Origin of the sequence: Lentzea sp. NBRC 105346, assembly GCF_030269605.1 — a bacterium.
Taxonomy (GTDB): Bacteria; Actinomycetota; Actinomycetes; order Mycobacteriales; family Pseudonocardiaceae; genus Lentzea.
Genome location: NZ_BSTQ01000001.1, coordinates 766,850 through 824,520 on the forward strand (window position 1 = coordinate 766,850; position 57,671 = coordinate 824,520).

The 57,671-nt window shown below is 71.5% G+C and carries 24 protein-coding genes and 2 pseudogenes (1 of these 26 cut by a window edge); 7 read left to right on the forward strand and 19 right to left on the reverse strand.

Going from position 1 to position 57,671, the window contains the following annotated elements; genetic code table 11:
- From QSK35_RS02975 to kdd, 5 genes are all read right to left on the reverse strand, one after another.
- A partial coding sequence (locus QSK35_RS02975; RefSeq protein WP_285741952.1) for a hotdog domain-containing protein occupies window positions 1-302 on the reverse strand: 302 nt, incomplete at its 3' end.
- The gene (kamE, locus tag QSK35_RS02980; protein WP_285741954.1) at window positions 299-1,042 is read right to left on the reverse strand and encodes a lysine 5,6-aminomutase subunit beta; all 744 of its coding nucleotides are present in this window, start codon (window positions 1,040-1,042) and stop codon (window positions 299-301) included. The genes QSK35_RS02975 and kamE, both read right to left, overlap by 4 nt.
- Entirely contained in the window at window positions 1,039-2,604 is a 1,566-nt protein-coding gene (gene kamD / locus QSK35_RS02985; protein ID WP_285741956.1) for a lysine 5,6-aminomutase subunit alpha, read from the reverse strand. Before kamD ends, kamE begins: the two co-directional genes overlap by 4 nt.
- 2 nt (window positions 2,605-2,606) lie before the next feature.
- Window positions 2,607-4,088: an amidohydrolase gene (locus tag QSK35_RS02990; protein WP_285742460.1), complete on the reverse strand. Its 1,482-nt coding sequence runs from the start codon at window positions 4,086-4,088 to the stop codon at window positions 2,607-2,609.
- 47 nt (window positions 4,089-4,135) lie between these two features.
- Window positions 4,136-5,152: an L-erythro-3,5-diaminohexanoate dehydrogenase gene (gene kdd / locus QSK35_RS02995; RefSeq protein ID WP_285741958.1), complete on the reverse strand. Its 1,017-nt coding sequence runs from the start codon at window positions 5,150-5,152 to the stop codon at window positions 4,136-4,138.
- Between the two features lie 161 nt (window positions 5,153-5,313).
- Here kdd and QSK35_RS03000 point away from each other — a divergent pair, with 161 nt between their 5' ends.
- Together QSK35_RS03000 and QSK35_RS03005 are read left to right on the forward strand one after the other, a co-directional pair.
- Window positions 5,314-5,913, forward strand: a complete 600-nt coding sequence (locus QSK35_RS03000) for an SDR family NAD(P)-dependent oxidoreductase (protein WP_285741960.1) — start codon at window positions 5,314-5,316, stop codon at window positions 5,911-5,913.
- On the forward strand, window positions 5,910-6,860 hold the full coding sequence (locus QSK35_RS03005) for an S-adenosylmethionine:tRNA ribosyltransferase-isomerase (protein WP_285741962.1): 951 nt from the start codon (window positions 5,910-5,912) through the stop codon (window positions 6,858-6,860). The genes QSK35_RS03000 and QSK35_RS03005 overlap by 4 nt, the downstream gene beginning before the upstream one ends.
- Here the strand turns inward: QSK35_RS03005 and QSK35_RS03010 are convergent.
- Genes QSK35_RS03010 through QSK35_RS03020 form a run of 3 tightly spaced genes read right to left on the reverse strand, consistent with a single transcriptional unit; the run spans window position 6,857 to window position 8,288 of the window.
- The gene (locus QSK35_RS03010) at window positions 6,857-7,336 is read right to left on the reverse strand and encodes a RidA family protein (RefSeq protein WP_285741964.1); all 480 of its coding nucleotides are present in this window, start codon (window positions 7,334-7,336) and stop codon (window positions 6,857-6,859) included. The two genes, QSK35_RS03005 and QSK35_RS03010, sit on opposite strands and share 4 nt — an antisense overlap.
- The gene (locus QSK35_RS03015; RefSeq protein WP_285741965.1) at window positions 7,333-7,731 is read right to left on the reverse strand and encodes a cupin domain-containing protein; all 399 of its coding nucleotides are present in this window, start codon (window positions 7,729-7,731) and stop codon (window positions 7,333-7,335) included. The genes QSK35_RS03010 and QSK35_RS03015 overlap by 4 nt, the downstream gene beginning before the upstream one ends.
- Window positions 7,674-8,288 (reverse strand): GNAT family N-acetyltransferase, encoded by a 615-nt coding sequence (locus tag QSK35_RS03020; RefSeq protein ID WP_285741967.1) that lies wholly within the window; start codon window positions 8,286-8,288, stop codon window positions 7,674-7,676. Before QSK35_RS03020 ends, QSK35_RS03015 begins: the two co-directional genes overlap by 58 nt.
- Window positions 8,289-8,356: 68 nt before the next feature.
- On the opposite strand from QSK35_RS03020, the gene QSK35_RS03025 reads away from it, so the two are divergent.
- Window positions 8,357-8,989: a PadR family transcriptional regulator gene (locus QSK35_RS03025; RefSeq protein WP_285742462.1), complete on the forward strand. Its 633-nt coding sequence runs from the start codon at window positions 8,357-8,359 to the stop codon at window positions 8,987-8,989.
- Here the strand turns inward: QSK35_RS03025 and QSK35_RS03030 are convergent.
- Window positions 8,937-9,506 carry a GNAT family N-acetyltransferase gene (locus tag QSK35_RS03030; protein WP_285741969.1) on the reverse strand — a complete coding sequence of 190 codons (570 nt, stop codon included), beginning with the start codon at window positions 9,504-9,506 and terminating at the stop codon, window positions 8,937-8,939. The genes QSK35_RS03025 and QSK35_RS03030 overlap by 53 nt on opposite strands.
- Window positions 9,503-9,964: an FxsA family protein gene (locus QSK35_RS03035; RefSeq protein ID WP_285741971.1), complete on the reverse strand. Its 462-nt coding sequence runs from the start codon at window positions 9,962-9,964 to the stop codon at window positions 9,503-9,505. Before QSK35_RS03035 ends, QSK35_RS03030 begins: the two co-directional genes overlap by 4 nt.
- 108 nt (window positions 9,965-10,072) lie before the next feature.
- Between QSK35_RS03035 and QSK35_RS03040 the strand changes: the two genes are divergently transcribed.
- Window positions 10,073-11,440, forward strand: coding sequence for a KamA family radical SAM protein (locus QSK35_RS03040; protein ID WP_285741972.1), 1,368 nt, complete (start codon window positions 10,073-10,075; stop codon window positions 11,438-11,440).
- Window positions 11,441-11,541: 101 nt separating this feature from the next.
- Here the strand turns inward: QSK35_RS03040 and QSK35_RS03045 are convergent, their stop codons facing one another.
- The 8 genes and pseudogenes from QSK35_RS03045 to QSK35_RS03080 all read right to left on the reverse strand — a co-directional run bounded on the left by QSK35_RS03045 (window position 11,542) and on the right by QSK35_RS03080 (window position 53,239).
- Window positions 11,542-11,679, reverse strand: a complete 138-nt coding sequence (locus tag QSK35_RS03045) for a hypothetical protein (protein WP_285741974.1) — start codon at window positions 11,677-11,679, stop codon at window positions 11,542-11,544.
- Between the two features lie 25 nt (window positions 11,680-11,704).
- Entirely contained in the window at window positions 11,705-11,917 is a 213-nt protein-coding gene (locus QSK35_RS03050; protein WP_285741976.1) for a hypothetical protein, read from the reverse strand.
- Between the two features lie 16 nt (window positions 11,918-11,933).
- Window positions 11,934-12,188, reverse strand: coding sequence for a hypothetical protein (locus QSK35_RS03055; RefSeq protein ID WP_285741977.1), 255 nt, complete (start codon window positions 12,186-12,188; stop codon window positions 11,934-11,936).
- A gap of 298 nt (window positions 12,189-12,486) precedes the next feature.
- Window positions 12,487-18,330: pseudogene (locus QSK35_RS03060) on the reverse strand (type I polyketide synthase); the annotation flags it as partial.
- A 14-nt stretch (window positions 18,331-18,344) separates the two neighbouring features.
- Window positions 18,345-29,936 carry an SDR family NAD(P)-dependent oxidoreductase gene (locus QSK35_RS03065; protein ID WP_502881617.1) on the reverse strand — a complete coding sequence of 3,864 codons (11,592 nt, stop codon included), beginning with the start codon at window positions 29,934-29,936 and terminating at the stop codon, window positions 18,345-18,347.
- Between the two features lie 245 nt (window positions 29,937-30,181).
- Window positions 30,182-43,982, reverse strand: a pseudogene (locus tag QSK35_RS03070) (SDR family NAD(P)-dependent oxidoreductase); the annotation flags it as partial.
- 33 nt (window positions 43,983-44,015) lie between these two features.
- Window positions 44,016-49,739, reverse strand: a complete 5,724-nt coding sequence (locus QSK35_RS03075) for a type I polyketide synthase (RefSeq protein ID WP_285741982.1) — start codon at window positions 49,737-49,739, stop codon at window positions 44,016-44,018.
- A 5-nt stretch (window positions 49,740-49,744) separates the two neighbouring features.
- Window positions 49,745-53,239: a non-ribosomal peptide synthetase gene (locus tag QSK35_RS03080; RefSeq protein ID WP_285741984.1), complete on the reverse strand. Its 3,495-nt coding sequence runs from the start codon at window positions 53,237-53,239 to the stop codon at window positions 49,745-49,747.
- 142 nt (window positions 53,240-53,381) lie between these two features.
- On the opposite strand from QSK35_RS03080, the gene QSK35_RS03085 reads away from it, so the two are divergent.
- Genes QSK35_RS03085 through QSK35_RS03095 form a run of 3 tightly spaced genes read left to right on the forward strand, consistent with a single transcriptional unit; the run spans window position 53,382 to window position 56,802 of the window.
- Window positions 53,382-55,031, forward strand: coding sequence for a (2,3-dihydroxybenzoyl)adenylate synthase (locus QSK35_RS03085; protein WP_285741986.1), 1,650 nt, complete (start codon window positions 53,382-53,384; stop codon window positions 55,029-55,031).
- Window positions 55,028-56,245 (forward strand): cytochrome P450 family protein, encoded by a 1,218-nt coding sequence (locus QSK35_RS03090; protein WP_352243116.1) that lies wholly within the window; start codon window positions 55,028-55,030, stop codon window positions 56,243-56,245. Before QSK35_RS03085 ends, QSK35_RS03090 begins: the two co-directional genes overlap by 4 nt.
- 2 nt (window positions 56,246-56,247) lie before the next feature.
- Entirely contained in the window at window positions 56,248-56,802 is a 555-nt protein-coding gene (locus tag QSK35_RS03095; RefSeq protein ID WP_285741988.1) for an LOG family protein, read from the forward strand.
- Between the two features lie 471 nt (window positions 56,803-57,273).
- On the opposite strand, the gene QSK35_RS03100 is transcribed toward QSK35_RS03095, so the two are convergent.
- Window positions 57,274-57,671, reverse strand: the 3' portion of a protein-coding gene (locus QSK35_RS03100; RefSeq protein ID WP_285741990.1) for a S1 family peptidase. Its footprint extends 316 nt past the window's final position; the window shows 398 of its 714 coding nt (coding positions 317-714); its start codon lies off the right edge, out of view; it ends in the stop codon at window positions 57,274-57,276.

Here is a 57,671-nt window from a genome sequence, read left to right on the forward strand (position 1 = left end):
CCCGGGGCGCTGCGGCACACGACGCGGGCCTCGAAGTCGATCGTGCGCGACCGGTTGCCGACACGGGCCAGCGTCGCGGTCGCCTCGATCACGTCACCGGCCTGGATCGGTGCCAGGAACTCGACCTTGTCGTAGCCCGCGAACAGGCCTTCGTCGGCGTCGGTCTGGATGAGCAGCTCGGTCGCCACGTCACCGAACATGCCGAGCCCGTACGCGCCGTCGACCAGGTTGCCGCCGTAGTGGGCGTGCGAGTGCGGGACGTACCGGCGGTGCGTCACCGAAAAGCCCTCATACAGGTTCACGCCGCGACACCCTTCTTCTCCTTGACCGCGTGCACGAGATACGAAGCCACCTCACCGGGCGTGGTGCCGCGGCTGAACACCCGGTCCACGCCGAGCTCACCGGCCATCAGCGGGTCGAACCGCGGGCCACCCGCCACCAGCAGGGGCCGCCGGTCGCCCATCGCCTCGCGGAACGCGGCGGACATCTCCTGCGTGTTCAGGATGTGCGCGTCCCGTTGCGTGACGACCTGCGACACGAGCACCGCGTCGGCCTTCTCGTGGCGGGCGCGCCGTACGAGCTCGGGCACCGAGACCTGCGCACCGAGGTTCACGACCTTCAGCTCGCGGTAGTACTCCAGGCCCTTCTCACCGGCGAAGCCCTTGATGTTGAGGATCGCGTCGATACCCACGGTGTGCGCGTCGGTGCCGATGCAACCACCGACCACGACCAGCTTGCGGCGCAACAGCTTCTTGAGCGTCGTGTTCACTTCGGACGGTGAGAGCAGCGGGTACTCCCGCTCGACCACCCGAACGTCGTCCAGGTCGACGATGTGCTTGACGCTGCCGTAGACGACGAAGAACGTGAAGTCCGCGCCGATGGCGTGCGAGTGCACGACCATCGCCGGATCCATGCCCATCTTCTGCGCCAGCTGGAGCGCCGCGCCGTCCGCCTTCGGGCCGAACGGGACCGGCAGCGTGAACGACGTCTGGATCATGCCGTCGCCGGTGGTGTCACCGTACGGCCGCACATAGCGACTCACATGCCCTCCAGCAGCTCGCTAGCCGGGTTGTAGTACTCCGGCGCCTTCTCGACCACGCCGTCCGCGCCCTTGCCCATGTCCGCCGGGCGCTTCATCAGGCCGAACGTGCCGTCCGCGATGGCGTTGAGCAGGCCGTCGTCGACGATGCGCTCCAGGAGGTCGACCGCCTCGCCGAGCACCTGGTGCGCGCGCTTGACGATGAGGCCGTCCGGTGCCGGGCGGAAGTCCTCGGCCAGGTTGCCCGCGGCGTTGAGCACGTACCGGACGTTGGCCAGCGCCAGGTCGCGGTCGGACAGGAACGGCGTCACGACCGCCTCGGTCATCATTCCGACCAGCAGGATCGACTGTCCGGTCAGGACACCGCAGAGGTTGAAGAAACCGTCCAGCAGGTAACCGTTGAAGACGTCGCCGGTCATGTGCTTGGTCGGCGGCATCCACTTCAGCGGCGCGTCCGGGAACAGCTCCCGCGCCAGCAGCGCGTGGGCGAGCTCCAGGCGGAACGAGTCCGGCACCTTCGGGTTGATCTCGAACGCGTGGCCGAGACCGAGCAGCTCGTCGGGCAGGCCCGCCTCGTGCGCGAAGTGCTCGTTGAGCAGCTGCGACACCGTGACGGTGTGCGCGGCGTCGACCGCGTCCGCGGTGGTGAGGTAGTTGTCCTCACCGGTGTTGATGATGATGCCCGCGCGGGCGTGGACCTGGCGCGAGAACCGCTGGTCGACGAACGTGCGGATCGGGTTGATGTCGCGGAAGAGGATGCCGTACATCGAGTCGTTCAACATCATGTCGAGCCGCTGCAACCCGGCCAGCACCGCGATCTCGGGCATGCACAGGCCCGACGCGTAGTTGGTCAGCCGCACGTACCGGCCGACCTCCTTCGACACGTCGTCCAGCGCGGCCCGCATGATGCGGAAGTTCTCCTGCGTGGCATAGGTTCCGGCGAACCCGTGGTGCGTCGCGCCCTCGGGCACGTAGTCGAGCAGCGACTGCCCGGTCGAGCGGATCACCGCGATGATGTCCGCGCCCGCGCGGGCCGCGTTCTGCGCCTGCACGACGTCCTCGTCGATGTCGCCGGTCGCGACGATCAGGTAGATCCACGGCCGCTGCGGCGGATCGCCGAGCTTCGTGACGAGTTTCTCGCGCTGGGCCTTGTTCCGGTCGATCGTCCGGATGCCCTTCGCGACCGCGGTCCGAGCCGCCTTCGCCGCCCGGTCACGGTCCTTTCCTTGCGGGACCGTGAACTTGATCTGACCCGCCGCGGTGGCCTCGGCCAGCTCGGTCAGCGTCGCGATGTTGTTCTCGCGCAACGCGTGGAACGCGGGCAGCGAGACGCCGTGTTCGAGACCGCACTGCTCGCGCACGGTGTCGATCACGCGGTTCACCCACGGCACGTCGCCGGCGCGGTGCGTCGAGTCGGCGCCGGTGATGCCGGCGAGCCGGAGCGTGGCGCGCTCGACCGCGACCGTGGTGTGCGCCTTCGCGATCGACACCACGGGTTCGGCCGCCCGCGCGGCCAGTTTCCGCGCGGTGGCGACCACCTTCGGATCGAGGTCGAGCAACGCCATTGTCACTTCCTCTCGTAGATCGTCCGTCCGTTGAGGACGGTCCGCAAGCAGGTGGGCAGAGGTCCGGTCAGGTCGGGCAGTCCGGGCACCCCGGAACGCGGGTCGGTCGACCAGCGCTGCACGCGCGAGTCGCTCGCCGCGACCACGAGGTCACCGATCTCCCACACGGCGTAGGTGGCCGGCGCGCCCGGTTGCAGCGTGCCGGTCAGGCCGTCGTCGACACCGGCGGCGCGCCAGCCGCCGCGCGTGTGCGCGACGAACGCCGCGCGCGGCGAGATGCCGAACCCGTCGGTCTGGTGGTGCACCGCGGCCTTCACCGTGGCCCACGGGTCGATCGCGCACACCGGCGTGTCCGAGCCGAACGCCAGCACGACGCCCGCGGCCGCCAGGCGAGAAAAGGGATTGAGCCCCACTCCGCGTTCCTTGCCGAGGCGCTGCGCGTACATGCCGTCCGGCCCGCCCCACTCGGCATCGAACAACGGCTGCACGGACGCGATGACGCCCCACCCGGCCAGTTTCGCGGCCTGCTCGGCGGTGATCATCTCGACGTGTTCGAGCCGGTGCCGTGCACTGGCCAGCGCGGGTGTGCCGAGGATCTTCTCGGCCTGTTCGAAGCCTTCGACCACGGCGGCCATGGCGGCGTCGCCGATGACGTGGAACCCGGCCTGGAGGTTGAGTTCCGTGCACTTGACCAGGTGTTCGGCGATCTGGCTGGCGTTCAGGTACAGCGCGCCGGTCGTGTCCTGGTCCGCGTAGGGCTCGGTCAGCGCGGCCGTGCGCGAGCCGATCGCGCCGTCGACGAAGTGGTCACCGGCCAGGCCGCGGATCGGCAGGCCGATCACGTCGTGCCCGCCCCAGTACGCGACCACCTCGGGGCCGTTCTCGAAGGCCAGGAGATCGGCCAGATCGTCCACGCCGGAGATGTCCGGGCCCGCGCACTCGTGGACGCTCGCGATCCCCTTGCTCGCGGCGTACTCGAGGAACGCGGCCTGGGCCTTGCGCCGCTGGTCGGGTGTGATCGCCGCCTTCGCCTTGGCCCGCACGTGGTGGTGCGCGTCCTGGCTGAGCGGGCCCTGGTCGTCCCAGCCCTTCGCTTTACGCGCATCGTCGGTGACCAGGTTGCTGCTGACCAACGCCGAGTGCACGTCGATCCGGCTGAGGTAGACGAGCTTGTCTCCCGCCGCGGCGTCGATCTCGGCGCGCGTCGGTGCGTCGTCGGGCCAGCGTGTCTCGTCCCAGCCGTGGCCCCAGACGAGCGGGCCATCGGCGTTCGCGATCTCGTTGAGCAGTTCGGCCTTCGACTCCGTCTTGGTGAGGTCGAGCCCGGTGAGCAGCAGCCCGGCGCTGGTCGCGTGCACGTGTGCGTCGACGAACGCGGGCGCGACGAACGCCCCGTTCAGCTCGACGATCTCGGCGTCCGGGTGGAGCCTGCGCCCGACCTCGTCCTGGCCGATCCAGACGATCATGCCGTCGGTCACGGCCATGGCCGTCGCATCCGGCGCGTAGATGCGGCCGCCGATCAACAAAGTAGTCACGGTGTTGCAGTCTGCCGGTGCTCGAACAACGCCCGCACACCCGGCTGCGTGCGAAGCAGTTCGAGCGCGAGCTCGGCGTGTCCGGGCACGTACCCGTTGCCGACCAGCATCTCCACGTCGGCGGCCAGACCCTCCGCTCCCAAGGCGGCGGCGCTGAAGCTCGTCGCCATCGAGAAGAAGATCACGGTCCCGCCGTCGGCCGTGGCGAGGATCGCCCCGTGCTCACAACCGGGCACGTCGACGCACACGACCGTGACGTCGGCCTGCCTGCCGACGGCCTCCGCGACCGCGACGGGGTTGCGTGCGTCCGCGATCACGACCTCGTCGGCGAGGCCCGCGTTCTTGACGCTCTGGGCTTCCCTCTCGGTCGGCACGAGCGCGACGAGCTCCTTCGCGCCGGCCTGCCGCGCGGCCGCCAGCGAGAGGCTGCCGGACTTGCCGCCACCACCCAGGACCAGGACGCGCGAGGCGTTCTTCTCCCGCACGACCCGCTCGGTGAGCGCGGGCGCGCCGCACACGTCGAGGACGCTGAGCGCCAGCTCGTCGGGCATGTCGCCGGGCAGCTTGGCGGCGATCGACCGTCCGAACAGGACGGCCGTACCGCGGCAGGGCACCTGCTCGTCGGTGCCGTCCCAGTCCTGCAGCCCGTCGGTGATCTTCAGCGGCGTCAGCGTGAGGCTGACGAGCGTCGCGATGCGGTCACCGGCGTTCAGCCCGAGCTTCGACTCGGGCCCGACCTCCAGCACGGTCCCGAGCAGCATGCCGCCGGATCCGGTGACCGGGTTCTGCATCTTGCCGCGCTCGGCGACGATGTCGAGGACGGCCTGGCGGATCTTGTCGCCGGTGCCGTGCTCCTCCCTGAGCTGCCGGAACGACGCCGCGTCCAGGTTGAGGCGCTCGACGGAGACGATCACCTCGTCGGCGTGCGGCGCGGGGTCCGCGTCGAGCCGCCAGGCCTGCTGAGGCAGCACACCCGCTGGTTCGAGGACACGGTGCAGACCGTACGCGCTCACCTGAAAATCCTTCGGTCGACGTCAAGATGACAACAATATCTTCACGTGAAGCGGCAAGATCCCGCAAGCCTCCCCCTCGATAGCATTCACCGGTGCAACCGGACAGCGTGGAGTCCGGCAGCCCTTGACCTCCAGTTATCTGGAGGTTTGACGATGGGTGCATGAAGTCCGCACTGATCACCGGCGGGACCCGCGGCCTGGGCCGCGCGCTCGCCGACGAACTGCGACGACGGGGGTGGCGGGTCGTCGTCGACGCACGTCACGAGGCCGACGTGCCCGGCCTCGTCGTGGGAGACGTCGCCGATCCCGGCCACCGCGAGGCGCTCGCCGCCGCCGGCCCGTTCGACCTGCTCGTCAACAATGCGTCCGTGCTCGGGCCAGGCCTGTCGTCCCTGGAGAAGTACCCGCTCGACGAGTTCCGCCACGTCTACGAGGTGAACACGGTGGCGCCGCTGGCGTTGATCCAGCTGATCCCGGCCGATGTCGTCGTCAACGTCTCGTCGGACGCGGCGGTCGAGGCCTACGAGGGGTGGGGCGGGTACGGGTCGGCGAAGGCGGCGCTGGATCACCTCACCGCGGTGCTCGCGGTCGAGCACCCTGACCGGAAGCTGTACTCGTTCGATCCCGGCGACATGAACACCGACCTGCACCAGCAGGCGTTCCCCGGTGAGGACATCAGCGACCGGCCGGAACCGGAGTCCGTGGTGCCGCGGCTCATCGAGTTGATCGAGTCGGGCAGGCCGAGCGGCAGGTACACGTGATCACGTTCGCGCTGCCCGCGGGCAGTGAGGCGATCGCTCCCGCCAAGCCACGGGACTCGGTCCGGCTGCTGGTGGCACGCCCGGCAGGCATCTCTCACCACAGGTTCCGAAACCTGCCGCTCGAGCCCGGCGACCTGCTCGTCGTCAACACCAGTGCGACGTTGCCCGCCGCCGTTGGACACGTGCATGTGTCGACGTGGCTGGACGACGGGTCGTGGGTGGTCGAGCCGCGGCTGCCGGACGGGCCGGACCTGTCGCGAACACCCGGCGAGGTCGTCCCGTTGCCCGGCGGGTACTTCCTGACACTCGAGGAGCACTACCTCGGGTCGCCGCGCCTTTGGCGGGCCGTGGTGACGCCGGACGTGCCGGTGAAGACGTACCTCACCGCGTTCGGGCGGCCGATCAGGTACTCGTACGTGACCGGCTCCTACCCGCTGGCGGAGTACCAGACCGTGTACGCGGCCGAGCCGGGCAGCGCCGAGATGCCGAGCGCCGGGCGGCCGTTCACGACGAGGCTCCTCACCAGGTTGATGGCGCGCGGGGTCACGATCGCGCCGCTGACGCTGCACACCGGTGTGTCGTCGCCGGAGCAGAACGAGCCCCCGATGCCCGAGCGGTACGACGTGCCGTTGCCGACGATCCGGCTGGTCGAGCACGCGCGGCTGACCGGCGGCCGGGTGGTGGCGGTGGGCACGACGGTGGTGCGCGCGCTGGAGTCCACTGTGGACGACGGCTTGTCCGGGTGGACGAACCTCGTGCTGGGCCCGGACCGGCCCGCGCAGCTGGTGACCGGGCTGATCACCGGGCTGCACGCGCCGGAGGCGTCACACCTGGCGCTGCTCGAGGCCGTGGCGGGCACCGATCTCGTCAAGGCCGCGTACGAGGAGGCGGTGCGGGAACGCTATCTGTGGCACGAGTTCGGGGACTCGATGCTGTTGCTGCCCTAGCCGGAGATCTCGACCTCGGCCTCGCAGTTGACCGGGGCGTTGAGCGGGATCGCCATGCCGATCGACGACCGGGCGTGCGCGCCGATCTCGGGTCCGTACAGCTCGAGGATCAGGTCGGAGTAGCCGTTGGTGACCCTCGGCGTCTGGTTGAACCCTGGGGAGACGTTGACCATCGCGAAGACTCGCAACCAGGCGGTGACCCGGTCCAGGTCGCCGAGCGCGCGCTTCAGGCTGGCGAGGTGGGCCAGCGCGACGAGCCGGGCGGCCTGGTAGCCCTGCTCCACCGTGACGTCGGTGTCCACCTTGCCCAGCGGCTCGGCGAGCGTGCCGTCGTCGTTCTGTGGCACGTGCCCGGAGATGTAGGCGCGGTTGCCGCGCACCCGCACCCACTCGAACGGCAGCACGACGCCGGGCGGCGGCTGAAGGGGTTCGGGCAGGCGCAGGCCCATCTCGTCCAGTTTGGCTTCGATCTTCATGGTGTGCGCTCCTCGAGTTCGGGAAGGGGAACGGCGCTCTCCTGCTCGTTGGGGTCGGTTCGCGCGAGAACGGCGACCGCGGGCTCGGTCTCGCTCGCGTTGGCGGGCCGGTGCGGCACACCGGCCGGGATGTAGAGGAAGTCGCCCGCCCGCGCGACGACGCAGTCCTCCAGGTGTTCGCCGAACCACAGGGTCAGCTCGCCGCTCAGCACGTACGCGGCGGACTCGTGCCCGGCGTGCAGGTGGGCCTTGGCGCGGGCGCCCGGCGGCAGGGTCGCGAGCTCCAGGCAGAGCCCGCGGGCGCCGGCGCTGTCCGCCGAGACGCCGGGCGCGTAGGTCACGCCGGTCGAGCCGGGAGCCCCCGTGCCGGAACGGATGAGCACGCACTTGTCCATGACGATCGCTCCTTCGCCAGGTCCAGCCAGTACGCCTGCGCCTGCCAGGAGAACTCCGCGGGCAGCGGCCGGCCGGTGAACATCTCGCCGATCTCGATGTCGTCACCCGGCCTGCGGCGGAAGCCGAGACCTTCGTACAGCCGGGTGGCGGCGGTCATGAAGGACGCGGTGTGCAGGCCGATCGCCCGTGCACCGCACTCCTTGGCCCGGCGCACGCACTCCGCGCCGAGCGCCGTCCCGATGCCCAGCCCGCGCGCGTCGGCACGCACGGCGAGCGCCCTGATCGACGCCCAGTTCTCCGGCCAGTGCTCCAGCGCCGAGCGGGTCGCCTCGGGATAGAAGCCGACCGTTCCGACGAGCTCGCCGTCGTGGTCGGCCACGATCAGTTCGGAGTCGGCGAGCCGGCTTTCGACGTCGACGATCTCGCCCAGGTACCGCTCCCAGGCGTCCGCGGGGAACCGCGCGCGAAACGCCCCGTAGACGCTGGCGAGCAGCGCGGCGACGGCGGCCGACTCGTCCGGCCGAGCGTCGCGAACCTGCGATTGTCGAGAGTCCATGACGACTCCTATACTCCCAACTGGAGTAAATTTTTCCTCCGGTTGGGAGTATTCGTCAAGTGCGCAAGATGACTACGACCAGCTACGTGATTCTGGGCCTGCTCGCACTGCGCCGCTGGTCGACGTACGAACTGGCGCAGCAGATGCGGCGCAGCATCCGGTACTACTGGCCGCGCGCCGAGAGCCACCTCTACGAGGAGCCGAAGAAGCTCGTCGCGCTCGGACTCGCCACGGCCACGCGGGAGGACGTCGGCCGCCGGCCGCGCACCGTCTACGAGATCACCGACGCCGGCCGCGAAGCGCTGCGCGAGTGGCTGGCCACGCCCGGCAGCACGCCGCTGGTCGAGTTCGACGGGCTGGTCAAGGTCCTCTTCGCCGAGCAGGGCACCAAGGAACAGTTGCTCGCCACGCTGGCGACGATCCGCGCGGACGCGGAGTCCACGCGTCTCCACCACGCCGAGCTCGCGGCCGACCTGGTGGAGACGGGCGGCCCGTTCCCGGACCGGCTGCACGTCAACTCGCTGGTCTTCGCGTTCATGTGGCAGCAGGCGGAGGCCGTGCTGCGCTGGGCGGAGTGGGCCGAGGGGGTCGTGGCGGCGTGGCCGGACACCAGCACCCAGCCGCCGGCCGGTCCGCTCGAGGAGGCCGCTAGAGAGGCATCCCGAACGCCAGCTTCTCCGGGGTCTCGTCGACCTCGGTGAAGCCCAGGTGGCGGTAGAAGCCGATCGCGTGCACGTTGTGGTGCCGCACGAACAGGTGCACGCCGCGCGAACCGTGGTCCTGCAACGCTTCCAGCAGCGTGTCGACCAGCGCCCCGCCCAGCCCCAGCCCGCGGGTGCGGGCGAGCAGGTTGACGTGCAGATGCGACGGGAAGCGCTCGACCAGCGCCGGGTCCGTGCGCGGCGGAGAGTGGATGTGCTGGACGACCCTGTTGTCGCTCAACGGATACCGCTCGCGGGCGGCGGGCCACCACTCGCGTTCGAGCCGATCTTCGAACGCCGTCGTGTCGAGGGCACCGAGGACGTAGCCGCTGACACCTTCGCCGTCCGCGCTCACGAACGCGAGCTCCGGGTGCAACGCGGCGTAGGGCGCCGCGAAGGCGTGGCCGAGCAACCGGGGGTCGTCGAACTCGTGCGCGGCGCCGCGCCCACCGTTGCCCGTGTGCAGGCAGATCTCGTACAGCGCGTCGAGATCGTCCGGACGGTAGGGACGGATCAAGGCAGCTGACGCGGGTGCTCGATGATCACCGGCTCCCCGGCGACCACCTCGCCGTCCACGACACCCGGCGTCGCACCGAACCGGCGCTCGTGCTCGAACCGCAGCGCCTGAGCCTCGGCGCGCGCGGCCATCCGGCGGCTGACCAGGCGGCGGGTGGGCGGAAACAGCAGGAACAGCGCGGCCACGTCGCTGATGAAGCCCGGCACCATGATCAAAGCGCCCGCGGCGGCGATCAGCACGCCGTCGGCCACCTCCTGATGCGGCACGCGGCGCGTGCGCAGGGCGTCGGTGAACGCCAGCAGCGTGCGCGAACCCTCGCGGCGCAACAGCGCGACGCCGATGACGGTGCCGAGGATCAGCAACAGGAGCGTCGAGCCCAGGCCGATGGCCTGGCCGACGGCGATGAGCACGGCGATCTCGGCGACGACACCGGCGAGCAGGAGCACGAAAACGGGCATGCCCGTTCAACGCACAGTGACCGTCGTATGCTCCCGGTCAGAAATATTTACGGCGAACTGACGATGTGACAACATATCTTTACGCAACCACGACGCCAGGGAGTACGGATGACTGCGCTGCATGACGTCGCACCCGCGCTGGAGCGGCTGGACCGCCAGCCGTACGAGTACGTCCGCCGCGAGCTGGTCGAACCCGACTGGCGCCGGTTCCCCGGCTGGCGGGACGTCACCGAGGCGCAGTGGCGCGACGCCCAGTGGCAGCGCGTCAACTGCGTCAAGAACATGCGGCAGCTCCGCAAGCTGATGGGCGACCTGCTCGACGAGTCGTTCTACGAAGACCTCGAGCGCGACCAGCAGCAGCTCGCGACGATGTCGATGCTGATCCCGCCGCAGATGATGAACACGATGAACGTCGACTCCACGGAGGCGTTCCTCGCGGACCCGATCCGCAAGTACATGCTGCCGGTCGCGTCGGACCGCGACCCGCGCTGGCCGTCGCACCCGCACTCCCAGCGCGACTCGCTGCACGAGGCCGAGATGTGGGTCGTCGAGGGGTTGACCCACCGCTACCCCACCAAGGTGCTGGCCGAGATGATCTCGACCTGCCCGCAGTACTGCGGTCACTGCACCCGCATGGACCTGGTCGGCAACTCGACCCCGTTGATCGACAAGCACAAGCTGTCGCTGAAGCCGGTCGACCGCCAGGACGCGATGATCGACTACCTGAAGCGCACGCCGGGTGTCCGCGACGTGGTCGTCTCCGGCGGTGACGTGGCGAACGTGCCGTGGCCGCAACTGGAGTCGTTCCTGATGCGGTTGCTGGACATCGACACCGTGCGCGACGTCCGCCTGGCCACCAAGGCGCTGGCCGGCATGCCGCAGCACTGGCTGCAGCCGCGCGTCGTCGAGGGCATGGAGCGCGTCGCCCGCACCGCTTCCCGGCGTGGCGTGAACCTCGCGATCCACACGCACGTCAACCACGCCCAGTCCGTCACCCCGCTGGTGGCCGAGGCCGCGCGCACCGCGCTGGAGGTCGGCGTCCGCGACGTGCGCAACCAGGGCGTGCTGATGAAGGGCGTCAACGCCACGGCGGACGACCTGCTCGACCTTTGCTTTGCGCTGCAAGGGGAAGCGAACATCCTCCCCTACTACTTCTACATGTGCGACATGATCCCCAACGCCGAGCACTGGCGGGTCGCGGTGTGGGAGGCGCAGGAGCTGCAGCACGCGATCATGGGCTACCTGCCTGGGTACGCGACGCCGCGCATCGTGTGCGACGTGCCGTACGTCGGTAAGCGGTGGGTGCACCAGCTCGCGTCGTACGACCGTGAGCTCGGGATCTCCTATTGGACCAAGAACTACCGGACCGGGATTGAGCTCGAGGACCCGGAAGCCTTGGACCGCCAGTACCCCTACTACGACCCGATCTCCACCCTGAGTGAGACCGGTCAGAACTGGTGGGCCGACCAGGGCTAGATCGGCCGAAACGGCCTGTCGCGGGACATGTTCCGCGACAGGCCGTTTCGCATGACGCGTGTACCGCGGCCGCCAGCACATCGGCCTTGCCGGAGAAGTAGTCACCGCTCCACGAACGCCAGTCCCGCCAACGGAACCCGTGCCGTGATCCGGTCGTGGAACACGTGGTCAGCCTGGACGATGTGGTGCTCGGGGGACCATCGGCGGGTGATGGCCGCCAACCGCGGATACCGTGCCACCAGCGGATGCACCGCGGTCGCGACCTCACCGACCGGGCGGGGTCAGCCGACCTGGCACCAGCGGTTTGCGCAGTGTCCGGAACACCTGCGGATACAGCGCCCGGTGGTGTGCCTTGAGAAACAGCGGCTTCGGCCGGCTCGGCAACTCACCCGATGATGAGACGAACGCCCAGTCGTCGCCCATGAACCGCACGCCCGGCATGCGCATCGGCCTGGCGACCGTGCTGGTCTTGCCCACCCCGGCCCGAGACCCGTCACCCGTGGCCGGTCCGCGTGACGGTGGCCCACGGCAGGTGGACATCGCCCGTGTCGTACCGGTAGGCGGTCTCGGCGTACGCCGCGGCGGCCGGCGAGACCGGCCTGCCCGTGACCGTGACGACCGGTGTGACGTCGGACCGGCCGACTTCGAACAGGGCGAGCATCAGGCGCAGCTGCGGTTCGGCGGGAGCGGCCCGGCTGACCTGGACCGACACCAGGCCGTGTACGTCGAAGCTCGTCCACTCGGTCACGGCAGCCCTCCGTCCTCTGCCCAGTCCACTGTGTACAACGAGACAACCCGGTAAAGAAGTACGCCGGACACACTCTGCGCAGAGGAACGCGAACGGTCCTTCGGTGGCGTTGGTTCCGCCGCTCCGACCAGCGGCGATGCACGTGCCGGCACGACTACCGCGCGCACTCGCACTACCGCCGCGGCACCGACTGCGCGCTGTGCCCCGGCGAACGGTTCACTCCCGCACACGACAGCTGAGCCGATCTTCGGCTCACCGGACGGCCGGCGGCGCCAGGTGACTCGCATCCGGCACCGGTTCACGCCAACCAATAGCGCTCCCGCTGGAACGCATAGGTCGGCAGCTCGACCCGCCGGCCGCCGGCCAGCTCGGCCGGCCAGTCGAAGGTCTCCCCGCGCGTCCACGGATGCGCGGGGGTGTCCTCGCCCGCGGCCAACGCCTTCAGCGCGGCCACGAATCCCTCCCGATCGGCTGCCACGACCACCGCTCGCCGTTCGAGCGCGGCCCGCCCGGTCGCCAGGGTGTAGCCGATGTCCCGTGGGTTCAGGTCGCTCCGTAACTGCACGAACGAGGCGAGCCGTTCCGCCTGTGCCCGCAGCGACTTGTCGTCGTACGCGGACAACGGCCACGCGACCTCGCTGCCGTCGTGCTCGACCGCAACGGCCGAGTCGGGCGCGGCCTCCAGGATGACGTGTGCGTTGGTGCCGCTCATGCCGAACGAGGACACGCCGGCCCGGCGCGGCCGCCCGGTCTCGGGCCAGGGGCGCGCCCGCGTCAGCAGTTCGATCGCCGACCAGTCGACCTCGGGGGACGGCTCGTCGGCGTGCAGCGTCCTGGGCAGCACGCCGTGCCGCATCGCCAGCACCGTCTTGATCACGCCGGTGACGCCCGACGCCGACTGGGTGTGGCCGATGTTCGACTTCACGGTGCCGACGAGCAGGGGATGGTCGCGGTCATGGCCGTAGGCGCCGGTCAGTGCCCGCGCCTCGATCGGGTCGCCCAGCGGCGTTCCCGTGCCGTGCGCCTCGACAACGTCCACTTCGGACGGACGCAGTCCCGCCGCGGCCAGCGCCTGGCTGATGACCTGTTGCTGCGCGAGGCCGTTCGGCGCGGTCAGCCCGTTGGAGGCACCGTCGGAGTTGACCGCGGTGCCCCGCACGACGGCGAGCACCGGGTGCCCGTTGCGCCGGGCGTCCGACAGCCGCTCCAGCAGTACGACGCTCGCGCCCTCGGCGAGTCCCATGCCGTCGGCGGACGCGGCGAAGGCCTTGCAGCGGCCATCGGCGGCCAGCTCCCCCATCCGGCTCAGCCCCGTAAGCTCGTCGGGCCGGACCATCACGGTGACGCCGCCCGCCAACGCGAGCGTGCACTCGCCCTGGCGCAGCGCCTGCGCGGCGAGGTGCAGCGCCACCATCGAAGACGAACACGCCGTGTCGACCGTGACGGCCGGGCCCTGCAGGCCGAAGACGTAGGAGATCCGGCCGGACAGCACGCTGATCAGCCCGCCGAGGCCGACCTCGTCGGGCGCGGTCTCGCCGTAGCCCTGATAGCGGCTGCCGACGTACACGCCCGTCCGGCTTCCCTTCAGTGACAACGGATCGATGCCCGCGCGTTCGAACGTCTCCCAGCAGATCTCCAGCAGCAGCCGTTGCTGTGGGTCCATGCCGAGCGCCTCAGCCGGTCCGATTCCGAACGGTGCGGGATCGAACTCGTCCGCCTCGTGCAGGAACCCGCCCGCACCCGCGTCGAGATCCCAGCCCCGTCGCCGGGGCAGTCCGGAGATGACGTCCGCGCCGGCGTCGAGCACCTGCCACAGGTCGTCCGGCGAGCCGATTCCGCCGGGTAGCCGGCATCCCATGGCCACGATGGCGATCGGCTCGTCACCGGCGGCCGTGGTGATCGCGGGCGCGGCGGCCGGATCACCGGCGAGCTCGGCCCGCAGATGAGCGGCCAGCGCATCGACCGTGGGATGGTCGAAGACGACCGTGGACGGCATCCGCAGCCCGGTCGCGGCGTTCAACCGGTTCCGCAGGTCCACAGAGGTCACCGAGTCGAACCCGAGCTCGCGCAGCGCCCGGCCGGTCGGGATCGACTCCGCCGAGTCGTGGCCGAGCACGGCGGCGACGTGCTCGCGCACCAGATCGACGGCGTTCTCGGTCAACCGCGGTTGCGTGGGCGGCGTGTCGGGACGCCGCATGCGGTCCAGCAGCGGATGCGCCCGCGCGCTGGTGAAGACCGGGATGAACCGGTCCCAGTCCACGTCCGCGACGGTCACGCACGTCTCGCCGCGGCCGACGGCCTGGCCCATGGCGGCCAGTGCCGGGCCGGGGTCGATGAGGGGCAGGCCCTGCTTGCCGACCTTGAGGTCCGGCACGCCCTGCCACCGTTCGGGAGTGTTCCAGACGCCCCAGGCGATCGAGGTCGCGGCGAGTCCTCGTGCCCTGCGCCGTTCCGCGACGGCGTCGAGGAAGGCGTTGGCCGCCGCGTAGGCGCCGTGATCACCGCTGCCCCAGACGCCCGCCACCGACGAGAAGAGCACGAAGGCGTCGACCGACGGGAACAACGCGTCCAGGTGCTCGGCCCCGGCCGCCTTGGCGGCGACCACGTCCGCGAACTCCGCCAAGGTCGTGTCCGCGACGGCGGCCAGCGAGATGTGCGCCGCCGCGTGCACGACGGCCGTGACGCCGGGCGTTCGCTCGGCCAGTGCGGCGATCTGCTCGCGGTCGGCCACGTCGCAGGTCTCCACGGTCACCGGGATGCCCAGCTCGGCGATCCAGGGGGCGTCACAACCGCCGCGGGTGGTCAGCACCAGGTGCTCGGCACCGTGTTCGGCCAGCCACCTCGCCAGGTACGGCCCGACCGCGCCGGTCGCTCCGGTGACCAGCACCGTGCCACGGGGCCGCCACGCCGGGCCCGGCGCCGCCGGTGCGGGCACCAGCCGCCGGGCGAAGACGCCGTCCGTCCGCACCGCGACCTGGTCCTCGGTACCGCCCAGCACGCCGATCAACCGGCGGACGGCCAGGTCGTCGAGGTCGGCAGGGAGGTCGATCAAGCCGCTCAGCAGTTCGGGATGCTCTAGACCGATCACCCGGCCCAGGCCCCAGACCGCCGCCTGCGCCGGGGCGGTCCCGCTGTCGCGGGTCAGCGACCACAGGGGAACCCGGAGCTCCGCGTCGATCATGCCCTGCGCGAAGGCGAGGGTCAGCGCGAGACCGGCGGGCAGCTCGGGATGCGCCGCTTCGGCGATCGCCAGCAACGACAGCACGCCCGTGACGGCGGGCATGTCCCGCAGCCGCGCGGCCACCGCGTCCCGGGAAGGCTCGGCCAGTTCCAGTGTGACGTCACCGAGTTCGGCCAGCGTTCGCACCCAGGGGTCCTCGCCGTGTCCCGCCGGGATCACCACGAGCCATCGGCCGGACAGGTGCAGCGGCGCCGGCTCCGGCAGTGGCTCCCAGGAGACTCGATAACGCCAGTCGTCCACGGTGTCGTCGGCGCGTGGCGAGCCTTCGAGCCAGTAGTGCCGGTGCTGGAAGGCATACGTGGGCAGGTCGACGCGGCGACCGCCCGCGGTGACGACGCCCCAGTCGACGGCGACCCCGCCGGCCCACAGTTCCGCCGCCGAGGCCGACAACCGGGCCGCGCCGCCGTCGTCGCGCCGCAGCGTGCCGCCGACGACCGCGTCGGCGGCGATCTCCTGCACGTCCGCGGTCAGCACCGGATGGGGGCTGACCTCCACGAACGCCTGGTGGTCATCGGCGACCAGCGACCGGACCGCGCTCTCGAACTCCACCGGCTGCCGCAGGTTCCGGTACCAGTACTCCGCCGTCAGCTCGGCACCGTCCAGCCACCGCAAGTCCACAGTGGAGTAGAACGGCACGGCGGCCCGCCGCGGCCGGACCGGCGACAGCTCCGCCAGCAGCCGCTCCCGCACCGCCTCCACGTGCACCGAATGCGACGCGTAGTCCACCGGAACCCGCCGCGCCCGATCGACTCTGGCGAGAACCTCCTCCAGCGCCGCTGGATCACCGGCGACCACCGTCGACGACGGGCCGTTGACCGCCGCCACCTCCACGCCGGGAAACCGCACCTCCTCCGCCGGCAGGGGCACCGACACCATCCCGCCACGACCGGCGATCTCCCGCAACGCCCGGCTCCGCAACGCGACGATCCGCGCGCCGTCGTCCGTTGACAGCGCTCCCGCGACGACCGCCGCCGCGATCTCCCCCTGTGAATGCCCCAGCACCGCGGACGGCGCCACACCCCACGACCGCCACGACGTGGCGAGCGACACCATCACCGCCCACAACGCCGGCTGCACCACGTCGACCCGTGCCAACGCGGCCGCGTCGGCCAGCACCGCACGCAACTCCCAGTCCACAAAGGACCGCAACGTCTCGGCGCACTCGGTCATGCTCGCGGCGAACACCGGGCTGGAATCCCACAGCTCCAAACCCATACCGGCCCACTGCGACCCCTGGCCGGGAAAGACGAACACCGTGCCATCGGCCGGACGCGTGCTGCCGCGCGTCACCCCGGCGGCGGCCTGGCCGCCGGCCAGCGCGCCGAGTCCCCGCAGCAGGCTCTCCCGATCGGGACCGGCCACGACCGCGCGGTGCCCGAAGGCCGAGCGTGTGGTGGCCAGCGAGTGCGCGACGTCCAGCACGTGCGGATCGTGGGTGTTCAGGTGAGCCAGCAGCCGGCCCGCCTGGGCGCGCAACGAGGCTTCGTCGTGTCCGGAGATCACCCACGGCGCCACGTGGTCGCCGGACGGCGCGGCCTCCACGGCGGGCGCCTGCTCCAGCACGACGTGCGCGTTGGTGCCGCTGATGCCGAACGACGACACGCCGGCCCGGCGCGGCCGTCCGGTGACCGGCCAGGGCCGCGCCTCGGTCAGCAGCTCCACCGCGCCCGACGACCAGTCGATCTTCGGCGACGGTTCGTCGACGTGCAGTGTCTTCGGCAGCAGCCCGTGCCGCATCGCCTGCACCATCTTGATGACCCCGGCGATGCCCGCGGCGAACTGCGTGTGGCCGAGATTCGACTTCGCCGAACCCAACCACAACGGAACCGAACGGTCCTGACCGTAGGTCGCGAGCAACGCCTGCGCCTCGATCGGATCACCCAGCGTGGTGCCGGTGCCGTGCGCCTCGACAGCGTCCACATCGGACGCGGACAACCCGGCGTTCGCCAGCGCCTGGCGGATCACCCGCTGCTGCGAGGGGCCGTTCGGCGCGGTCAGCCCGTTGGACCTGCCGTCGGAGTTCACCGCCGAGCCGCGGACGACCGCGAGCACCGGGCGGCCGAGTCGCTCGGCGTCCGCGAGACGTGCCAGCACCAGCACGCACACGCCTTCGGACAGGCCGATGCCGTCCGCGGCGGCGGCGAACGGCTTGCAGCGGGCGTCCGGTGCCAGTGCGCGCTGACGGGCCATCTCGACGAACGGCGTAGGGGTGGCGGCCACCGAGACACCGCCCGCGAGTGCGAGGTCGCATTCGTTCTGCCGCAACGACTGCACGGCCAGGTGCAGGGCCACGAGGGAGGACGAGCAGGCCGTGTCGATCGTGACGGCCGGTCCCTCGAGGCCCAGTGTGTAGGCGATCCGGCCCGACGCGATGCTGCCCGCGCTGCCGTTGCCGAGATAGCCCTCCAGGTCGGCGGGCACGGTGCGCAGCCCGGCCCCGTAGTTCTGGTAGCTCAGTCCGGCGAACACCCCGGTCCGGCTGCCCCGCAGGGAAGCCGGGTCCACGCCCGCGCGTTCGACCGCCTCCCAGGACGTCTCCAGCAGCAGCCGATGCTGCGGGTCCATCGCCACCGCCTCACGCGGCGAGATCCCGAAGAAGCCCGCGTCGAACGCGCCCGCGTCGGGCAGGAAGCCACCGCCGCGGGCATACGTCCGGCCCGGTGCCGCCGGGTCGGCGCTGTACAGCCGGTCCACGTCCCAGCCGCGGTCACGCGGGAAGTCGCCGATGACGTCGATCTCGTCCACCAGCAGTCGCCACAGCTCCTCCGGCGACCGGACGCCGCCGGGAAACCGGCACGCCATGCCGACGATGGCGATCGGTCCGGAGGCGGCCTGCAGCTCGGCGTTGCGCTGCCGCAGCAGCTCGTTCTCCTTGAGGGCGTGGCGAAGGGCCTCGACGAGCCGGTCCTGGGCGGTCATGCGGAACCTCCGGTGAAGGCACGCGCGATGAGGTCCTCGGCATCCATGGTGTCGATCAGGTCGAGCGCGACCGGCTGCTCGACTTCGGGAAAGAGTTCCTGTCGCAGGTGGCGGGCCAGCTCGGCCGGGCTCGGATGGTCGAACACCAGCGTCGCCGGCAACCTGAGCCCGGTGACCGCCGACAACCGGTTGCGCAGCTCGACAGCGGTCAGCGAGTCGAATCCGAGCTCCTTGAACGGCCGGTCCGCGCCGACGAGGTCGACACCGGTGTGCCCGAGCACGGCGGCAGCGTTGCGGCGCACGGCGGTGGTCAGCACCCGGTCGCGCTCGGCGGGCGACGCCGAGCGCAGTCGCTCCGGCAACGACTCCTCGGCATTCCTGGCTGTCCGCTTGGGTTTGCGGGCCGGCGGGTCGAGCGGAGCGGCGATCACGGACGGCATCGCGAGCGTGCCCGCGGCGTCGAACAGGGCCATGCCCTGCGCGGAGGACAACGCGCGCGAACCGCCCCTCGCCAACCGGCCGCGATCGGTCGCGCCGAGGCGCCCGGTCAGGCCGCTGTCCTGCTCCCACAGCCCCCACGCCAGTGACGTCGCGGGCAGGCCGAGTGCCGCGCGGTGCTCGGCGAGCGCGTCGAGGAAGGCGTTGGCCGCGGCGTAGTTCGCCTGTCCGGCGTTGCCGAAGACGCCGGACGCCGAGGAGTACAGCACGAACGCGGCCAGGTCGAGGTCCTTGGTGAGCTCGTGCAGTGTCACGGCCGCGTCCGCCTTGGGCCGCAGCACCGTGTCCACCCGGTCCGGGGTCAGCGCCTCGACCAGGCCGTCGTCGAGCGCGCCCGCGGTGTGGACGACGCCGGTGAGCGGCGGTTCGATTCCCGCGACGAGCTCCGCGAGTGCGGCGGGGTCGGCCACGTCGCAGGACGCGATGACGACCTCGGCGCCCAACCCGGCGAGCTCGGCCTCCAGCTCGGCGGCCGCGGCACGACCGCGCCGGCTCGCCAGCACGAGGTGCCGGACGCCGTGCGTGGCGACCAGGTGCCGGGCGGCGATCCCGCCGAGCGTGCCGGTTCCACCGGTGATCAGGACCGTGCCTTCGCGGTCGAGCGGCCGCGGAATCGTGAGCACGACCTTGCCGATGTGCTTGGCCTGGCTCATGAATCGGAACGCCTCCGGAGCCCGGCGAACGTCCCAAGTGGTCACGGGCAACGGCGACAGCGCGCCCTGTTCGAACAGGTCCACGAGCTCGGCCAGCATCCGGCCGATCCGATCCGGGCCTGCCTCGGTCAGGTCGAACGCTCGATAGCCCACATCGGACGGATTGCGAATGTCGGTCTTGCCCATCTCGATGAACCGCCCGCCCGGTGCGAGCAACCCGAGCGACGCGTCCACGAACTCACCCGCCAGCGAGTTCAGCACCACATCGACCTCGCCGAACACGTCCGCGAACTCCGTCGTCCGCGAGCTGGCGATCCGGTCAGCGTCCACGGCGTGCCACTTCTCCGGACTCGCGGTCGCGAACACCTCGGCGCCCCAATGCCGGGCGAGCTGGATGGCCGCCATCCCGACCCCGCCGGCGCCCGCGTGGACCAACACCCGTTCACCGGCACGCAAACCGGCCAGCTCACGCAACCCGTAGTACGCGGTCAGGAACGCCACCGGCACCGACGCCGCCCGCGCGAACGACCACCCGTCCGGCATGCGCATCACCATGCGGGAATCCGTCACCGCGACGGGTCCGAAGGCGCCGGGGATCATGCCCATCACGCGGTCACCGGGCGCGAGTCCCGTCACCCGCGGCCCCACCTCGAGAACCACGCCGGCGCCCTCGCCGCCGATGTAGTCCTGCTCCCGGATCATTCCGAGCGCGATCAGCACGTCCTTGAAGTTCACGCCGGCTGCGCGGACGGCGATGCGTACCTCGTGGTCGCGCAACGGCAGTCCGGCCTCGGGGCTGGGCGCGAGCCACAGCTCGTCGAGCGTCCGCCGGTCGGTGATGTCCAGTCGCCACACCGGTTCCGCCGGTGCCGCCAAGGCCGTGGACGCGCGTGCCACCCGAGGAACCAGCACCGTTCCCGCGCGCACCGCGAGCTGCGGCTCGTCCAGTGCGAGCGCCGCGGGCAGGACGTCCAGCGAGGCCTGCTCGCCGTCGATGTCCACCAGCACGAACCGGCCGGGGTGCTCCAGCTGTGCCGAGCGCACGAGACCCCACACCGCCGCGCCGGCCGGGTTCGTCACGTCCCGCACGGCCCCGCGCGTCACCACCGCGAGACGACCGGACCCGTCCGTGGAAAGCCACGTCCGCACGAGAGCCAGGGCGTGGTGGGTCGTCGTGTGCACGGCCTTGGCGAGGTCCGCGGTGGCCGGTACGACGACCGAGGCCAGCACATCGTCGGTCTTCGTCGCCGGCGCGTCCACCGGCGTCCAGTCGAGGTGGAACAACGCGTCGAGGTGGAACAACGCGTCGGGGTGGACGGCCGGCAGTGGGCGCGTCACCACCGCGCCGATCGCCGCGACGGGCCGGCCAGTGTCGTCGGCGAGCGTCACCGAGAGCTCACCGTCCCGATCGGACACCAGCCGCACCCGTACCGCGGACACTCCGGTCGCGTGCAGGCAGACGTCGTTGAAGGAGAACGGAAGCCTGACCTCGTCGACCGGGCCGCCCGCCGCCGCCGCGTGCATGGCCGCGTCCAGCAGCGCGGGATGGATGCCGAAGCCCTTGGCCGAGTCCGGCCCCTCCACCTCGGCGAAGATCTCGCCACCGCGCCGCCAGATCGCCCGGACGCCCTGGAACGCCGGTCCGTAGCCGTAACCGGCCGCATCGAGGTCCCCGTAAAGATCGATGTCGACGGGCACCGCGTCCGCGGGCGGCCACTCGCTCAGGTCCGTCGCGCGATCCGGCCGCTCGGCGGTGATCATCCCGCTGGCGTGCCGCGTCCACTCCGAGCCGTCAGACTTGGCGTGGATGGTGACCGGCCGGCGACCGGGCTCGTCCTCCGCGGCGACCTTGACCTGGAGGCGGACCGCACCGGTTTCCGGTACGGGCAACGGCGTTTCGATCACCAACTCGGCCACGACCGGGCAGCCCACCTCGTCGCCGGCGCGCAACGCCAGCTCGACGAAGGCGGTTCCCGGCACGATGGCCGATCCACGCACCGCGTGGTCGGCCAGCCACGGGTGCGTCCGCAGCGAGATCTGTCCGGTGAGCAGCACACCGTCGTCGTCGGCGAGGTCGACCACCGCGCCGAGCAGCGGGTGGTCCCCCTCGGTCAGCCCGAGTCCTTCCGCGGCAACGCTTCGGGTCGGTTCGACCCAGAACCGCTCGTGCTGGAACGCGTACGTCGGCAGCTCGGTCCGGTGGCCACCGGCGACGGCGTGGCTCCAGTCGACGGGTACACCGCGCACCCACAGTTGGGCGAGGGAGTTCCACAGTCGCGGCAGTCCGCCGTCGTCGCGCCGCAGTGTTCCCGTCACGATCGCGTGCTCCGCGATCTCCTGCACGTCCGTGGCCAGCACCGGATGCGGGCTGACTTCGACGAACACTCCGTGGTCCTCGCCGAGGTCCCTGATCGCGGGCTCGAAGTGCACCGTCTGCCGCAGGTTGCGGTACCAGTACTCCGCGGTGAGCTCGGTCGTGTCCAGCCAGTCGCCCGTCACCGTCGAGAAGAACCGCACCGCCGCGGATTTCGGCGTGACGTTCAGTACGTCCAGCAGCTCGTCGCGGATGTCCTCCACGTGCGGCGAGTGTGACGCGTAGTCGACCGGGATTCGCTTGCCCACCAACGCATCGACGTCGCCCGAGAGCACGAATGACGAGGGCCCGTTCACCGCCGCAACGGACAACCGCGGATCGTCCGGCACCTCCGACACCACACACATCCCGCCGCGGCCGGTGATCTTCCGCAACGCCCGGCTCCGCAACGCCACAACCCGCGCGCCGTCCGCCAGCGACAACGCACCCGCCACCACCGCCGCCGCGATCTCACCCTGCGAATGCCCCACCACCGCATCGGGTTCAACACCATACGAACGCCACAGCTCGGCCAGCGACACCATCACCGCCCACAACGCCGGCTGCACCACATCCACCCGCTCCGTCTCGTCGAGATCCAACTCAACGAACGGAGCAAGCGCCTCCGCACACTCCCCCATCCGCGCCGCGAACACCGGCGAAGACTCCAACAACTCCCGCGCCATCCCCGCCCACTGCGAACCCTGACCGGGGAAGACGAACACCACCTTGCCGGTGGCACGAGCGACACCTTCGACGACGTTCGCCGACGGCATCCCCTCGGCCAGCGCCGACAGACCGGACCGGACGTCGCCGACCACCACGGCCCGATGCTCGAACGCCGATCGCGTGGTCGCCAGCGAGTAGGCCACGTCCACCGGATCCACATCCGCCACACCCAGCAACCGCTCGGCCTGGTCCCGCAACGCACGACCGGTCCGGCCGCTCACCAACCACGGAACCGGCCCACCCTGGCCGGAAGACGGAGGGACCACCGAGGGTGGCGCTTCCAAGATCACGTGGGCGTTCGTGCCACTCACCCCGAATGCGGAGACGGCCGCGCGGCGCGGCCGCCCGGTACTCGGCCACGGTCGTGCCTCGGTCAGCACCTCGACGGCACCCGCCGTCCAGTCGACCTTCGTCGACGGCTCGTCGACGTGCAGGGTTCGCGGCATGGTCCCGTGCCGCATCGCCAGCACGGTCTTGATCACCCCGGCCACCCCGGCCGCCGCCTGCGTGTGCCCGAGATTCGACTTCACCGACCCCAGCCCCAACGGCACCGAGCGGTCCTGCCCGTACGTCGCCAGCAGGGCCTGCGCCTCGATCGGATCACCCAGCGTGGTACCGGTGCCATGTGCCTCGACAACGTCCACATCGGACGGAGTCAGCCGCGCGTTGGCCAGCGCCTGCCGGATTACGCGTTGCTGCGACACGCCGTTGGGGGCGGACAGACCGTTCGACGCGCCGTCCTGGTTGACCGCGCTGCCGCGCAGCACCGCGAGGACCGGGTGGCCGTTGCGTTGCGCGTCGGACAACCGTTCCACCAGAACCAGGCCGGTGCCTTCGGACCAGCCGGTGCCGTCCGCGGCCGCCGCGAACGGCTTGCACCGGCCGTCGGGCGACAGCCCCCGCTGCCGGGAGAACCCGACGAACGCGCTGGGTGTGGCCATCACCGTCACACCGCCGGCCAGTGCGAGCGAACATTCGCCTGCTCGCACGGACTGCGCCGCCAGGTGCAGCGCCACCAGCGACGAGGAGCACGCCGTGTCGACCGTGACGGCGGGTCCCTCCAAGCCCAGGGTGTAGGCGATCCGGCCGGTCAGGACGCTGGCCGCGCTGCCGGTGCCCATGTACGCCTCGAGTTCGTCGCCCGCCTGGTGGAGCAGCGCTCCGTACTCGTGGTAGATCACGCCGGCGAACACACCGGTCGCACTGCCCCGCAACGACTTGGGGTCGATGCCGGCCCGTTCGAACGTCTCCCACGCGGTCTCCAGCAGCAACCGCTGCTGCGGATCCATGGCCAGCGCTTCGCGCGGGGAGATGCCGAAGAACGCGGGGTCGAAATCGGCGGCGCCGTCGAGAAACCCGCCGGCGTCGACATAGCTCGTGCCCGCCCGGTCCGGGTCGGGGTCGAAGAGGCGATCGAGATCCCAGCCGCGATCGGTCGGGAACCCGCCGACCACGTCCCGCTCGGAGCCGACCAACCGCCACAGGTCCTCCGGCGAGCTCACGCCACCGGGGAAGCGACAGGCCATGCCGATGATCGCGATCGGCTCGTCGGCGTCGGCCACCACCGCCGTCGGTGCCTCATCGACGGTGTCGCCGAACAGGTCCGCGCGCAGGCGCCGGGCCAGCGCGACCGGGTTGGGGTGGTCGAACACCAGCGTCGCGGGCAGCCGCAAGCCGGTCGCGGCGGCGAGCCGGTTGCGCAGCTCGACCGCCGTCAGCGAGTCGAACCCCAGGTCCCGGAACGCGCGCTCCGGCTCGACTCCGGCGGCGTCCGAGTGGCCGAGGACCGCGGCGGCGTTGGCGCGCACCAGGTCCAGCAGGGTCCGGTCCTTCGCCGCGTCATCGAGCCCGGCCAGGTGGCCGGCCGCGGAGCCGTCGACGGCGACCCGGCGAGCCGGTCGCACAAGGCCACGCAGGAGAGGCGGCACGTCCGCCCCGCGCAAGGCGGCCAGGTCGAGCCGCACCGGTACCACGGCGGCGTCGGCGGCGTTGATCGCCGCGTCGAACAACGCCATGCCCTGTGCGTTGGAGAGCGGCAACGCGCCGTTGCGCGACATCCGGGCGTGGTCGGTCTGCCCGAGGTGGCCGGTCATCCCGGTCGCCTCCGCCCACAGCCCCCACGCCATCGCCGTCGCGGGCAGCCCCTCATCACGGCGACGCTGGGCGAACGCGTCGAGGAAAGCGTTGGCCGCGCCGTAGTTCGCCTGGCCCGGACCGCCGAAGACCCCGGCGGCCGAGGAGAACAGCACGAACGCCGCCAGATCCGCGTCCCTGGTGAGCTCGTGCAGGTGGACGACGGCGTCGGCCTTGGGGCGCAGCACGGTGTCCACGCGTTGCGGCGTCAACGATTCGACGACGCCGTCGTCGAGGACACCGGCCGCGTGCACGACCGCCGTCAGCGGGCGGTCGAGCCCCGCCAGTAGTTCGGCGAGCGCGACACGATCGGCCACGTCGCACGCGGCGACCCGCACCTCCGCATCCGGAATGGTCAGCTCGCCACCGCTGCGGCTGACCAGCAGCAGGTGCCGGACACCGTGCCGCGCGACGAGATGACGGGCCAGCACACCGCCGAGCGTCCCGGTGCCGCCGGTGATGAGGACCGTGCCTTCGGGGTCGAGCGGCCGGGGAATCGTGAGGACGATCTTGCCGATGTGCCTGGCCTGGCTGAGGAACCGGAACGCCTCCGGTGCACGACGCACATCCCACGCCGTCACCGGCGGCAGCGACAGCACACCACGCTCGAACAGTTCCACGAGCTCGGCCAGCATCCGCCCGATCCGCTCAGGACCGGCCTCCATCAGGTCGAACGCCCGGTAGTCCACATCGGACAGATCGCGAATGTCGGTCTTGCCCATCTCCAGGAACCGGCCACCCGGTGCGAGCAAACCCAGCGAGGCGTCCACGAACTCACCGGCCAGCGAGTTCAGCACCACGTCCACCTCGCCGAACACCTCCGCGAACTCCGTCGTCCGCGAACTCGCGAGATGATCGGCGTCCACCGCGTGCCACTTCTCCGGACTCGCGGTCGCGAACACCTCCGCACCCCAATGCCGCGCCAACCGCACCGCGGCCATCCCCACACCACCCGCGGCAGCGTGGACCAACACCCGCTCACCAGCACGCAAACCCGCCAGCTCACGCAACCCGTAGAAAGCGGTCAGGAACGCCACCGGCACCGACGCCGCCCGCGCGAACGACCAGCCATGAGGAATTCGGGTCACCAGGCGCGCGTCTGCGCGGGCGACCGTACCGAACGCGCCGTCGAGCAGTCCCATGACCCGGTCGCCGACGGCGAAGCCGGTCACGCCCGGACCGGTCTCCAGCACGATCCCCGCGCCCTCGCCGCCGATTCCGTGCTGACCGGGCACCATGCCCAGGGTGACGACGACGTCCCGGAAGTTGACGCCGGCGGCCCGGACAGCGATCCGGATCTGCCCCGGCGCCAACGGTTCTTCCTCGTCGCTGGGAACGAATCCGAGTCCGTCGATGCTGCCCTCGCCGAGCACGTCGAGCCGCCAGCCGGAGGTGCCGGGCAGCGCGAGCTCGCGCGCGCCTCGGGTCAGCCTGGGCACCAACGCCTCGCCGGACCGCACCGCGACCTGGGACTCACCGGGAACGAAGAGTACGTCGGGGCCATCGGTGTCCACGAGCACGAAGCGGTCCGGATGTTCGGCCTGCGCACAGCGCACGAGCCCCCACACCGCGGCGCTCGCCGGATCGACGTGGTCGCCGGGCCGGGCGGCGACCGCGTTGCGCGTCACGATGGCGAGCCGGGCCGAGTGATCTCCGGCGAGCCACTCCTGCACCAACGCCAGCCCCCGATGGGCCGGCGGGCGTACCTCGGAGTCCGGAAGGCAGTACGCCACCTCGACGTCCGGCGCCGGCTCGGCGCTCGCCGGGACCCAGTCCACGCGGTACAGGGAGTCCGGGGTCGCCGCCTCCACGGAGACGGGTCGCATCCGCAACGACTCCGCCGAGGCGACGAGGTGTCCCGCGCCGTCCGCGACCGCGACGCTCATCGCATCGGTTCCGGCCGGCACCAGCCGGACCCTCAGCGTGGTCGCCCCCGTAGCCCGCAGGCGGAAACCGTTCCACACGAACGGCAGCCGCGCCTGCTCCTCCCCGGCCAGGAACCCGGCGTGCAGCGCGGCGTCGAGCAACGCGGGGTGCAGGCCGAACCGACCGGCGTCGGCGCGCTGCTCGTCCGGCAGGCTCACCTCGGCGAACAACTCGTCACCGCGCCGCCAGGCCGCGCGCAGCCCGCGGAACGCGGGGCCGTAGCCGTAGCCGGTCCGCGCCAGCCGCTCGTAGATCCCGTCGATGCCCACCGCCACGGCCCGTGCGGGCGGCCACTCGGTGAAGTCGAAGTCCGGCTGGGCAACGGAATCCGCCAGCGTGCCGGCGGCATGCCGGACCCACGTGCCGTCGTCGTGCTGGGCGTGGACGGTGAGCTGCTCACGATCGGTGACCCGCACCTGCACCACCACGGCGCCGTCCGGTGGCAGCACGAGCGGCGTCTCGATCACCAGCTCGGCCAGACCGTCCCGGCCGACGTGGTCGGCTGCGTGCATGGCCATCTCGACGAACGCCGTTCCCGGCAGGAAGATCGAGCTCGCCACGGCGTGATCGGCCAGCCACGGGTGGGTATGCCGGGACAGCCGTCCGGTGAGCACCACCTCCGCGGAGTCGGCCAGGCCGACCACCGTGTCCAGCAACGGATGCGCGGCACCGTCGGCGGACGGCGTGCCCGCGTCCAGCCAGAAGCGCTGACGCTGGAAGGCATAGGTCGGCAGCGCGATCCTGCGGCCGCCGTCGAACGCGGCCGTCCAGTCGACGTGGCAGCCGTGCACGTGGAGTTCACCGAGCGACATCAGGAACCGGGCCAAGCCGCCGTCGTCGCGACGCAGCGACCCGGTGACGACCGCGTGCTCGGCGATCTCCTGCACTTCGGTGGCCAGCACGGGATGCGGGCTGACCTCGACGAACACCCCGCGCCCCTGACTCAGTTCCCTGATCGCAGGCTCGAAGTACACCGTCTGCCGCAGGTTGCGATACCAGTACTCCGCGGTCAGCTCGCCGCCACCCAGCCACCGCGAGTCCACAGTGGAATAGAACGGCGTCCGCGCGGACGTCGGCGTGACGTCCAGTACGTCCAGCAGTTCGTCGCGGATGTCCTCCACGTGCGGCGAGTGTGACGCGTAGTCCACCGGGATTCGCTTGCCCACCAACGCATCGACATCGCCGGAGAGCACGAACGACGACGGGCCGTTCACCGCCGCCACCGACAGGCGCGGATCGTCCGGCACCTCCGACACCACGGCCATGCCGCCCCGGCCCGCGATCCTTCGCAACGCCCGGCTGCGCAACGCCACAACCCGCGCGCCATCCTCCAGCGACAACGCACCCGCCACCACCGCCGCCGCAATCTCACCCTGCGAATGCCCCACCACGGCGTCCGGCTCCACACCGTACGACCGCCACAGCGCAGCCAGCGACACCATCACCGCCCACAACGCCGGCTGCACCACATCAACCCGCTCCACCTCGTCGAGATCCAACTCAACGAACGGAGCAAGCGCCTCCGCACACTCCCCCATCCGCGCCGCGAACACCGGCGAAGACTCCAACAACTCCCGCGCCATCCCCACCCACTGCGAACCCTGACCGGGAAACACGAACACCACCTTGCCGGTGGCACGAGCGACACCGCTCACCGTCCGCCCGTGAGGTTCGCCGTTGGCCAGAGCGCGCAGCCCGCGTTCCAACTCGGCCCGGTCCGCACCGACGACGACCGCCCGATGCTCCAGGGAGGCACGGCTCGTGGCCAGGGAGTAGCCGACGTCCAGGGGATCCGCGCCGGTCTTGTCCAGCAACCGTTTCGCCTGGTCCCGCAGTGCCGCCGGGCTCCGGCCCGAGATCACCCACGGCGTCGTGGAAAGACCTCGTGAGTGGTTTCCGTCGTCCTGGCGACGGAAACCACTCACGACCTCTTCGAGGATGACGTGCGCGTTGGTGCCGCTCATACCGAAGGAGGACACACCCGCCCGGCGGGGCCGGTCGGTCGCCGGCCACGGGCGGTTCTCGGTGAGCAGCTCCAGCGCGCCCGACGACCAGTCGATGTGCGGGGACGGCTCGCGCACGTGCAGGGTCTCCGGCAACATGCGGTGCCGCAGCGCCTGCACCATCTTGATGACCCCGCCGATGCCCGCCGCGCCCTGGGCGTGCCCGATGTTGGACTTCAGCGAGCCCAGCCACAGCGGCCGGTCGCGTTCGCGGCCGTACGTCGCGAGCAGGGCATGTGCCTCGATCGGATCACCGAGCGTGGTGCCCGTGCCGTGCGCCTCCACAACGTCCACATCGGACGGAGACAGCCGCGCGTTCGCCAGCGCCTGCCGGATCACCCGCTGCTGCGACGGGCCGTTCGGCGCCGTCAGGCCGTTGGACCGGCCGTCCTGGTTGACCGCGGAGCCGCGCACGACCGCCAGCACCTGGTGGCCGTTGCGGACGGCGTCGGACAACCGCTCCAGCAGCACCAGCCCGACGCCTTCGGCCATCCCGAATCCGTCGGCGTCCGCGGAGAACGCCCGGCAGCGGCCGTCCTTGGACAGTCCGCGCAGCGTGGCGAAACCGACCAGCTCGACCGGGGTGAGCATGACGGTCACCCCGCCCGCCAACGCCAGCGAGCACTCCCCCGACCGTAGCGACTGGGCCGCCAGGTGCAGCGCCACCAGTGAGGACGAGCAGGCCGTGTCCACGGTGACGGCCGGGCCTTCCAGGCCGAGCGTGTAGGCGATCCGCCCGGACGCGACGCTCGACGCGCTGCCGGTGCCGATGTGGGCCGCCAGCTCCTGCGGGATCGCGCCACCACGACGGCCGTAGTCGTCGTAGATCATCCCGGCGAACACGCCGGTGTCGGAACCGCGGAGTGTGCCGGGATCGATCCCCGCGTCCTCGAAGGTCTCCCACGCCGTCTCCAGCAGCAGACGCTGCTGGGGGTCCATGGCCAGGGCCTCACGGGGTGAGATCCCGAAGAACGCCGCGTCGAACTCCGCCGCGTCGTACAGGAAACCGCCCTCGCGCACGTAGGTGCGGCCGGGCGCATCCGGGTCGGGGTCGAAGAGGTTGGCGAGGTCCCAGCCCCGGTCGGCCGGAAAGCCGGAAACGGCGTCGACGCCCGTCGCCACCAACTCCCACAACGACTCCGGTGAACTGACGCCGCCGGGATAGCGGCAGGCCATCCCCACGATCGCGACCGGCTCGTGCCGCGCGTCCTCGAGCTCGCGCACGCGGTCGCGTGTCTCGCGCAGCTCCGCGGTGACGCGGTTGAGGAAGTAGCGCAGCTTCTCGTCACTCATGTCCGGTCCCTTGCCAGCTCAGTAGATGCCGAACTCGTCACCGAGCAACTCGATGAGCTCGTCGTTGGTCGCGGCTTCCAGTTCGGTCACGCGGGGCCCGTCGCCGCACACCGCGAGCAGCCTGCGCAGGCGCCCGGCGGCCAGCTCTCGTTGTTCCTCGCCTGCCCCGGCGAGCAGGGCCTCGAGGCGGTCGAGCTCGGCGAGCACCGGACTCTCGTCGGGCATCAGCTCCGCGCGCAGGTGCTCGGCCAGCGCGGCAGGCGTCGGGTGGTCGAAGATCAGGGCGGACGTCAGCCGCAGGCCGGTCAGCGCGGCCAGCCGGTTGCGCAGCTCGACCGCCGTCAGCGAGTCGAATCCGAGGTCCTTGAACGGCAGGTCGGCCGCGATCCTCGCGGATGACGGGTGTCGCAGCACCGACGCGACGACAGGCCGGACGGCATCGAGCACCACCTCGCGTTGGTCCACTTCGGACAGACCGACGAGTCGGCGTCCGAGGTCGGCGTACTCGTCCCTCGGCGGCGCCTCGGGTCCGGCCGGCTGGATCACCACGAACGTCTCGTCGTGGTCGAGCACCTCGCCGAGCGCGGTGAGCGCCAGCTCCGGGTCGAGGTCGGCGCCGCCGTGCCTGCGCACCGCCTCGTCGGCGACGCCCGCCCAGTGGCCCCAGGCGATCGAGGTCGCCACCAGGCCCTGCGCGCGACGATGCTGGGCCAGCGCGTCGAGGAAGGCGTTGCCCGGGGCGTAGTTCCCCTGTCCCGCGCGCCCTCGGGTGCCCGCGAACGAGGAGAACAACACGAACGCCGACAGATCCAGGTGGCGGGTGGCTTCGTGCAGGTTCACCGCCCCGGTCGCCTTGACCCGCAGCACCCGGTCCATCTGCTCGGACGACAAGGAGCCGATCAGCGCGTCGTCGAGCACGGACGCCGTGTGGATGACGGCGGTGAGCGGATGCTCCTCGGGCACGGTGGCGAGGGCGCCGGCCAGCAGCGCCCGGTCGGCCGGGTCGTCGACCAGGAGCAGGTTCTCCGCGCCGTTCTCGGTCAGCCAGCGCACGACGTCCCGGCCCGGCACACCGTCCGCGCCGGTGACGAGGATCGTGCCACGCGGCTGCCACTCCCGGATCGGCCGGCCGTCGAGCGGAGCGGGCACGAGCCGTCGTGCGAACGTTCCTCCGGGCCGCACGGCGATCTCGCGTTCGCCGGCGGCGGCCGTCAGGACGTCGACCACCCGCCCGGCGGTGAGGTCGTCCGGTTGACCGGGCACGTCGAGCACGCCACGCCAGTTGTCCGGGTGTTCGGCCGCGACGACGGGCGCGAGGCCCCACACCATGGCCTGCGCGGGATTGACCACCGGATCGGAGTGACCGGTCGTGACGGCGCCACTGGAAACGCACCACAGGGGAGCCTCGAGCCCGGCTTGCACCAGCCCGACCGTCGCGGCGAGTCCGCCGGGGACGTGCTCGGTGTGCGGCTCGCCGGAGAGTGCGAGCAGGGACACCAGTCCCGAGATCGGCTCCCGGACCTCCGGGATCGCGTTGACCCGGCGCACCTGTGCACCGCGCTCGGCGAGGGTCTGTTCGAGTCGCGTGGCCCACTCGGTGGCGCCGGGATCGTCGGGCTCCAGCAGCAGCCAGGTTCCCGAGATCGCGGCGGGCGCGGCCGGATCAACCGGCTGCCAGTCCACTTTGTACCGAAGCGAGTCGGTCGAGGGCGCCGGCGTGCCCGGCCAGTAGCGTTCCCGTTGGAACGCATACGTGGGCAGGCCGACCCGCCGTCCGCCGGCGACGGCCGGGCCCCAGTCGACAGCGACACCGCGCACCCACAGTTCCGCGACCGACGTGAGGAACCGGTCCATCCCGCCGTCGTCGCGGCGCGAAGACCCGACCACGACGGAGTCCTCGACCGTGTCCTCCACGGCGGCGCTCAGCACGGGATGGGCGCTGGACTCGACGAAGACCCGGTAGCCGTCCGCGGCCAGTCGCCGGGTGGCGCGGTCGAACCGCACGGTCTGCCGCAGGTTCCTGTACCAGTACTCGGCGTCCAGCGAGCGAGTGTCGATCGGCTCGCCGGTCACCGTGGAGTAGAACGGAATCCGGGCTTCGCGCGGCCGGACCGGGGCGAGGGCGTCGACGAGTTCGGCGCGGATGCGTTCCACCTGAACGGAATGCGAGGCGTAGTCCACGGGAATGCGTCGCAGTTGCAGCTCGTCGATCGCCGCGTTGTCACCCGACACCACGATCGAACCCGGTCCGTTCACAGCCGCCACCGACAGGCGCGGATCGTCCGGCACCTCCGACACCACGGCCATTCCGCCGTGCCCGGCCAGCTCACGCGCGATCGCCTTGGCGCGCAACGCCACCACGCGCGCACCGTCCTCCAGTGACAGGGCACCGGCCACCACCGCGGCCGCGATCTCGCCCTGCGAGTGCCCGATGACGGCTTCGGGCTCCACGCCGTGCGACCGCCACAGTTCGGCCAGCGACACCATCACGGCGAACGAAGCGGGCTGGACCACATCGACGCGATCGAGAACCAGCGATCCGCGCACCACGTCCAGCAGCGACCAGTCCACGAACTCGGCGAGCGCCCGGTCGCAGGCGCGCATGCGGTCCGCGAACACGGGCGAGGACTCGAGCAGTTCCCGGCCCATCCCCGCCCACTGCGCGCCCTGGCCGGGGAACACGAAGGCGATCTTGCCCGCAGCCCGTGCCACACCACGGACAACGCGGTCGCCGAGCACGACCGCACGGTGGTCCAGCACGGAACGCGTGGCCACCAGCGAGTACCCGATGTCGTGTGGATCGCCGTCCAGCGCACGCACCCGCTCCACCTGCGCCCGCAACGCCGCCTCGGTCCGGGCCGACACGACCCACGGCACCACGTCCGGCCGCGTCGACTCGTGCTGTGTCGGTTCCTGGACCTCCGCAGGTACCGCCTCCAGGATCACGTGCGCGTTGGTGCCGCTGATCCCGAACGAGGACACCCCGGCGCGGCGCGGACGGTCGACGGCGGGCCACGGCTGAGGCTCGGTGAGCAGCCGGACCGCGCCCGCCGACCAGTCCACCTCGTGTGTGGGCTCCTCGACGTGCAGGGTCTTCGGGAGCCGGCCGTGGCGCAGGGCGAGCACCATCTTGATCACGCCGGCCGCACCGGCCGCAGCCTGTGTGTGCCCGAGGTTGGACTTCACCGACCCCAGCCACAACGGAACCGAACGATCCTGCCCGTACGTCGCCAGCAAGGCCTGCGCCTCGATCGGATCACCCAGCACCGTACCCGTCCCGTGCGCCTCCACCACATCAACGTCCGAAGTGGACAGACCAGCCGAAGCCAGCGCGGCCCGGATCACCCGCTGCTGCGACGGACCATTCGGCGCCGTCAACCCGTTCGACGCACCATCCTGGTTCACCGCCGAACCCCGCACCACCGCCAACACCGGATGCCCCAGCCGACGCGCATCCGACAACCGCTCCAGCAGCACCAGCCCGGCCCCCTCCGCCATGCCGAAGCCGTCGGCGGTCGAGGAGAACGCCCGGCACCGGCCGTCGGCGGACAGGCCGCGCTGCCTGCTGAACTCCACCAGCGCGGCCGGCGTCGACATCACCGTGACGCCACCGGCCAGCGCGAGGGAACACTCGCCCCGCCGCAGCGACTGAACCGCCAGGTGCAGTGCCACCAGCGACGACGAACAGGCGGTGTCGACCGTGATCGCCGGGCCCTCCAACCCGAGCGCGTAAGCGATCCGGCCGGAGAGCACGCTGCCCGCGCTGCCGGTCATCGCGTAGCCCTCGACGTCGGCAGTGTCCCGCAGCAGCGCCGGATAGTCCTGGACGCTCACCCCCGCGAACACGCCGACATCGTTGCCCCGCAGCGAAGCGGGGTCGATGCCCGCGCTCTCGAAGGTCTCCCACGCGGTCTCCAGCAGCAACCGCTGCTGCGGATCCATCGCCAGCGCCTCACGCGGCGAGATCCCGAAGAACGCCGCGTCGAACTCCGGCGCGTCGGACAGGAAACCACCGTCGCGCACGTAGCTGCGTCCCGGCGCGTCCGGATCGGGGTCGTACAGCTCGGTCAGGTTCCAGCCGCGATCACGCGGCAGGCCGGACACGGCGTCCGCACCCGACTCGAGCAGCCGCCACAGGTCTTCCGGCGATCGGACCCCACCGGGGAACCGGCAACCGATTCCCACGATGGCAACGGGTTCGTCCAGCGCGGCGGCGGGAACCACCACGTCCCGGGAGGCCGCCATGCCGTACTGCGTCGACCACAGGTGGTCGGCCAGCAGCGCGGGTGTCGGGTAGTCGTAGATCAGGGTGGCGGGCAGCTTCTGGCCGGTCGCGAGACTCAGCCGGTTGCGCAGTTCGACGGCCGTCAGGGAGTCGAATCCCAGTTCCTTGAAGGCTCGGTCCGTTTCGACGCTTTCGGGTGAGGAGTGGCGCAGCACCGCAGCGACGTGCGGCCGTACGAGGTCGAGCAGCGCACGCCGTTGCTCCGCCTCGGACATGCCCGCCAGGTCAGGGTTCTCCTCATCCGGCCGGTGCTTCGGCATCAGGTCGCTGAGCAGCGGGACGGGCCGGGTCGTCGCGAGGTCGTCCCACCGCGTGTTGATGACGGCGACGGTGGTCTCGTCGCGATCCAGGACCTGCCCCAGCGCCGTCAACGCGAGCTCGGGCGGGAAGCTCAGCAGGCCGCGCCTGCGGATCTGTTGCTCGGCCTCCGGTCCCGCGATGCCGCCACCGTCCCAGTGCCCCCAGGCGATCGAGGTCGCGACCAGGCCCTGCGCGCGGCGGTGGTGGGCCAGCGCGTCGAGGAAGGCGTTGCCCGGCGCGTAGTTGCCGTGACCGGCCAGGCCACACGTCCCCGCGATCGAGGAGAACAGCACGAACGCCGACAGGTCCAGGTCCTTGGTCAGCTCGTGCAGGTTCAGCGCGCCGCCCATCTTGACCCGCAGCACGCGGTCCATGGCCTCGGGCGTCACGTCGGCGAGCAGCGAATCCTCGAGCACGGCCGCGGTGTGCACAACCGCGGTCAGCGGATACTCGGGCGGGATGTCGTTCAGCACGGCCGCGAGCGCGTCACGGTCGGCCACGTCGCATTGGGCGAACGTGACCTTCGTGCCGAGATCCGCGAGCTCGGCCGAATGACCGGTGCGGCTCACCAGCACGAGATGCTCCGCGCCCGCGTTCGCCAGCCAGCGCGCCACGTGCCCGCCGAGCGCCCCGGTGCCGCCGGTGACCAGGACCGTGCCGCGCGGCCGCCAGTCGCGCACCGGCGGCCGGTCCGCGAGTGGGGCCGGCACCAGCCGGCGTGCGAACACGCCGTCGGCACGCACGACCAGCTCGTCCTCGCCGTGGGAACCGGTGATCACCGCGACGGCACGCGTGGCCGCCTCGTCGGTGACCGGCCGCGGCACGTCGACCACGCCACCCCACCACCGCGGGTACTCGGCGGCGGCCACCCGCCCCAGCCCCCACAGCAACGCCTGCTCCGGGTTGGTCACCGCGTCGCCGGCCGCACCGGTCGTGACGCACCACAGCGGCGCGTCCGAGCCGAGCTCGTCGAGCTTCTGCAGGAGCGCCACGGTCGCGGCCGCACCCCGCGGCACCGCCGGAAAGTCCACATGCGACCGATCGTCCAACGCCAGCAGCGACACCACGCCGGTCACATCGCGCACGTCCGGTACCGACTCGACCACCCGCACGGTCGCGCCGCGATCGGCCAACGCGCGCTCGAGTGCGGCGGACCAGTCGTGCCCTCCGGGCGCGGTCACCAGCAGCCACGTGCCGGACAGCCCGCGCGGCGACACCGGCACGGATTTCCAGCTGATCGCATAGCGCCAGGAGTCGACGACCGACCGCGGGCGCGGCACCTCGACCCAGTAGCGCTGCCGTTGGAACGCGTAAGTCGGCAGGTCGACCAGGCGGCCACCGGCGACGGCGTCGCTCCAGTCCACCGGCACGCCCCGCATCCACAGCTCGGCGGCCGACGCGAGGAACTGTTCCACGCCACCGGCATCGCGGCGCAAAGTTCCCACGACCACGGCGTCGTCCACGGTCTCCTGGATGTCGGACGTCAGCACCGGATGCGGCCCGACCTCGACGAAAGTCGAGAATCCCGCCGTGGCAAGGCCTTCGACGGCGGGCCGGAACCGCACGGTCTGCCGCACGTTGCGGTACCAGTACCCGGCGTCCAGCTCCGTCGTGTCCAGCCAGTCGCCCGTCACCGTCGAGAAGAACGGCACCCGCGAGGACGCCGGCGTGACCTCCAACGCACTCAGCAGCTCGTCCCGGAACTCCTCGATGTGCGGGGAGTGCGACGGATAATCCACCGGGATCCGCTTACCCACCAACGCATCGACGTCACCCGAGACCACGATCGACGACGGTCCGTTCACCGCGGCCACCGACAACCGCGGATCGTCCGGTAGCTCCGAGATCACGGCCATGCCGCCCCGGCCGGACAGCTTCCGCAGTACCCGGCTCCGCAACGCCACCATCCGCGCGCCGTCCGCCAGCGACACCGCACCGGCGACGACCGCGGCCGCGATCTCACCCTGCGAATGACCGACAACGGCGTCCGGCTCCACACCGTAGGAACGCCACAGCGCGGCCAGCGACACCATCACCGCCCACAACGCGGGCTGCACCACATCCACCCGCTCCGTCTCGTCCAGGTCCAACGAAACGAACGGCGCAAGCGCCTCGGCGCACTCCCGCATCCGCGCCGCGAACACCGGCGAGGACTCCAGCAACTCCTTCGCCATCCCGGCCCACTGCGAACCCTGACCGGGAAACACGAACACCATCTTGCCCGCGGGGCGAGCGACCCTCTCCACGGTCCGGGCGTGCGGCACGTCGTTGGCCAGTGCCTCCAGCCCGTCCCGATCGGCGGCCAGCACCACGGCCCGATGCTCGAACTCGGACCGTCGCGCGAGCGAGAAGCCGACGTCCAGCGGACCCGCTTCGATCTCCAGCAGCCGTTTCACCTGATCCCGCAACGCATCGCGCGTCTTGGCCGACAACACCCAGGGCACACAGCGCGGCGATTCACCGACCGGTGCCACCGGCGGCGCGGGAGCCTGCTCGATGATCAGGTGCGCGTTGGTGCCACTCATTCCGAACGACGACACCCCGGCGCGGCGCGGACGGTCGGCGACGGGCCACGGCCGCGGCTCCGCCGGCACCTCCACCGAGCCGGCCGACCAGTCCACCTGATGGGTGGGCTCGTCGAGGTGCAACATCCCCGGCACCATCCCGTGCCGCAGTGCCGCCACCATCTTGATCACGCCCGCGACACCCGACGCGGCCTGGGTGTGACCGAGGTTGGACTTCACCGACCCCAGCAGCAGCGGCGTCGCACGATCCTGACCATAGGTCGCCAGCAAGGCCTGCGCCTCGATCGGATCACCCAGCACCGTCCCCGTCCCGTGCGCCTCCACCACATCAACATCCGAAGTGGACAGACCAGCCGAAGCCAGCGCGGCCCGGATCACCCGCTGCTGCGACGGACCATTCGGCGCCGTCAACCCGTTCGACGCACCATCCTGGTTCACCGCCGAACCCCGCACCACCGCCAACACCGGATGCCCGAGCCGACGCGCATCCGACAACCGCTCCAGCAGCACCAGCCCGGCGCCTTCGGACCAGCTCGTGCCGTCCGCCGCGGCGGCGAACGGCTTGCACCGCCCGTCCGGCGACAGTGCGCGCTGCCGGGAGAACTCGACGAAACCGCCCGGCGTGGCCAGGACGGCGACACCGCCCGCCAGCGCCAGCGAGCACTCCCCCGAGCGCAGCGACTGCGCCGCCAGGTGCAGTGCCACCAGTGATGACGAGCACGCCGTGTCGATCGTGACGGCTGGCCCTTCCAGTCCGAACGCGTAGGCGACCCGGCCGGACACGACGCTCGCGGCGGTCGCGGTGGCGCCGTAGCCCTCGGCCTCGCCGGGGGCGTCGTGCAACAGCAGGCCGTAGTCCTGGATGTTGGTGCCGGCGAACACGCCGGTCCGGCTGCCGCGCAGGGAAACCGGGTCGATGCCCGCCCGCTCGAACGTCTCCCACGCGGTCTCCAGCAGCAGTCGCTGCTGAGGATCCATCGCGACCGCCTCGCGCGGCGAGATGCCGAAGAAGCCGGCGTCGAACTCCGCGGCGTCGGACAGGAAACCTCCGTGCCGCACGTAGGACCGGCCGGATGCGTCCGGATCCGGGTCGTAGAGGCCGGCGAGGTCCCAGCCACGGTCGGCGGGGAACCCGGAGATGGCGTCGGTACCGGACGCCACGAGCCGCCAGAGGTCGTCCGGCGACCGCACGCCGCCGGGGAACCGGCAGCCCATCGCGACGATCACGACCGGATCGTCCGAGGTCGCGGCCGGCACGACGGCTTCGCTCACCGCGCTGTCACCGCCGATCTCCGCACGCAGGTAGTCCGCCAGCGTCGCGGGCGTGGGATGGTCGAAGACCACCGTGGTCGGCAGCCGCAGCCCGGTCGCGGCGTTCAGCCGGTTGCGCAGCTCGACCGCGGTCAGCGAGTCGAACCCCAGCTCCTGGAACGCGCGATCCGCCGCGATGTCGTCCGCCGAGGCGTGGCCGAGCACCGCGGCGACGTGGGACCTGACCAGCTCGGTCAACCCGGTCGGCTGCCGGGCCGCGCCGGCCTCGGGGCCGACGACCCGCCGGGCCGGGCGCACCAGTCCCCGCAGCAGCGGGGACACCGGCTCGCGTCCCATGGGGTTCATCGCCACCAGCATCGGCCGGCTGGACGCGACCGCCCGGTCGAACAACGCGAGCGCGTGGTCGGTGGCGAGGCCGCGCCGGCGTTCGTCATCGCCGAGGTGCCCGGTCATCGCACTGGCCTGCGCCCACAGCCCCCACGCCACCGAGGTCGCGGGCAGCCCCCGGTGGCGCCGCTGCTCGGCGAGCGCGTCGAGGACCACGTTGGCCGCCGCGTAGCCGGCCTGCCCCGCGCCGCCGAGAACGCCCGCCGCCGAGGAGAACAGCACGAACGCGGCGAGATCCGCGTCCCGCGTCAGCTCGTGGAGGTTCCTGGCGCCCAACGCCTTCGGCCGCAGCACCGCGTCCAACCGGTCCGGGGTCAGCGACTCGATCACACCGTCGTCGAGCACGCCGGCCGCATGCACGACGGCGGTGAGTGGATGGTCCAAAGTGGACAAGAGTGCGGCCAGCTGGTCGCGGTCGGCGACGTCACAGGCTACGACCCGCGCGCCGGGCACGCCGGATTCCCCGCCGCTGCGGCTGGTCAGCACGATGTGCCGGATCCCGTGCCGCTCGACAAGATGGCGTGCCACGAGGCCGCCGAGCGTGCCGGTACCGCCGGTGATCAGGACCGTGCCGTCGGGATCGAGCGGCCGCGGCATCGTCAGCACGAGCTTGCCGACATGCCTGGCCTGGCTCAGGTGCCGCAACGCCTCCGGCGCGCGGCGGACGTCCCAGGCCGTGACCGGCAGCGGGGTCAGCACACCGCGTTCGAAGAGGGCGAGCACTTCGGCCAGCAACTCACCGATGCGCTCCGGCCCGGCCTCGCTCAGGTCGAACGCCCGGTAGCCGTCGATCCCCTGCCGGATGTCGGTCTTGCCCATCTCCACGAACCGGCCGCCCGGCGCCAGCAGGGCCAGCGACGCGTCGACGAACTCGCCGGCCAGGCTGTTCAGCACCACGTCAACCTTGCCGAACGCACGCGAGAACTCCGTGGTCCGCGAACTGGCGATGTGCCGGTCGTCCAGTCCCATCGCGCGCAGCGTGCCCCATTTGCCGGGACTGGCCGTGCCGTAGACCTCCGCGCCCCAGTGCCGGGCGAGCTGGACGGCGGCCATGCCCACACCGCCGGCGGCCGCGTGGACCAGCACCGACTCCCCCGCACGCAGCCCGGCGAGGTCACGCAGTCCGTAGTACGCGGTCAGGAACGCGACAGGCACCGCGGCCGCGTCGGCGAAGGACCAGCCCGCGGGCATGGGCACGACCATCCGCGCGTCGGCCGTGGCCACCGGCCCGAACGCACCGTCGAATAGCCCCATCACGCGGTCGCCGGGGGTGAACCCGGTGACGCCCGGCCCGACCTCCAGCACCACTCCGGCGCCCTCGCTGCCGACGCCCTCCTGACCCGGCACCATCCCCAGGCACACCACGACGTCCCGGAAGTTGACGCCCGCCGCACGCACGGCGACACGAATCCGCCCGTCCGCCAAGGGATCGAGCGGGCGGGGCACCGCGCGCAGCCCCTCGATACTGCCCGCCTCGACGACATCCAGCCGCCATGGCTCAGCGGGCAGATCCAGCTCCCCCGAGGAGTCCTCGCGCACCAGCCGGGGCACCAGCACCTCGCCCGCACGGACCGCGAGCTGTGGTTCGTCGAGCGCGACCGCGGACCGCAACACGGCGAGCGACGCCTCGTGATCGTCGATGTCGGCCAGCACGAACCGGCCGGGGTGCTCCGACTGCGCCGAGCGCAGCAGGCCCCAGATCGCCGCGCCGTCCACATCGGACACTCCCTCGCCGGGCCGCGCGGCCGTGGTACCCCTGGTCACCACGACGAGCCGCGCCGATTCCGCAAGCGAGGACTGCACCAGATTCAGCGCCGCGTGCACCGAACGACAGGAGACGAACACGGCGTCCGACGCCGCAGCCGGGACCGGCACGGGGATCCAGTCGACCCGGAACAACGCGTCGGGCCGGGTGAGCCGACCGGCATCGACCGGCCGGGTGACCAGCGAGCCGACCGTGACGAGCGGCCGGCCGGTCGTGTCGAAGGCCGCCAGCGACACCTGCTCACCCGTGGTCAGCCGGACCCGTGCCGCCGTGGCGCCGGACGCGTGCGCCGTCACGCCGTGCCACGAGAACGGCAACCGCAGCTCCGCCCCGTCCAGGGACAGCGCATGCAGCGCCGCGTCCAGCAACGCCGGATGGACGGTGACGGCGTCGACGCCGACGTGTTCGGGCAGAGCCACCTCGGCGAAGATCTCGGTACCGCGCCGCCACACCGCACGCAGTCCCCGGAACGCCGGGCCGTAGCCATAGCCGGTCGCCGCCAACCGCTCGTACAGCCCGGTCACGTCCACGCTCGCCGCGCCGGCGGGCGGCCACTCCGCGAGGTCGGCCGGAGGTACCGAGTCTTCGGCGGCGAGCACGCCGGTGGCGTGCCGGACCCAGCCGCCGTCGCCAGACGAGGCGTGGATGTCCAGCGATCGGCGTCCCGACTCGTCGGAGCCGACGACGACCTGCAGCCGGACCGGCTCGTTCCCGGGAATCACCAACGGTTTCTCGATGACCAGCTCGTCGACGAGCCCGCACCCGGCCTCGTCGCCCGCCCGCAGCGCGAGCTCCACGAACGCGGTGCCGGGCAGCACGACCTCGCCCGCCACCGCGTGGTCGGGCAACCAGTCGTGCGACAGCCGGCCCGTCAGCACGACGCCGTCGCCATCGGCGAGCCGGACGACCGTGTCCAGCAACGGTTTCCCGGCCGCGCCCAGCCAGAACCGCCGGTGCTGGAAGGCGTAGGCGGGCAGGTCCACGCGCCGTCCACCGGCGACGGCGTCCCGCCACGACACGGGAACACCGCGCGTCCACAGCTCGCCCGCGGAGGTCAGCCAGCGCCGCAGCCCGCCGTCGTCGCGGCGCAGCGACCCCACCGCGACGGCGTCCACGCCGGCCGCGTCGAAGGTCTCCTCGATGCTCATCGTCAGCACCGGGTGCGGGCTGACCTCCACGAACACCCGATGTTCCTGGCTCAGTGACCGGACCGCCCGCTCGAACAACACCGTCTGCCGCAGGTTGCGGTACCAGTACCCGGCGTCCAGCTCCGTCGTGTCCAGCCAGTCGCCCGTCACCGTCGAGAAGAACGGCACCCGCACGGAGGCCGGCGTGACGTCCAGAACATCCAGTAGTTCGTCACGGATGTCCTCCACGTGCGGCGAGTGTGACGCGTAGTCGACCGGGATCCGCTTACCCACCAACGCATCGACGTCGCCCGAGAGCACGAATGACGAGGGCCCGTTCACCGCCGCAACGGACAACCGCGGATCGTCCGGCACCTCCGACACCACACACATCCCGCCGCGACCGGCGATCTTGCGCAACGCCCGGCTCCGCAACGCCACAACCCGCGCGCCGTCCTCCAGCGACAACGCGCCCGCCACCACCGCGGCCGCGATCTCACCCTGCGAATGACCGACAACGGCGTCCGGCTCCACACCGTAGGAACGCCACAGCGCGGCCAGTGACACCATCACCGCCCACAACGCCGGCTGGACGACATCCACTCGCTCGGTCTCGTCGAGATCCAACGAAACGAACGGACCAAGCGCCTCGGCACAATCACGCATCCGCGCCGCGAACACCGGTGCGGACTCCAGCAACTCCTTCGCCATCCCGGCCCACTGCGAACCCTGACCGGGGAAGACGAACACGACCTTGCCCGCGACGGCCCTCGGCACCGGCGCGCCGTTCGCCAGGTCGATCAGGCCCTCGCGCAGCTCCCGCCGATCGTTGCCGACCAGGACGGCCCGGTGCTCCAACGCCGCCCGGCCCGCCAGCGAGTAGCCGACGTCCCGGACACCGGCGTCCGGCTGATCGTCGAGGAACTCGGCCAGCCGTGCCGCTTGCGCGCGCAACGCGGCTTCGGTTCGGCCGGAGATCACCCAAGGGGTGGGGGAAAGACCTTGTGAGTGGTTTCCGTCGTCCTGGCGACGGAAACCACTCACGACCTCTTCGAGGATGACGTGCGCGTTGGTGCCGCTCATGCCGAACGACGACACCGCGGCCCGGCGCGGCCGGTCTCCGGCCGGCCACGGATGGGCCCCGGTCAGCAGCTCGACCGCGCCCGCCGACCAGTCGACGTGCGGCGACGGCGCGTCGACGTGCAGCGTCCGCGGCAGCACACCGCGGCGCATCGCCTGCACCATCTTGATGACGCCCGCGACCCCGGCCGCCGCCTGGGTGTGGCCGAGGTTGGACTTGATCGACCCCAGCCACAACGGAACCGAACGGTCCTGACCATAGGTCGCCAGCAACGCCTGCGCCTCGATCGGATCACCCAGCACCGTTCCCGTGCCGTGCGCCTCCACAACGTCCACATCGGACGGTTCAAGCCCGGACGAGGACAGCGCCGCACGGATCACCCGCTGCTGCGCCAGCCCGTTTGGAGCGGTCAGTCCGTTCGATGCGCCATCGGAGTTGACCGCCGATCCGCGGACTACGGCCAGCACGGGATGACCGAGGCGCTCGGCGTCGGAGAGCCGGGCCAGCACCAGCACGCCGGCGCCCTCGGACCACGCGGTGCCGTCGGCCGCGGCGGCGAACGGCTTGCACCGGCCGTCCGGTGCCAGCGCGCGTTGCCGGGAGAACTCGATGAACGTGTCCGGATCGGCCATCACCGACACGCCACCGGCGAGCGCGAGCGAACACTCGCCGGATCGCAGCGCCCGCGCCGCCCAGTGCAGCGCGACCAGCGACGAGGAGCACGCCGTGTCGACGGTGACCGCCGGGCCCTCCAGGCCGAACGCGTAGGCGATCCGGCCCGTCACGACACTGGCCGCCGTCCCGGTGACCAGGTGCCCCTCGCCGGTGTGCCCGGCGGCCGCGCCGTAGCCGTTGTGCATCACGCCGGCGAACACGCCGGTGTCGGTGCCCCGCAACGAAAGGGGGTCGATCCCCGCGTGCTCGACCGCCTCCCACGTCGTCTCCAGCAGCAGCCGCTGCTGCGGGTCCATCGCCAGCGCCTCACGCGGCGAGATCCCGAAGAACTCGGCGTCGAACGCACCGGCGTCGTGCAGGAAGGCGCCTTCCCGCACGTAGCTGCGCCCAGCGGCGTCCGGGTCGTCGTCGAACAGCGCGCCGAGGTCCCAGCCCCGGTCGGCGGGAAAGTCCGAGATCGCGTCGCGGCCCGAGGCGACCAGCCGCCACAGGTCGTCCGGGGTGCGCACGCCACCGGGGAACCGGCAGCCCATCCCGATGATCGCGATCGGCTCGCGCGCGCCCTCCTCCAGCTCGGCCACGCGGCGCTGGGCGTGCCGCGCGTCGGCGATGGCGCGCTTGAGGTACTCGCGCAGTTTCTCCTCGTTCGCCATGAACGTCCTTCAGCGGTCGAGCAGTTGGAAGAGCTCGTCATCGGTCGCGGTGTCGAGATCGATGTCGTCGCCGGGCGCGAACCGGGCCAGCAGTGACCGCAGCAACGCGGTGACCTTGGGCCGGTGTTCCGCGTCGGCGGCGATCGAGGACAGCACGGACTCGACCCGATCGAGTTCTGTGTGGACGGTCGGGCCGGTACCACCGAGGTGGGCGGCGAGCGCGGCGGGGGTGGGGTGGTCGAAGATCACGGTGGCGGGCAGGCGGACGCCGGTCACGGCGGCGAGCCGGTTGCGCAGCTCGACGGCGCTGAGCGAATCGAACCCGAGGTCGGTGAACGACCGGGCCGGGTCGACTGCGCCGACCGGCTGACCGAGGAAGCCCGCGATCTCGGCGAGCACCAGCTCACGGATCGGCAGCCGCACCACCGGTCGCGTTCGCGGCGCGGGTACGTCCGCGGTCAGCCTGGCGGGCACGACGAGCGGCGCGCCCGTCCGCAGTGCCGCGTCGAACAGGGCGAGGCCCTGCGAGGCGGACATTGGCCGCACACCGCCGCGCGCGATCCGGGCGAGGTCGCCGTCGCCGAGCCGCCCGCCCATGCCGGACTCCCAGAGTCCCCAGGCGAGCGAGGTCGCCGGCAGGCCGCGCGCGGCGCGCCGGCAGGCGAGGCCGTCCAGGAAGGCGTTGGCCGCGGCGTAGCTCGCCTGACCGGCGGCACCGAGCACCCCTGAAGCCGACGAGAACAGGACGAACGCGGCCAGGTCGAGGTCCGCGGTGAGCTCGTCGAGGATGCGGGCACCCTCCACCTTGGGCCGCAGCACCGCGTCGAGGCGTTGCGGGGTCAGCGACTCCACGACAGCGTCGTCGAGCACACCGGCGGCGTGCACCACGGCGGTCAGCGGACGGTCGAGCCCGGCCAGCAGCTCGGCCATCGCGTCGCGGTCGGCCACGTCACAGGCGACGACCCGCGCGCCGGGCACGTCGGATGCACCACCACCGCGGCTGGTCAGCACGAGGTGGCGAACCCCGTGCCGTTCCACGAGGTGGCGTGCCACCAGGCCGCCGAGTGCCCCCGTGCCTCCGGTGATCAACACCGTGCCCTCGGGATCGAAAGGCCGGGGAATCGTGAGCACGATCTTGCCGATGTGCCGGGCCTGGCTCATGTACCGGAACGCCTCCGGCGCCCGGCGGACGTCCCACGCCGTCACGGGCAACGGCGACAGCACACCGCGCTCGAACAGGTCCACGATCCCGGCCAGCATCCGCCCGATCAGCTCCGGCCCGGCGTCACCGAGGTCGAACGCCCGATAGTCCACATCGGACAGCTCGCGGATGTCGGTCTTGCCCATCTCCAGGAACCGGCCGCCCGGCGCGAGCAACCCCAATGACGCGTCCACGAACTCGCCCGTCAGGGAGTTCAGCACCACGTCCACTTCGCCGAACACGTCCGCGAACTCCGTCGTCCGCGAGCTCGCGACGTGATCGGCGTCCACGGCATGCCACTTCTCCGGACTCGCGGTCGCGAACACCTCCGCACCCCAATGCCGGGCGAGCCGGCCGGCCGCCATGCCGACCCCGCCGGCGCCCGCGTGGATCAGGACCCGCTCACCGGCGGCCAGCTTTCCGAGTTCCCGCAGCGCGTACCAGGCGGTCGCGAACACCAGCGGCGTCGCGGCCGCCGTGGCGAACGACCAGCCGGCGGGAATCCGGACCGCCATCCGCGCGTCCGTCACCGCGATCGGACCGAACGCGCCGTCGAACAGCCCCATCACCCGGTCGCCCACCGCCAGGCCGGTCACCTCGGACCCGGCCTCCAGCACCACTCCCGCGCCCTCACCGCCGATCCGGGCGGCGCCGGGGTACATCCCGAGTGCGATCAGGACGTCGCGGAAGTTCATGCCCGCGGCCCGCATCGCGACCCGGATCTGCCCCGGTTCCAACGGCTCGAGCACCTCCGGGCACGCGGCGAGCCGCAGCCCGTCCGCGGTGCCGGAGCCGGTGACGTCCAGCCGCCACGGGCCTTCGGGCGGCGTCAGTGCCTCGTGCGGACCGGCCTGGACCAGCCGGGGCGCGAACAGCTCGCCGCCGCGCACCGCCACCTGCGGCTCCCCGGCGGCCACGGCGTCGCTCAGGCTGCCGGAACCGTCGGAGTCCACCAAGACGAACCGATCCGGGTGCTCCGACTGCACGGACCGCAGGAGTCCCCACACCGCCGACTGCCGAGGGTCGGTGACATGGTCACCGGCACGCACGGCCACCGCACCGCGCGTCACCACGACCACGAGCGAGTCTCCGGCCAGGTGCGACCGCACGGCGGCGAGCACCTGGTGGAGCGACTCCGCCTCCACCGCAACGAAATCAGGTACGTCCTTCGTGGCCCCGGCGACCGGCTGCCAGTCCACTCGGAACAGTGCGTCCGGCTGGTCGTCCCGCAATGGTCGCAGCGCCAGGGAATCGACGTTGGCCACCGCGGCCCCGCGATGGTCGGTCACGCACAGCGAGATCGCATCCGGACCGGCCGGAGTGATCGCGACGCGCAACGCGGTCGCCCCGGTGGCGTACCACCGGACGCCACTCCACACGAACGGCACCTTCGTCGTGGTGGTGCCCAGCGCACTCGCGTGCAGCGCCGAGTCGAGCAGGGCGGGGTGCAGGGCGAACCCCGAGCCGCGGACCGGCAGGTCCACCTCGGCGAAGATCTCCGCTCCACGCCGCCACACCGCTCGAAGTCCCCGGAACGCCGGGCCGTAGTCATAACCCGCCGCGGCCAGGCTGTCGTACGCGCCGTCCGTGGAGACCGAGGTGGCACCCGCGGGCGGCCACTCGGTGAACGCCGGCGGCTCGGCGGCACCACCACCGGCCAGGGTCCCGTTGGCGTGCAACGTCCACGGGGCGTCCGCCGATCGCGAGTAGATCTCCACAGTGTGCTGGCCGCTGTCGTCCACCGCCCTGACGACAACTCGGACGTCGACCGCTTCGGACAGCGCGAGCGGCGTCCGCAGCGTCAGCTCCTCGACGACCTCGCCGCCGGCCTGACGACCGGCGTGCACCGCCATCTCGACGAACGCCGTCCCCGGCAGCGTGACCGTCCCGGCCACCACGTGGTCGGTCAGCCACGGATGCGTGGCCGGCGACAGGCGGCCACGCAGCAGGACGCCGTCCGGGAGCGCGATCACCTCGTCCAGCAAGGGGTGCGCCGGCGCGGCACCGCCGATCGCCGCCCGGACCGTCGCCGCGGACCGGGCGGCCGGCTGGTCCTTGCGCAGCATCGCGAGGCACGTCCCGGAGACGTGTTCGCGCGCCAGCGCGGTCAGCACGCCGTCGGGACCCAGCTCGACGAACGTCCCCGCCCCCAGCGCCGCCAGCCGCCCGACCGCGTCGGCGAACCGCACGGTCCGCCGGACGTTGTCGACCCAGTACTCGGGTGAGCACAACCGTGCGGCCGAAGCCACGTCGCCGGTCACGGTGGAGACGATCGGAATGGCGGGCGGACGGAACGTCAGCTCCGCCGCGACCGCGCGGAACTCCGCGAGCATGCCGTCCATCAACGGTGAGTGGAACGCGTGGCTCACCCGCAACCGCTTCGTCTCCCGGAACCGCGCGGCCACCGCGAGCACCCCGGCCTCGGCACCGGACAACACCACGGAGTCCGGGCCGTTGACCGCGGCCACCGCGACACCTTCCGGCAGCAGTGGCAGCACTTCGCTCTCGGTCGCGCGCACCGCGATCATCGCGCCGCCCGCGGGCAACGCCTGCATCAACCGGCCGCGCGCCGCGACGAGCCGGCAGGCCTGGGGCAGCGACAGCATTCCGCTGACGTGGGCGGCGGTCAGCTCGCCGATCGAGTGGCCGAGCAGGAACCGGGGCTGAGCCCCCCAGTGCTGGAGCAGCCGGAACTGAGCGACACCGACGGCGAACAACGCGGCCTGCGTGTAGAGCGTCTGGTCCAGCACCTCGTCGTCGATCACCTCGCGCAGCGGACGCGGCAGGTGCTGATCGAGCTCCGCGCAGACCTCGTCGAACGCCTGCGCGTACACCGGGAACTCGGCCGCCAGTTCACGTCCCATCCCGGCACGCTGCGCGCCCTGGCCGGTGAACAGCACCGCGAGCTTTCCCTCGTCGCCGACGCGCAGGTACTGCCGGTACAACGGATGCGTCGGCAACGGGATCCGGCGGCCGCGCGGGACGGGCCCGGACGGCGCCGCGCCGTTGGCCGGTGCACGCAGGGCGGCGGCGACCTCGTGCGCGCCGGAGCCGATCACCGTGTGCCGGAACGGGAAGTCACGCCGACCGGCCCGCAGCGTGTACGCGACATCGGCGAGCGCGGGGGCGTTCTCGGCGACCAGGTGGTCCGCGAGGCGATTCGCCAGTTCCCGCAACGCCTCCGCCGTCTTAGCGCTGACGGTCACCACCTGCGGCGAGCGGTCCGGTTCGCCGGGTGCCACCGGGGCCGCCTCCTCCACGACCACGTGTGCGTTGGTGCCGCCGAACCCGAACGAGCTCACCCCGGCCCGCCGCGGCGTGTCGCCGTCCGGCCAGGCACGAAGATCGGTGCTGATGTAGAACGGACCGCTGCCGAGGTCGATCTCCGGGTGCGCCCGCGTGAAGTGCGGGTGCGGCGGAATCTCCCGGTGCCGCAGCATGAGCACCGTCTTGATCAGCCCGGCCACCCCCGCCGCCGCGGCCAGATGACCGATGTTGGCCTTGATGGAGCCCAGCGCGCAGTACCCGGTGCGCCCGCCCGGCCCGAAGGCCTCCCGCAGCGCGGTGAACTCGATCGGGTCGCCCAGCGCGGTCGCCGACCCGTGCGCCTCCAGGTAGCCGATGCTCTGTGCGTCGGCTTCGGCGACGGCCAGCGCCTCGCCGATCACCTCGCGCTGGCCCGCCATGCTGGGCGCGGTGTAGGCGAGCTTGCCGTCCGCGCCGTCGTTGTTCACGGCGCTGCCCCGGATCACCGCGAGCACCTCGTCGCCGTCCTCGACCGCCTCGGCCAGGCGTTTGAGCGCGACGATGCCGACACCGTCGGTGAACGAGGTGCCCGCCGCGGCGGCGTCGAACGAGCGGCAGCGCCCGTCCGGCGAGAGCATCAGCCCGTCCTGGTGCAGGTATCCCGGCCGCGGTCCGATGTAGACGGACACCCCGCCCGCCATGGCGATGTCGCACTCGCCGGTGAGCAGGCTCTGCACCGCCAGGTGCACGGCGACCAGCGACGTCGAGCACGCCGTCTGCACGCTCAGGCTCGGCCCGGTCAGGCCGAGCTTGTAGGACACCCTGGTGGCCAGGTAGTCCTTGTCGTTGGTGACCAGCAGTTCGGTGCCCTCGAACGACAGCAGGTCGCAGTGGCGGGCGATGACGTTGGGCAGATAGGTGTTCATGCCCGCCCCGGCGAACACGCCGATCGACGGTCCGCCGCCCGCGTAGCCGATGGCCTCCAGCAGTTCCCACGCGACCTCGAGGAACAGCCGCTGCTGCGGGTCGATCAGCTCGGCCTCGCGGCGGCTGTAGCCGAAGAACTCGTGGTCGAACAGAAAGGCGTCGGGCAGGCTGCCGCGCGCCTTCACGTAGCGCGGATCGCCGAGCAGTGCTCTCGGCACGCCCGCGGCGGCCAGCTGTTCGTCGGTGTACGACGAGATCATGTCGTCGCCGGCCCGCACCCGCCGCCACAGCTCGTCGACGTTCGCGGCGCCGGGGAACCGGCCGTGCATGCCGATGACGGCGATGTCCTGGGAACGCACGCCGACTACCTGGTGCGCCGGCGCAGCTGTGCAGTCGCCGCCTTGCGCATGGCCGCGCGGTCGCGACCGGCGCCACCGGCGGGTTCGGGACCATCGGTGTCGAGCCGCTGGGCGATGCTGGCCACCGTCGGGTGCCGGAGCAGCTCGGACGGGGCCACGCCGGCTCCGCCGGGCAGGTCCTTGAGCAGGCGGTGGACCTGGAGCAGCAGCATGGAGTTGCCGCCGATCTCGAAGAAGTTGTCCGACGCGCCGATCTCGTCGCGCATCAGCACCCGGCCCCAGATCTCCGCCACCGTGCGCTCGGTGCCGGTGAGTCCGGGCAGTGCGACGGGCCGGGTGTCCCGGCGCGCGCGGACCAGCTCGGCCAGCGCCCGGCGGTCGACCTTGCGGTTCATGTTCAGCGGCAGCTCGTCGAGGAACACGAACGACGCGGGCACCATGTACGGCGGCAACCGGCGCTGAAGCGACGACCGCAGCTCCGCGACGCTCGGCGGATCGGCCGCGTCGGGCACGACGCACGCGGTCAGCCGCCGGTCATCGGCCCGGTCGCCCTCGACCACCACGGCGGACCAGAAGACCTTCGGCTCCTGTTCCAGCGCGGCCTCGACCTCTTCCAGCTCCACCCGGAAGCCGTTGATCTTCACCTGGTTGTCGGCGCGGCCGAGGATCTCCAGCAGGCCGTCAGCGTTGACCCTCGCCAGGTCGCCGGTCCGGTACATCCGACCGGATGCGAAAGGGTTGGGCAGGTAGCGCTCGGCGGTAAGCGACGGGCGGTTCAGGTAGCCCCTGGCCACGCCGATCCCGCCGATGTAGAGCTCACCGGTGACCTGCGGCGGCACCGGTTGCCGGTGCGCGTCCAGCACGTAGAGCAGGGTGTTCGACAGCGCCGATCCGACCGGCACGCCACCGCCGGTGCAGTCCTCGGGCCGCACCCGGTGGACGGTCGCGAACATGGTGATCTCGGTGGGGCCGTAGACGTTCCACAACGTTCCGCACCAGCCCAGCGAGTCCAGCGCGAGCTCGGGCAGCAGCACCTCGCCGCAGGCGAAGGTGTGCCGCAGCACCAGCCCGCCGACGCCGTCGGCGCGCACCTGCGCCGCCAGGCCGTGCAGCGCCGACGGCGTCTGGTTCAGGTGCGTCACTCGTTCCTCGACCAGCAGCCTGCGGAACGCGTCGGGGGCGCGTTCCGCACCCGAGGGCACCACGACCAGGCAGGCGCCCGAGTGCAGCGCGCCCCACAGTTCCCACACCGATACGTCGAAGGCGGTGGAGGCGAACAGGGTCCACACCGCGTCCGGATCCGGCTCGACGTGCTCGGCCATCGCGTCCAGCAGGGTCAGCACGGTGCCGTGCGCGACTTCGACTCCCTTGGGCACCCCCGTCGACCCGGAGGTGTAGATCGTGTAGATCAGGTCGTCCCGGCCGGGCCGCCCCGCGGGCAGCTCGCCCTCGGCGGGCAGCCCGTCGCCCATCCGTACAACGTCCACATCGGACACCCGATCGGCCAGTGCCTCCTTGGTGAGCACGATCCGCGCCGCGCAGTCGGCCAGCATTGTGCGCAGCCGTGCCGGTGGGTGCTGCACGTCGAGTGGAACGTAGGACGCGTTTGCCTTGAGCACGGCCAGGATCGCGACCGGCGTCTCCAGCGACGGCTCCAGCAGCACGGCGACCCGGTCGCCCGGCCGGACACCCCGGCGCACCAGCTCGGCCGCCCACCGGCCGGCCCGCCGGTCGAGCTCCCGGTAGGTCAGCTCGGTGCCGCGGAACCGCACCGCGACCCGGCCGGCGTGCCCGGCAAGGGCCCGCTCGAACCGGTGCAGCACGCTGTCCGGCCGGTCGTCGACCCGCTGGCGCAAAGATTGCGCACCCGCCGAGTCGATCATGGTCAGCCTGGCCACGCTGCGATCCGGGTCCGCCACGATCGACCGCAGCAGCGTGAGGTAGTGGTCGACGGCCCGCCGCGCGGCCTCGTCGGAGAACACCGACCGGCGGTACTTGAGGACGCCGTGCAGCCGGTCACCGTCCTCGACCACCTCGATGAGCAGATCGTGCTGCCCCTCCTGCTGGTGCAGCGGGAACGGGGTCAGCCGCAGCCCGCCCCAGGACACCGGCTCCGCGGTCTCGTCGCCCACGTACAGGGAGATCCACTCCGGGAACCGCCGCGGCCGGTGGTACACGAACATGGACTGGAAGATCGGGTTCACGCCCGGCACCCTGGGCGGCGCCAGCTCCCGGACCAGCAGTTCGAACGGGTAGTCCTGATGCTCCAGCGCCTCAGCGACCGACCGCCGCGTCTGCCGCAGCTGGGCGCGGAACGCGGGCTCGTCGCGGAGGCCGGCGCGGAGCACCACCGGGTCCGCGAAGTAGCCGACGGTCTCGTCGAAGACCGGATCGGTGCGCCCGGCGACCGGCGTGCCGACCAGGACGTCGTCCTGCCCGGTGTACCGGTGGATCAGCACCTGGAACGCGGTCACCAGCACCATGTACGGCGTGGCCTGCTCGGCGGACGCGAGTGCGCGCAGTCCTTCGGCGAGCTCGGGTTCAATGCGGAACGACACCGACGAGGCGCCCCGCTGATCGGGACAGCCGAACGCGGGCCACTCGGTCACCGGGAGCGGTCCGGCCAGCCGCTCGTGCCAGTGCTCCCGCGCCCGGCAGGCCCGGTCGCTGTCGAGGTACCGGCGCCGGCGGTGCACGAACTCGTCGTAGGAGGCCTTCTCGCGGGTGGCGGGTTCCTCGCCGAGGTACAGCGCGGACAGCTCCTCCAGCAGCTGGCTCAGCGACGAGAAGTCACAGATCAGGTGGTGCGTCGTCAGCAGCACCACGCACTCGTCCCCGTCCAGGCCGAACACGCTCACCCGCAGCATCGGTCCCGAGTCGAGGGCGAACGGCCGTTCGTAGTCGGCACGTACGGCTTCACGCAGCCGCTCGTCGGACCAGCCGGTCGCGTCGATGACCGTGAACTCGGGAGACAGCTCGGCGTGCACCGTCCGGGTCGCGTGGTGAAACGTGGTGCGCAGTGCCGGATGCCTCGCCACGAGGTCGCGGATCGCTCGGCGAAACCTTTCAGCGACGAAACCGTGACGAATTCGGGCGGTGAAGGCGACATTGAACGCGGAGCTCTCCGGCGCCATCTGGCACAACAGCCACAATGCATGTTGTCCGTGCGACAGCAAGCTTCCCGTCTCATTTGACGCGATACTCGACGCCTGCACTGTAACGAAATTCTCCGCAATTGCGTTTTCAAGCACCCGGATGCTGCCGTTGTCGAGCATCTCCGGTATCGCCAGGTCGACCCCGAGCTCGGCACGCACGCGGCCGGCGATCTCGACGAGCAGGATCGAGTCGAGTCCCAGGTCGGTGAGCGGCAGATCGCGCTCGTCGGCTGTCGGAACGCCACCCAGCCAGCCGGTCAGCACCTCGTCGAGGTAGTTCGCCACGAGCGCACGCCGTCGTTCCGGGGTGGCCGTTTTCCACTCGCTGCGAAACACATCGAGCACGCTTTTCCGCCTTACGCATCCGGGTGACCAGTTGAGACGTGAGGCCGCCGTCAACGCTGGGGACCGTATGCCCGGCAATCTCACCGCACAACAGCATCGACTTAGGCGTTCACCCACATTTTTGCGTGCTACTTTCCGCCGCATGGCATTTCCCAGCGCCGCTGAATCTGTTCCCGCCGAACGTGCCGCGCGCTACCGGGAAGAGGGCTGGTGGCTGCCGGAACGGATCGGCGATCTGGTACTGCGTGACGCGCCCGGCCGGGCGGACCGGTGCGCGGCCGTGTCCGGCGACCGCAGCCTCACCTACGGCGAACTGGCGGCGGCCGTCGACCGGGTCACGGCGCACCTGCGCAGGATCGGCATCGCGACCGGCGACCGGGTGCTCGTGCAGCTGCCCAACGACCTCGAGTTCCTCGTCCTCGTGCTGGCCCTGATCCGGCTGGGCGCGCCCCCGGTGGTGGCGATGCCCGCGTTGCGGCAGCACGAGCTGGACCACGTGATCACCGTGACGCGGCCCGTCGCGTTCGCCGTGCCTCGGTACTCGGACAAGTTCGACCACCTGGGGATGGCCGAGGACCTGAGCCGCCGGCACCCCTGCGTCCGCACGCTGCTGGTGGCGGGCCACGACCGGGACGATCACGTCGACATCGGCGAGCTGTGCTGGGGGCCCGGCGACGGCGCCCACGACGTGGCCGGCATCGATCCCAGGCACACCGCGCTGTACCTGCTGTCCAGCGGAACCACCGGGCCGCCCAAGGCGATCCCCCGCACGCACGAGGCGTTCGGCCACGTCATCCGCACGTCCGCCGAGATATCCGCGCTGGCGCCGGACACCGTGTACCTGGCGCTGATGCCCGCGTCGCACAGCTTCGTGTTCGGCCACCCCGGCATGCTCGGCACCCTCGCGTGCGGCGGCACCGTCGTGTTCGCGACGCCGGGCGACCCGCGCGACGCACTGGAACTCGTTGCGAGAGAACGGGTTTCGCACTGCGCACTGGTGCCGGCGCTGGTGTCCCAATGGCTCTCGGCGGCCGAAGAGTCCACTTGCGATCTGTCGAGCCTGCGGGTGCTCCAGGTCGGCGGCGCCCGCCTGGACGCGAGCACCGCCCAGCGCATCCACGACGTGCTGGGGTGCCGCGTGCAGCAGGTGTACGGCATGAGCGAGGGTCTGCTCAACTTCACCCGGCTCGACGACCCGGACGAGGTGGTGCTCGACTCGCAGGGCCGGCCGTCCTCCCCCGGCGACGAGGTGCTCGTGCTCGACGACGAGGACCGCCCGGTGGCGCCCGGCGGGGTGGGCGAGCTCGTCACCAGGGGGCCGAGCGTCATCGCGGGCTACTACGCGGATCCGGAGACCAACGCGCGCGCGTTCACCCCGGACGGCTACTACCGCACCGGCGACCTCGTGCGCCGGCTGCCCTCGGGCGACTACGTGGTGTGCGGCCGGATCAAGGACGTGATCAACCGCGGTGGCGAGAAGATCGCGGCCGACGAACTGGAGGCGCTGCTGCTGGCACACCCGTCGGTACGTCAGGTGGCGGCGGTCGCGATGCCGCACCAGCTCTACGGCGAGGCCGTGTGCCTGTACGTGGTTCCGGCCGGCGACGACCGGCCGCGGCTCCCCGAGCTGCGGCGCTTTCTCGGCGGGCGCGGGCTGGCCGCGTTCAAGCTGCCCGCGCGCGTGGAGTTCGTCGACGCGCTGCCGATGAAGGGCGTCGGAAAGATCGACAAGGTCGCGTTGCGCCGGCGGATCGCCGACCGGGTCGCGGCCGAGCAACCGACCCGAGCGTGAGGCCGAACATGCCGGATGCCAGCATCGTCCTGGACCACGAGTTCCTGCAGGATCCGCACCGTCTCTACACCAAGTTGCGCGAGGAGGCGCCCGCGCATCGGGTCGTCTCGCCGGACGGGCTGAGCGCGTGGCTGGTGACCGACTACGAGCACGCCGCCGCGCTGCTCAACGATCCGCGGCTGCGCAAGGACGCACAGGGAGCGGCACCCCTGTTCGTGCGGCACCTGCGCGACCCCGAGCGCGCGATCGGTCAGGACATCAACACCAACCTGCTGACCTCCGATCCGCCCGACCACACGCGGCTGCGCCGGCTGGTCAACAAGGCGTTCACCCCCCGCACTGTCGAACGACTGCGGCCGCGGATCGAACAGATCGCCGACGAACTGCTGGACGCCATCCCCGACGGCACCACCGTCGACCTGATCGAGGCGCTGGCGTATCCCTTGCCCACCACCATGATCTGCGAGCTGCTCGGTGTGCCCGCCGAGGACCGCACGCGGTTCGGCGCGTGGACGTCGGCGATGCTCGCCTCGGAAGCCGACGCCCAGCAGGTGCGCGACGCGGGCGTCAACATGGGCGGCTATCTGGCCCAGCTGGTCGCGGACAAGCGCGTCCACCCCGGTGACGACGTGATCACCGCCCTGGTCCGGGCCAGGGACGACGAGGACCGGCTCAACGAGGTCGAGCTGACGTCGATGGCGTTCAACCTGCTGGTCGCCGGACTCGAGACGACGGTCAACCTGATCGGCAACAGCGCCTTCGCGCTGCTGGCGAACCCCGCCGCGCTCGCGGCGCTGCGCGCGGACCCGGCACAGCTGCCCGCGGCGGTCGAGGAGTTCCTGCGCTACGAGCCGCCGCTGTACGTCAGCACCCTGCGGTACACTGCGGAACCCGTGGCGGTCGGCGAGGTCACCATTCCCGAGGGCGAGTTCGTCCTCGTGTCGCTGTCCGCCGCGTGCCGCGATCCACGCCGGTTCCCCGACCCCGACTCGCTGGACTTCGGCCGCGGCACCACCGGTCATCTGGCGTTCGGGTACGGAATCCACTACTGCATCGGCGCGCCGCTCGCACGGATGGAGACCGAAGTCCTGTTCCGCAAGCTGATCGAACGCTTCTCCGTCTGGTCCCCGGCCGTCCCGCTCACCGAGCTGCGCTGGCGGCACAGCTGGATCATCCGCGGGCTCGAGCGGCTGCCCGTGCGGTTCGGGAGGTGACCATGGGCTACTCGGTCGGTGTCTTCTGCGGCTCCTCTCCCGACATCGCCCCGCACTATCTCCGGCTGGCCGCCGGGGTCGGCACCGCGATCGCCGAACGGCGCTGGACCCTGGTCTCCGGCGGCGAACACGTCTCCATGATGGGCGCGGTCGCGGTGGCCGCCCGCGCCGGCGGCGGGCGCACAGTGGGTGTCGTGTCGCGCAACCTGCTGCACAAGGCCGATCGCGACGCCGACGAGCTGGTGATCACCGAGTCCATGTCCGCGCGGAAGGCGGAGCTGCTGGCCCGGTCCGACGCGCTCCTGGTGCTGCCGGGCGGGGTCGGCACCTGCGACGAGTTCTTCGAGGTGTGGACGGCCCGCATGGTCGGCCTGCACGCGAAACCGATCGTGGTGCTCGACGTCGACGGGTTCTACACCGGACTGCTGGCGTGGCTGGGCGACGCCCATGATCACGGTTTCGTCCGATCTTCGTCGCTCGCGGCGGTGACCAGCGCGCGGACCGTGGCGCAGGCCCTCGACGCCTGCGCGGGCGCCCCGTCCTCGCACGCTGCGTGACACGCCAGAACGGCGCGACGTTCACCAGTGGCTCGTGCCCGCCGGCTGCAGGGCCGGCTCCACGGCCGCGGGAGACGTGGTCCGATGGGTGCGGATGCCCGGCGCGATGACGTCGGGACCGAGGTTAGCCCCATGGAAACGGCCTGCCGCGCAACGCGTTCAGGACAGGCCGTTCCCATACCGGCCGCGGACGCGCCGGGCGCGCGGCTCCCCGATCGTCGCCTCGAAGGTCCTATGTGGACAGATTTCGGCGAGTACTGCTCTCTCGGGGCGTTCCTCCATCCGGGTGCTGTCCGTTTCGCGATGGACGAAATGGGGCACAGTGGAGGCCGTGCTCGATTCGACCAAGTGGCGCAGCCTCGTTCGCGAATACTCGGTGCTGGACCACGACGAATCAACCACTTCGTGCCTCAGTCCGTGAAGCAAATGCGGATGCCCGGCTGTACAGGAGCAGCCGGGCATCCGCGCGGATCAGGGCAGTGTCCCCACCTGCTGGCTGATCCAGGTCCGGACGCTGGTCAGGTCGACGTAGATGGACGGCCCGGCGCCACAGGCGGAGGTGGTGCCGCGGCTGTCGCTGCCGATCTGCCGCCACACGCCGTTGACCTTGGTGATCTGCGGCCCGCCCGAGTCGCCGTAGCAGTCACCGCCCTTGTTCGGGTTGTTGGTGCAGATCTCGGTGGCGGACCGGATGCCCCGGCACTTGCTGTCGGCCAGGATCGACGTGTCGAACTCGTGGTTGGCCACCGGAGCGCTGCCGCAGCCGCGAGTCGGACAGGTCACTCCCCAGCCGAGCAGCCGGGTCGCGGTGCCCGGCGGGCCGGACTGGACTGGAATCGCGATCGGCTGGTGCGTCACCGAGTCGGCGA

What these genes read in the sequence shown, in the direction of transcription:
- kamD (WP_285741956.1), bottom strand. Translation starts at nt 2,604, where the DNA reads ATGGCGTTGCTCGACCTCGATCCGAAGGTGGTCGCCACCGCGCGGAAA.
- QSK35_RS02990 (WP_285742460.1), bottom strand. Translation starts at nt 4,088, where the DNA reads ATGGCCGTGACCGACGGCATGATCGTCTGGATCGGCCAGGACGAGGTC.
- QSK35_RS03000 (WP_285741960.1), top strand. Translation starts at nt 5,314, where the DNA reads ATGAAGTCCGCACTGATCACCGGCGGGACCCGCGGCCTGGGCCGCGCG.
- QSK35_RS03010 (WP_285741964.1), bottom strand. Translation starts at nt 7,336, where the DNA reads ATGAAGATCGAAGCCAAACTGGACGAGATGGGCCTGCGCCTGCCCGAA.
- QSK35_RS03015 (WP_285741965.1), bottom strand. Translation starts at nt 7,731, where the DNA reads ATGGACAAGTGCGTGCTCATCCGTTCCGGCACGGGGGCTCCCGGCTCG.
- QSK35_RS03020 (WP_285741967.1), bottom strand. Translation starts at nt 8,288, where the DNA reads ATGGACTCTCGACAATCGCAGGTTCGCGACGCTCGGCCGGACGAGTCG.
- QSK35_RS03025 (WP_285742462.1), top strand. Translation starts at nt 8,357, where the DNA reads ATGACTACGACCAGCTACGTGATTCTGGGCCTGCTCGCACTGCGCCGC.
- QSK35_RS03035 (WP_285741971.1), bottom strand. Translation starts at nt 9,964, where the DNA reads ATGCCCGTTTTCGTGCTCCTGCTCGCCGGTGTCGTCGCCGAGATCGCC.
- QSK35_RS03040 (WP_285741972.1), top strand. Translation starts at nt 10,073, where the DNA reads ATGACTGCGCTGCATGACGTCGCACCCGCGCTGGAGCGGCTGGACCGC.
- QSK35_RS03065 (WP_502881617.1), bottom strand. Translation starts at nt 29,936, where the DNA reads ATGAGTGACGAGAAGCTGCGCTACTTCCTCAACCGCGTCACCGCGGAG.
- QSK35_RS03085 (WP_285741986.1), top strand. Translation starts at nt 53,382, where the DNA reads ATGGCATTTCCCAGCGCCGCTGAATCTGTTCCCGCCGAACGTGCCGCG.
- QSK35_RS03095 (WP_285741988.1), top strand. Translation starts at nt 56,248, where the DNA reads ATGGGCTACTCGGTCGGTGTCTTCTGCGGCTCCTCTCCCGACATCGCC.